Annotated in this window: 60 protein-coding genes; 27 read left to right on the top strand and 33 right to left on the bottom strand. The window is 63.4% G+C overall.

The window, feature by feature from the left end; all coding sequences use genetic code 11:
• Positions 1–91: 91 nt before the first annotated feature.
• Positions 92–727, top strand: coding sequence for a 5,6-dimethylbenzimidazole synthase (gene bluB / locus NKI10_RS19665; protein ID WP_023747894.1), 636 nt, complete (start codon positions 92–94; stop codon positions 725–727).
• A 9-nt stretch (positions 728–736) separates the two neighbouring features.
• Here bluB and NKI10_RS19660 read toward each other — a convergent pair whose 3' ends face one another.
• Positions 737–961: a hypothetical protein gene (locus NKI10_RS19660; RefSeq protein ID WP_023747895.1), complete on the bottom strand. Its 225-nt coding sequence runs from the start codon at positions 959–961 to the stop codon at positions 737–739.
• Positions 962–1,224: 263 nt separating this feature from the next.
• Between NKI10_RS19660 and ndk the strand changes: the two genes are divergently transcribed.
• Positions 1,225–1,647, top strand: a complete 423-nt coding sequence (gene ndk, locus NKI10_RS19655) for a nucleoside-diphosphate kinase (RefSeq protein WP_192259008.1) — start codon at positions 1,225–1,227, stop codon at positions 1,645–1,647.
• Positions 1,648–1,712: 65 nt separating this feature from the next.
• On the opposite strand, the gene NKI10_RS19650 is transcribed toward ndk, so the two are convergent.
• The 6 genes from NKI10_RS19650 to NKI10_RS19625 form a co-directional block, all read right to left on the bottom strand.
• The gene (locus NKI10_RS19650) at positions 1,713–2,480 is read right to left on the bottom strand and encodes a YbaY family lipoprotein (protein WP_352861537.1); all 768 of its coding nucleotides are present in this window, start codon (positions 2,478–2,480) and stop codon (positions 1,713–1,715) included.
• Between the two features lie 70 nt (positions 2,481–2,550).
• Entirely contained in the window at positions 2,551–3,024 is a 474-nt protein-coding gene (locus NKI10_RS19645; RefSeq protein ID WP_023733882.1) for a molybdenum cofactor biosynthesis protein MoaE, read from the bottom strand.
• Between the two features lie 4 nt (positions 3,025–3,028).
• On the bottom strand, positions 3,029–3,286 hold the full coding sequence (moaD, locus tag NKI10_RS19640; protein ID WP_023689089.1) for a molybdopterin converting factor subunit 1: 258 nt from the start codon (positions 3,284–3,286) through the stop codon (positions 3,029–3,031).
• Position 3,287: 1 nt separating this feature from the next.
• Positions 3,288–3,884: a CDP-diacylglycerol--glycerol-3-phosphate 3-phosphatidyltransferase gene (pgsA, locus tag NKI10_RS19635; RefSeq protein WP_023673449.1), complete on the bottom strand. Its 597-nt coding sequence runs from the start codon at positions 3,882–3,884 to the stop codon at positions 3,288–3,290.
• Between the two features lie 170 nt (positions 3,885–4,054).
• Positions 4,055–6,130, bottom strand: a complete 2,076-nt coding sequence (gene uvrC, locus NKI10_RS19630; protein WP_023824130.1) for an excinuclease ABC subunit UvrC — start codon at positions 6,128–6,130, stop codon at positions 4,055–4,057.
• Complete coding sequence (locus NKI10_RS19625) at positions 6,127–6,891, bottom strand: SDR family oxidoreductase (RefSeq protein ID WP_352861535.1); 765 nt, start codon at positions 6,889–6,891, stop codon at positions 6,127–6,129. Before NKI10_RS19625 ends, uvrC begins: the two co-directional genes overlap by 4 nt.
• 411 nt (positions 6,892–7,302) lie before the next feature.
• Between NKI10_RS19625 and NKI10_RS19620 the strand changes: the two genes are divergently transcribed.
• Positions 7,303–7,953, top strand: a complete 651-nt coding sequence (locus NKI10_RS19620) for an outer membrane protein (protein ID WP_352861533.1) — start codon at positions 7,303–7,305, stop codon at positions 7,951–7,953.
• A 63-nt stretch (positions 7,954–8,016) separates the two neighbouring features.
• Here the strand turns inward: NKI10_RS19620 and NKI10_RS19615 are convergent, their stop codons facing one another.
• The 4 genes from NKI10_RS19615 to NKI10_RS19600 all read right to left on the bottom strand — a co-directional run bounded on the left by NKI10_RS19615 (position 8,017) and on the right by NKI10_RS19600 (position 10,451).
• Entirely contained in the window at positions 8,017–8,613 is a 597-nt protein-coding gene (locus tag NKI10_RS19615) for a glutathione S-transferase family protein (protein ID WP_352763832.1), read from the bottom strand.
• A 341-nt stretch (positions 8,614–8,954) separates the two neighbouring features.
• Positions 8,955–9,344 carry a hypothetical protein gene (locus NKI10_RS19610; protein ID WP_023673454.1) on the bottom strand — a complete coding sequence of 130 codons (390 nt, stop codon included), beginning with the start codon at positions 9,342–9,344 and terminating at the stop codon, positions 8,955–8,957.
• Between the two features lie 580 nt (positions 9,345–9,924).
• Entirely contained in the window at positions 9,925–10,104 is a 180-nt protein-coding gene (locus NKI10_RS19605) for a DinB family protein (protein ID WP_352861531.1), read from the bottom strand.
• Positions 10,101–10,451, bottom strand: coding sequence for a DinB family protein (locus NKI10_RS19600; protein WP_352861529.1), 351 nt, complete (start codon positions 10,449–10,451; stop codon positions 10,101–10,103). The genes NKI10_RS19605 and NKI10_RS19600 overlap by 4 nt, the downstream gene beginning before the upstream one ends.
• A gap of 62 nt (positions 10,452–10,513) precedes the next feature.
• Between NKI10_RS19600 and NKI10_RS19595 the strand changes: the two genes are divergently transcribed.
• Entirely contained in the window at positions 10,514–11,137 is a 624-nt protein-coding gene (locus NKI10_RS19595; RefSeq protein ID WP_352861527.1) for a TetR/AcrR family transcriptional regulator, read from the top strand.
• A 99-nt stretch (positions 11,138–11,236) separates the two neighbouring features.
• Here NKI10_RS19595 and NKI10_RS19590 read toward each other — a convergent pair whose 3' ends face one another.
• The 6 genes from NKI10_RS19590 to NKI10_RS19565 form a co-directional block, all read right to left on the bottom strand.
• The gene (locus NKI10_RS19590) at positions 11,237–11,683 is read right to left on the bottom strand and encodes a hypothetical protein (RefSeq protein WP_023673457.1); all 447 of its coding nucleotides are present in this window, start codon (positions 11,681–11,683) and stop codon (positions 11,237–11,239) included.
• Between the two features lie 202 nt (positions 11,684–11,885).
• A complete protein-coding gene (locus NKI10_RS19585) occupies positions 11,886–12,308 on the bottom strand; it encodes a VOC family protein (protein ID WP_023684718.1) in 423 nt (140 codons plus the stop codon).
• Positions 12,296–12,718 (bottom strand): MarR family transcriptional regulator, encoded by a 423-nt coding sequence (locus NKI10_RS19580; RefSeq protein WP_352861525.1) that lies wholly within the window; start codon positions 12,716–12,718, stop codon positions 12,296–12,298. The genes NKI10_RS19585 and NKI10_RS19580 overlap by 13 nt, the downstream gene beginning before the upstream one ends.
• Positions 12,678–12,854 (bottom strand): hypothetical protein, encoded by a 177-nt coding sequence (locus NKI10_RS19575; protein ID WP_023829025.1) that lies wholly within the window; start codon positions 12,852–12,854, stop codon positions 12,678–12,680. The genes NKI10_RS19580 and NKI10_RS19575 overlap by 41 nt, the downstream gene beginning before the upstream one ends.
• A 192-nt stretch (positions 12,855–13,046) precedes the next feature.
• Positions 13,047–13,895: a 23S rRNA (adenine(2030)-N(6))-methyltransferase RlmJ gene (locus tag NKI10_RS19570; protein ID WP_352861522.1), complete on the bottom strand. Its 849-nt coding sequence runs from the start codon at positions 13,893–13,895 to the stop codon at positions 13,047–13,049.
• A gap of 7 nt (positions 13,896–13,902) precedes the next feature.
• Positions 13,903–14,517 carry a hypothetical protein gene (locus tag NKI10_RS19565; RefSeq protein ID WP_352861520.1) on the bottom strand — a complete coding sequence of 205 codons (615 nt, stop codon included), beginning with the start codon at positions 14,515–14,517 and terminating at the stop codon, positions 13,903–13,905.
• 182 nt (positions 14,518–14,699) lie between these two features.
• On the opposite strand from NKI10_RS19565, the gene NKI10_RS19560 reads away from it, so the two are divergent.
• Positions 14,700–15,857 (top strand): ATP-grasp domain-containing protein, encoded by a 1,158-nt coding sequence (locus NKI10_RS19560; RefSeq protein ID WP_352861518.1) that lies wholly within the window; start codon positions 14,700–14,702, stop codon positions 15,855–15,857.
• Positions 15,858–15,870: 13 nt separating this feature from the next.
• Here NKI10_RS19560 and NKI10_RS19555 read toward each other — a convergent pair whose 3' ends face one another.
• The 6 genes from NKI10_RS19555 to NKI10_RS19530 are packed head-to-tail and all read right to left on the bottom strand — an operon-like array spanning position 15,871 to position 22,015.
• A complete protein-coding gene (locus NKI10_RS19555) occupies positions 15,871–16,875 on the bottom strand; it encodes a Rieske 2Fe-2S domain-containing protein (protein ID WP_352861516.1) in 1,005 nt (334 codons plus the stop codon).
• Positions 16,872–18,005, bottom strand: a complete 1,134-nt coding sequence (locus tag NKI10_RS19550) for a GNAT family N-acetyltransferase (RefSeq protein ID WP_352443811.1) — start codon at positions 18,003–18,005, stop codon at positions 16,872–16,874. The genes NKI10_RS19555 and NKI10_RS19550 overlap by 4 nt, the downstream gene beginning before the upstream one ends.
• Positions 18,002–19,258, bottom strand: a complete 1,257-nt coding sequence (locus NKI10_RS19545; RefSeq protein ID WP_023826929.1) for a F390 synthetase-related protein — start codon at positions 19,256–19,258, stop codon at positions 18,002–18,004. The genes NKI10_RS19550 and NKI10_RS19545 overlap by 4 nt, the downstream gene beginning before the upstream one ends.
• Entirely contained in the window at positions 19,255–20,079 is an 825-nt protein-coding gene (locus tag NKI10_RS19540) for an MBL fold metallo-hydrolase (protein WP_352861513.1), read from the bottom strand. The genes NKI10_RS19545 and NKI10_RS19540 overlap by 4 nt, the downstream gene beginning before the upstream one ends.
• Positions 20,076–21,080: an NAD-dependent epimerase/dehydratase family protein gene (locus NKI10_RS19535; RefSeq protein ID WP_352861511.1), complete on the bottom strand. Its 1,005-nt coding sequence runs from the start codon at positions 21,078–21,080 to the stop codon at positions 20,076–20,078. Before NKI10_RS19535 ends, NKI10_RS19540 begins: the two co-directional genes overlap by 4 nt.
• Positions 21,077–22,015, bottom strand: a complete 939-nt coding sequence (locus NKI10_RS19530) for a 3-oxoacyl-[acyl-carrier-protein] synthase III C-terminal domain-containing protein (protein WP_352861509.1) — start codon at positions 22,013–22,015, stop codon at positions 21,077–21,079. The genes NKI10_RS19535 and NKI10_RS19530 overlap by 4 nt, the downstream gene beginning before the upstream one ends.
• Before the next feature lie 201 nt (positions 22,016–22,216).
• Here NKI10_RS19530 and NKI10_RS19525 point away from each other — a divergent pair, with 201 nt between their 5' ends.
• Entirely contained in the window at positions 22,217–22,813 is a 597-nt protein-coding gene (locus NKI10_RS19525; protein ID WP_023685696.1) for a T6SS immunity protein Tdi1 domain-containing protein, read from the top strand.
• Positions 22,814–22,819: 6 nt separating this feature from the next.
• On the opposite strand, the gene NKI10_RS19520 is transcribed toward NKI10_RS19525, so the two are convergent.
• The 3 genes from NKI10_RS19520 to NKI10_RS19510 are packed head-to-tail and all read right to left on the bottom strand — an operon-like array spanning position 22,820 to position 25,111.
• Entirely contained in the window at positions 22,820–23,269 is a 450-nt protein-coding gene (locus NKI10_RS19520; protein ID WP_023672739.1) for a DNA polymerase III subunit chi, read from the bottom strand.
• 8 nt (positions 23,270–23,277) lie between these two features.
• Positions 23,278–24,768 carry a leucyl aminopeptidase gene (locus NKI10_RS19515; protein WP_023715072.1) on the bottom strand — a complete coding sequence of 497 codons (1,491 nt, stop codon included), beginning with the start codon at positions 24,766–24,768 and terminating at the stop codon, positions 23,278–23,280.
• Positions 24,769–24,817: 49 nt separating this feature from the next.
• Complete coding sequence (locus NKI10_RS19510) at positions 24,818–25,111, bottom strand: hypothetical protein (protein ID WP_155923279.1); 294 nt, start codon at positions 25,109–25,111, stop codon at positions 24,818–24,820.
• 32 nt (positions 25,112–25,143) lie between these two features.
• Between NKI10_RS19510 and lptF the strand changes: the two genes are divergently transcribed.
• The 8 genes from lptF (at position 25,144) to NKI10_RS19470 (ending at position 33,446) form a co-directional block, all read left to right on the top strand.
• Positions 25,144–26,343: an LPS export ABC transporter permease LptF gene (lptF, locus tag NKI10_RS19505; RefSeq protein ID WP_352861506.1), complete on the top strand. Its 1,200-nt coding sequence runs from the start codon at positions 25,144–25,146 to the stop codon at positions 26,341–26,343.
• Between the two features lie 2 nt (positions 26,344–26,345).
• Positions 26,346–27,428 (top strand): LPS export ABC transporter permease LptG, encoded by a 1,083-nt coding sequence (gene lptG, locus NKI10_RS19500; protein ID WP_023695591.1) that lies wholly within the window; start codon positions 26,346–26,348, stop codon positions 27,426–27,428.
• Positions 27,428–29,860, top strand: a complete 2,433-nt coding sequence (locus NKI10_RS19495; protein WP_352861504.1) for an LPS-assembly protein LptD — start codon at positions 27,428–27,430, stop codon at positions 29,858–29,860. Before lptG ends, NKI10_RS19495 begins: the two co-directional genes overlap by 1 nt.
• A gap of 91 nt (positions 29,861–29,951) precedes the next feature.
• The gene (locus tag NKI10_RS19490; RefSeq protein WP_352861502.1) at positions 29,952–30,881 is read left to right on the top strand and encodes a SurA N-terminal domain-containing protein; all 930 of its coding nucleotides are present in this window, start codon (positions 29,952–29,954) and stop codon (positions 30,879–30,881) included.
• Positions 30,882–30,893: 12 nt separating this feature from the next.
• Entirely contained in the window at positions 30,894–31,922 is a 1,029-nt protein-coding gene (gene pdxA / locus NKI10_RS19485) for a 4-hydroxythreonine-4-phosphate dehydrogenase PdxA (RefSeq protein WP_352861500.1), read from the top strand.
• 23 nt (positions 31,923–31,945) lie between these two features.
• Positions 31,946–32,782 carry a 16S rRNA (adenine(1518)-N(6)/adenine(1519)-N(6))-dimethyltransferase RsmA gene (gene rsmA / locus NKI10_RS19480; RefSeq protein ID WP_352626448.1) on the top strand — a complete coding sequence of 279 codons (837 nt, stop codon included), beginning with the start codon at positions 31,946–31,948 and terminating at the stop codon, positions 32,780–32,782.
• Between the two features lie 68 nt (positions 32,783–32,850).
• Positions 32,851–33,156, top strand: a complete 306-nt coding sequence (locus tag NKI10_RS19475) for a type II toxin-antitoxin system RelB/DinJ family antitoxin (protein ID WP_023672731.1) — start codon at positions 32,851–32,853, stop codon at positions 33,154–33,156.
• On the top strand, positions 33,153–33,446 hold the full coding sequence (locus tag NKI10_RS19470; RefSeq protein ID WP_023672730.1) for a type II toxin-antitoxin system RelE/ParE family toxin: 294 nt from the start codon (positions 33,153–33,155) through the stop codon (positions 33,444–33,446). Before NKI10_RS19475 ends, NKI10_RS19470 begins: the two co-directional genes overlap by 4 nt.
• A 33-nt stretch (positions 33,447–33,479) precedes the next feature.
• On the opposite strand, the gene gmk is transcribed toward NKI10_RS19470, so the two are convergent.
• The 7 genes from gmk to fabD all read right to left on the bottom strand — a co-directional run bounded on the left by gmk (position 33,480) and on the right by fabD (position 40,275).
• Positions 33,480–34,154 carry a guanylate kinase gene (gmk, locus tag NKI10_RS19465; protein ID WP_023672729.1) on the bottom strand — a complete coding sequence of 225 codons (675 nt, stop codon included), beginning with the start codon at positions 34,152–34,154 and terminating at the stop codon, positions 33,480–33,482.
• Positions 34,155–34,160: 6 nt separating this feature from the next.
• Complete coding sequence (locus tag NKI10_RS19460; protein ID WP_352861497.1) at positions 34,161–35,051, bottom strand: YicC/YloC family endoribonuclease; 891 nt, start codon at positions 35,049–35,051, stop codon at positions 34,161–34,163.
• Positions 35,052–35,315: 264 nt separating this feature from the next.
• Positions 35,316–36,572 (bottom strand): endolytic transglycosylase MltG, encoded by a 1,257-nt coding sequence (gene mltG / locus NKI10_RS19455; protein WP_023715070.1) that lies wholly within the window; start codon positions 36,570–36,572, stop codon positions 35,316–35,318.
• Between the two features lie 202 nt (positions 36,573–36,774).
• On the bottom strand, positions 36,775–38,037 hold the full coding sequence (gene fabF / locus NKI10_RS19450; protein WP_023685687.1) for a beta-ketoacyl-ACP synthase II: 1,263 nt from the start codon (positions 38,035–38,037) through the stop codon (positions 36,775–36,777).
• A gap of 34 nt (positions 38,038–38,071) precedes the next feature.
• Positions 38,072–38,308, bottom strand: coding sequence for an acyl carrier protein (locus NKI10_RS19445; RefSeq protein WP_006203723.1), 237 nt, complete (start codon positions 38,306–38,308; stop codon positions 38,072–38,074).
• A 221-nt stretch (positions 38,309–38,529) separates the two neighbouring features.
• Positions 38,530–39,267, bottom strand: coding sequence for a 3-oxoacyl-[acyl-carrier-protein] reductase (gene fabG / locus NKI10_RS19440; protein ID WP_352861495.1), 738 nt, complete (start codon positions 39,265–39,267; stop codon positions 38,530–38,532).
• Between the two features lie 60 nt (positions 39,268–39,327).
• A complete protein-coding gene (gene fabD / locus NKI10_RS19435; protein ID WP_352861493.1) occupies positions 39,328–40,275 on the bottom strand; it encodes an ACP S-malonyltransferase in 948 nt (315 codons plus the stop codon).
• A gap of 277 nt (positions 40,276–40,552) precedes the next feature.
• Here fabD and NKI10_RS19430 point away from each other — a divergent pair, with 277 nt between their 5' ends.
• From NKI10_RS19430 to NKI10_RS19370, 13 genes are all read left to right on the top strand, one after another.
• Positions 40,553–42,481 carry an LTA synthase family protein gene (locus tag NKI10_RS19430; RefSeq protein ID WP_352861491.1) on the top strand — a complete coding sequence of 643 codons (1,929 nt, stop codon included), beginning with the start codon at positions 40,553–40,555 and terminating at the stop codon, positions 42,479–42,481.
• 312 nt (positions 42,482–42,793) lie between these two features.
• On the top strand, positions 42,794–43,294 hold the full coding sequence (rpsF, locus tag NKI10_RS19425; RefSeq protein WP_023672722.1) for a 30S ribosomal protein S6: 501 nt from the start codon (positions 42,794–42,796) through the stop codon (positions 43,292–43,294).
• On the top strand, positions 43,294–43,542 hold the full coding sequence (rpsR, locus tag NKI10_RS19420; RefSeq protein ID WP_006203718.1) for a 30S ribosomal protein S18: 249 nt from the start codon (positions 43,294–43,296) through the stop codon (positions 43,540–43,542). Before rpsF ends, rpsR begins: the two co-directional genes overlap by 1 nt.
• A gap of 264 nt (positions 43,543–43,806) precedes the next feature.
• Positions 43,807–44,394, top strand: coding sequence for a 50S ribosomal protein L9 (gene rplI / locus NKI10_RS19415; RefSeq protein ID WP_023672721.1), 588 nt, complete (start codon positions 43,807–43,809; stop codon positions 44,392–44,394).
• 185 nt (positions 44,395–44,579) lie between these two features.
• The gene (locus NKI10_RS19410; protein ID WP_352861489.1) at positions 44,580–45,929 is read left to right on the top strand and encodes a cyclopropane fatty acid synthase; all 1,350 of its coding nucleotides are present in this window, start codon (positions 44,580–44,582) and stop codon (positions 45,927–45,929) included.
• Positions 45,930–46,086: 157 nt separating this feature from the next.
• On the top strand, positions 46,087–47,064 hold the full coding sequence (locus NKI10_RS19405; protein ID WP_352861487.1) for a small ribosomal subunit Rsm22 family protein: 978 nt from the start codon (positions 46,087–46,089) through the stop codon (positions 47,062–47,064).
• A 221-nt stretch (positions 47,065–47,285) separates the two neighbouring features.
• Positions 47,286–48,779 (top strand): replicative DNA helicase, encoded by a 1,494-nt coding sequence (locus NKI10_RS19400; RefSeq protein WP_023672717.1) that lies wholly within the window; start codon positions 47,286–47,288, stop codon positions 48,777–48,779.
• 230 nt (positions 48,780–49,009) lie between these two features.
• Positions 49,010–50,413: a DNA repair protein RadA gene (gene radA / locus NKI10_RS19395; RefSeq protein WP_352861485.1), complete on the top strand. Its 1,404-nt coding sequence runs from the start codon at positions 49,010–49,012 to the stop codon at positions 50,411–50,413.
• A gap of 48 nt (positions 50,414–50,461) precedes the next feature.
• Complete coding sequence (locus tag NKI10_RS19390; RefSeq protein WP_023672715.1) at positions 50,462–51,127, top strand: CvpA family protein; 666 nt, start codon at positions 50,462–50,464, stop codon at positions 51,125–51,127.
• 108 nt (positions 51,128–51,235) lie between these two features.
• Entirely contained in the window at positions 51,236–52,717 is a 1,482-nt protein-coding gene (gene purF, locus NKI10_RS19385) for an amidophosphoribosyltransferase (RefSeq protein WP_023672714.1), read from the top strand.
• A gap of 30 nt (positions 52,718–52,747) precedes the next feature.
• Positions 52,748–53,503 (top strand): SDR family NAD(P)-dependent oxidoreductase, encoded by a 756-nt coding sequence (locus NKI10_RS19380; protein WP_023693973.1) that lies wholly within the window; start codon positions 52,748–52,750, stop codon positions 53,501–53,503.
• A 77-nt stretch (positions 53,504–53,580) separates the two neighbouring features.
• Entirely contained in the window at positions 53,581–54,210 is a 630-nt protein-coding gene (locus tag NKI10_RS19375) for a hypothetical protein (RefSeq protein ID WP_023708609.1), read from the top strand.
• A 134-nt stretch (positions 54,211–54,344) separates the two neighbouring features.
• Complete coding sequence (locus NKI10_RS19370; protein ID WP_023689120.1) at positions 54,345–54,566, top strand: hypothetical protein; 222 nt, start codon at positions 54,345–54,347, stop codon at positions 54,564–54,566.
• The last annotated feature ends 281 nt before the right edge of the window (positions 54,567–54,847 follow it).

The raw sequence follows: 54,847 nt of genomic DNA, 5'->3' as shown, positions 1-54,847 counted from the left end.
TACTGCCTACTGCCTACTGCCTACTGCCTACTGCCTACTGCCTACTGCCTACTGCCTACTGCCTATTCCCCACACAAGTCTCCTGATCGCCATGCCACCACCCCCCGATTTCACCGATGATTTTCGCGCCGGGCTGGTCACGCTGCTGCGCTGGCGCCGGGATGTGCGGCGGTTCGAGCGGACGGCTTTGCCCGAGGGTACGCTGGAGCGGCTGCTGGAGCTTGCCAGCATCGCGCCGTCCGTCGGTCTCAGCCAGCCGTGGCGCTTCGTGGTGGTCGACAGCGCCGAGCGGCGGGGCGCGGTGAGAGACTGTTTCGAGCGCTGCAATGCCGAGGCGCTGGCATGCTTTTCGGGCGAGCGCGCCGCTCTCTATGCCCGGCTGAAGCTCGCCGGTCTCAATGAAGCGCCCTGCCAGTTCGCGGTTTTCGCCGACCGCACGACGCAACAGGGCCATGGGCTCGGCCGCATGACGATGCCGGCAACCATCGACTATTCGGCCGTCATGGCGGTGCACACATTGTGGCTGGCGGCGCGGGCGGAAGGCATCGGCATGGGCTGGGTGTCGATCCTCGACGCCGCCGAGATGGCCGCAATCCTGGACACCCCGCCTGAGTGGACGCTGATCGGCTATTTCTGCCTCGGCTATGCCAGCGAGGAGCATGATCTGCCGACGCTGGAACGCGAGGGCTGGGAGCAGCGGCGGCAGCCGGTGGTGATCAGGCGGTAAGGCTGCCCATCACTTCGTCTCTTCTTTGCCGACCAGCTTGACGCAGATCGGGTCGCCCTTCGGCATCGGCGTGCATTGCCATTCGGGGCCGAAGCCGAAGTTCGTATCTGTGCGGCGACCCAGAAAGAGCAGCAGAACAAGGCCCACGGCAGCAAAAATGCCGATAACCAATAGGCTCCCTTTTATGTCGCCCGGCCTGAGGTGGTGGTAGGGCCAGCGCGTCCCGTCAAACATGGTCCGATGTCTTTCCGTTCCGCTGATTTCCCTTCGAAACCGTGCGTGCCTGCGCAATCGCCATTTTCCCGCAAAGCCTTGCCTTTGACCAGAGCGTTGCGAACAGCCATGCGGGCGGTCGCGGCCGAATAACGCTGCCGGGGCGCGTCCCCTTGGCAATGGGCCGGGCGGCTTGTATAGAGCCCGCCACTCCCAATTCCACTCTTCATCACCCAATTCCTCTCTTCATCACCCAATTCCTCTCTTCATCACAAGGATGACCAATGGCGATCGAACGCACCTTTTCCATGATCAAGCCGGACGCGACCCGGCGCAATCTTACCGGCGCCATCACCAGGATGCTGGAAGAGGCCGGCCTGCGCGTCATTGCCTCACGTCGGGTATGGATGAGCCGCCGCGAGGCCGAAGGCTTTTACGCCGTCCACAAGGATCGTCCGTTCTTCGGCGAACTGGTGGAATTCATGTCGTCGGCGCCGACCATCGTGCAGGTTCTGGAAGGCGAGAACGCCATCGCCAGGAACCGCGAAGTGATGGGCGCCACCAATCCAGCCAACGCCGCCGAAGGCACCATCCGCAAGGTGCACGCGCTGTCGATCGGCGAGAATTCCGTGCACGGCTCCGACGCGCCGGAAACCGCCGCCCAGGAGATCAAGTACTGGTTCTCGGACACCGAGATCGTCGGCTGAGCCGACCATCAGCTTTGAATCGAAAAGGCCGGCTCATTGCCGGCCTTTTTCGTTGCTGCCCGTGATCAACTCGCTGCGTTGAATCGCAAAATGTCGCGGCCGTCTTTGTCGGCGATGATCAGCTTGCCGCCATCGACACGGTATGACGCCGCCTTGGCGAGCGCCTCGAACATGGCCTTTTCCTCGGCCATGATCTCCGGCGCGCAGGCCTTGTAGGTCGAGCCGATGTCGCTGATGACGATGGTCTCGCCATCGACCTTGGCGGTGGCGAAATAGGCGTTGCACGAGCCGCTGCCGCCCGCCTTGCCGGCTTCGCTGACCCGGAACGTCGCCTGCGGCTCCGAAATCACGCCGATACCGTCGATATATTCGACTAGCCAGCTCTGGCCGAACAGCGAGGCCGAGGTCGGCTTGTCGCTCGGCGCCACCATTTTCAGCACAATGGCCTGCGGCGCCTCGCTGAGCGGATCGACCTGATAGCGCGAGTCCGTGACGAACAGCAGCTTGTCGTCGGCGGTGATGCGCGCCTGCAGCGCATAGGTCATGTTGGGCCGGATCACCGTTGGATCGAAGCTGATCTCGAACTTGATCGGCACCTGGCCGGCCGGCGCTACCTTGCGCTCGCCGACAATGGCGGCCGGCGCATCGGCCAGCGATACATCGGCAAGTTGAACCGACAGCACGGCGTTGGGCGGCAGCGCGATGCGCTCGCGATACATCACCTCGCCCTTCAGGGTTTTCTCGGCGGCGACGGAAGGCTCGGGAACGGCCAGAACGCCGATAACCAGCGGCACAAAACCGAAGACGAAGAATTCGGCGATCCTGTCCAGCATGCCCTTGCTCCCTTTTTGGCCGATGCGATTTGGCCAAGGGAATGCGGTCAATACATGGCTGCGCCGAGATTTATTCGGGCCGCGCCTTCCAGCGCGCCGCAGCCTGGTCGTCGGCGTCCTTGGCCTCGACCCAGCCGCCATCGGTGCCGTCCACGCGGTGCTCCTTCTTCCAGAAGGGTGCACGCGATTTCAGGAAATCCATCAGGAAATTGGCCGCTTCGAACGCCGCCTGCCGGTGCGAGGACGCTGCCACCACCAGCACGATGTTTTCGCCCGGTGCGATCTTGCCGTGGCGATGGATGACGGTCAGCCCTTGCAGCGGCCAGCGCTGAAGCGCCTCGCGGGCGATGCGGGTGATTTCGGCCTCGGCCATGCCGGGATAGTGCTCGAGTTCCAGGGCCGACAGCTGGCCCTGCTCGTCGCGGCAAAGTCCTGAGAAGGACACTACAGCGCCGATGTCGGCGCGACCCTCGGTCAGTTTCGCGATCTCGGCGGCAACGTCGAAATCGTCGCGCTGGATGCGCACCGTCGGCGCGCCGGACATGGTGTCAGCCCCCGGTCATCGGCGGAAACAGCGCGATCTCGCGCGCGCCGGCTATCTTCTCGCGATGCTCGACATGTTCCTGGTTGATGGCGACGCGGATCACATCAGGATATTGCAGCGCGTGCTCATATTCCTCGCCACGCGATTTCAGCCAGCGCAGGAGGTCGGCCACCGTCTCGATACCGGCGGGCAGTTCGACATCCTCTTCCGGCTTGCCGATCCGTTCGCGCACCCAGGCGAAATAAATGAGCCTGGTCGACATCTCACTCGTCCATGATGTGCTTGAGGCCGGCGCGGAAATAGTCGTAGCCGGTGTAGAGCGTGACGAGGGCTGCGATCCACAGCAGCACCAGTCCGGTCTGCGTGGTCAGCGGGAAGATCTTGTCGCCGGCAGGCCCGGCCAGCAGGAAGGCGATGGCGACCATCTGGATGGCGGTCTTCCATTTGGCGAGCTGCGTCACCGGCACCGAGACTTTCAATGCCGCCAAATATTCGCGCAGCCCCGAAACCAGGATTTCGCGGCACAGGATGATGATTGCCGCCCACAACGACCAGCCTGCGATGCCGGCATGGCGGTCGGTGTCGGCGGCGAGCAGCAGCAGGCAGGTGGCGACCAGCAGTTTATCGGCGATCGGATCCAGCATCTTGCCGATGTTGGACGTCTGCTGCCAGGCGCGCGCCAGATAGCCGTCGAGATAGTCGGTGATCGAAGCCAGCAGGAAGATGATCAACGCCGACCAGCGGGCGAAGTCGCTCGATTTCAGATGCCCCTCGAGAAAAAAGCACAGCACCACCAGCGGCACCGCGACGATGCGGGCATAGGTAAGCATGTTAGGCAGGTTGAACGCGCGCTTGGCCATATCTCAGGGACTCTTTCTGCCTGCGTACTCAAATCAGAACCGGATGTAGGGGGTCAACAGGCGAGATTCGATTGGCCAGACGAAAATAGCGCGCGATTGCCGGGATTCGAGTGGCCTGCGAGAAAAGAACGGCTGCTGCCATTTGATCGGGACAGCGGCGTCACCGGCGCTCAGCTCTCATGGAAATGATTGTAGACGAGCTTGGCGACCTGCTCTGAAATACCGTCGACCTTGACCAGATCCTCGACTGCCGCGCGGCTGACCGCCTTCGCAGTGCCGAAGGCCAGCAGCAGCGCGCGCTTGCGGCCGGGACCGATGCCGGCGATCTCGTCGAGCGGGCTCTTGACCAATTCCTTCTTGCGCCGCGCGCGGTGCGAACCGATGGCGAAGCGATGCACCTCGTCGCGCAGCCGCTGGACGAAATAGAGCACGGGATCGCGGACGGGCAGCGAAAACGAGTCCCTGCCTCTGACGAAGAAACGCTCGCGGCCGGCATCGCGGTCCTGGCCCTTGGCGATGCCGATGGCCGCCACGCGATCCTCGATGCCGAGGTCGGCGAGGATCTTGCGCACCGCGCTCATCTGGCCCTGGCCGCCATCGATCAGGATGACGTCGGGCCAGGCCGGGAAGCTGCCGGAGATGTCTTCTTCGATGTCGTCGCCTGCTCCACCGGCTGCCGCGTCGTCGGGAACGACATCGCCATGTTCCTTCAGCAGCCGCGAAAAGCGCCGTTCCATCACCTCGCGCATCATGCCGAAATCGTCACCGGGCGTGATCTCGGTCGAGCGGATGTTGAATTTGCGGTACTGGTTCTTCACAAACCCTTCCGGCCCGGCGACGACCATGGCGCCAACGGCGTTGGTGCCCATAATATGCGAATTGTCATAGACCTCGATGCGCACCGGCGGCTTCGGCAGGCCGAAGGTCTCGGCAAAGCCGGCGAGCAGCCGGCCTTGCGTGGAGGTTTCGGCCAGGCGGCGGCCGAGCGCCTCGCGGGCATTCTGCAGCGCGTTGTCGGTCAAATCCTTCTTCTCGCCGCGCTGCGGCACCGAGATCGACACTTTACGGCCGGCGCGGGTGGACAGCGCTTCGGCCAACAGTTCCTGATCCTGGACGCCTCGCGACAGAAGGATGTTCCGTGGCGTCGGCTTGTCGTCATAGAACTGCGCCAGGAACGAGCCCAGCACTTCCGCCCCCTCCAGTGCCGGATCGGCCTTGGGGAAATAGGCGCGGTTGCCCCAGTTCTGGCCGGTGCGGAAGAAAAACACCTGGATACAGACCTGGCCGCCCTCCTGATGGATGGCAAAGACATCGGCCTCGTCGACCGTGGCCGGGTTGATGCCCTGATGGCTCTGCACATGGGACAGTGCAGCCAACCGGTCGCGATAAATGGCGGCGCGCTCGAAATCGAGCTCCTGCGAGGCCTGCTGCATGGCGGCAGAGATTTCGGTCTTCACCTTCTGGCTGCGGCCCGACAGAAAATCCTTCGCCTCGCTGACCAGCTCGGCATAGTCGCTATGCGAGATCTCCCCGGTACATGGACCGGCACAGCGCTTGATCTGGTAGAGCAGGCACGGCCGGGTGCGGTTTTCGTAAAAGGAGTTGGTGCAGCTCCTGAGCAGGAAGGCGCGCTGCAGCGAATTGATGGTGCGCCCGACCGCGCCGGCCGACGCAAAAGGTCCGAAATAGTCGCCCTTGCGCGAGCGCGCACCGCGATGCTTGTAGATGCCGGGCGAGACGTGATCGCCGGTCAACAGGATGTAAGGGAACGACTTGTCGTCCCGCATCAGCACATTGAAACGCGGCCGCAAACGCTTGATGAGATTGGCCTCGAGCAGCAGCGCTTCGATTTCGGTGCGGGTGACGACGAACTCCATCGTCGATGTCTCGCGCACCATGCGGCCGATGCGGGCGGTGTGGAACCGGCCTTGCGCGTAGTTGGTCACCCGCTTCTTCAGGCTGCGCGCCTTGCCGACATAAAGCACGTCGCCGGCGGCGTTCATCATGCGGTAGACGCCGGGCGCATTGGGCAGCCGCTTGACCAGTGTCTGGATGACCTCGGCGCCGACCATGCCGTCGGCGTCGCCGGCATGCGGCGCCCAGTCTATCGCGGTGAAGGCGACATCGGGCCCGGTGGCCTCGGGCTCGACGATCTCCTCGACCGCCTCATCCTCAAGGTCGATGTCGGGCGGCATATCGTCAGCGGCGCCGGCGCGCGTCTTGTGTTTCTGGTCTGCGGGACTCATTCCACCATGCCTGTCACATCCGGCGTCTGCCATGCAAGATGCTGGCCGCCGTCGAGCGCGATCATCTGGCCGGTCACCGAGCGCGCATCCCAGAGATAGCGAATGGTGGCGCCGAATTCGGCCAATTGCGGGCCGCGCTTCAGAATCAGGCCATCGACCTGCTTCTGGAAATCATCATCGTCCTGGCGCGTATTCTTCAGAGTCGGACCGGGACCGATGGCGTTGACGCGGATGCGCGGACCGAGCGCCTGTGCCAGCATTTCGGTCTGCGTCCACAAGGCCGACTTCGACAGCGCATAAGAGAAATAGCGCGGCGTCGGCCGCCAGACGCGCTGGTCGATGATGTTGACGATCAGCCCCTCCTGCCCTGGCGGCAAGGCGCGGGCGAAGTTTTGCGCCAACAGCGCCGGCGTCTTCACATGGATGGCGAAGTGAAGGTCCCATGCCGCCCAGTCGAAGTCCTCGACGCTATCGTCGACGAACAGCGACGCATTGTTGACAAGAAGCGTGACCGGGCCGAGCGCTGCCGCGGCGCGGCCGACGAGATCGCCAACCGCATCCATGTCGGTCAGATCGGCGGCTACCACGCCGGCGCGGCCGCCTCCGTCCCTGATGCTCGCAGCCAGCGCGTCGGCCTCGGCGGTCGAGCGGTTGGCGTGGATGGCGACGGCAAAACCGTGCGCGGCCAGATCCTCGACGATCGCCTTGCCGATCCGCTTCCCCCCGCCCGTCACCAGCGCCGTTCCGGCGGCTTCGATCATCTGTCAATCCTCAATCTGCGCCTCAATTCGGCTGGCGGCACATTGTGACGCGACCAGGGGTTAAATGCCGTTTCCACCTGGGGCAGGAATGTGGCGAAACGGCTTTTTCGCCGCCGGCACCGCCCCGGATTCGGGTCGGCAGGACCGCAATATAGGACGCTGAACCCGTTGCACCAAGCCGAGTGCAGTGCAGCATCGCCTGCGTACTGACATTTCGCTGTTGCGAAGATGCAACGTCAACCTTCGGCCTCATTCGTGCCGGGGAATGACCCATTTTCAGGTTCGCTGCCGCCGCATTTTGACACGACATTCGGAACCGTTGAGTGCCAGATCCGTTTCACCCCCCGGACGGGTTGATGGCGCTCAGGACAAACAAGCCTACGTGTCTTGTGGCTTAAGGAGTAAACAACAATGCAAACCAATCTCAAATTCGCGCCGCTCGCGGTTGCGCTCGGGCTCTTCGCCCTCAGCGGTACCGCTTTTGCTGCCGATGTCGTCTCGGAAGAGCCCCCGGCGCCGGCCCCGATCGCCGAGCTTCCCGTCGCTTCCTGGGCCGGCCCGTATGCCGGTCTCAGCGCCGGCTACGGCTTCAGCGGTCATGCCAAAGTCCAGGACGGCGGCCCCGACATCAAGACCAAGGGCTTTGTCGGCGGCGTTTTCGGCGGCTACCAGTGGCAGCAGGAAAACTTCGTGTACGGTGCTGAAGCCGATCTCGGCTACGATGGCGTCAAGGGTGACAGCGGCGGCGTCAATTCCAAGGGCGGCTTCGAAGGCTCGCTGCGCGCCCGTCTGGGTTACGCCGTGACCCCGGAAATCCTGCTCTACGGCACCGGCGGCGGCGCCCTGAAGAACCAGAAGGTCTCGGTCCCCGGCGACAGCGACAGCAACACCATGCTCGGCTGGACGGCCGGCGTCGGCACCGACATCAAGATCACCGACAATGTGTTCGGCCGTGTCGAGTACCGCTACACCGACTTCGGTTCCAAGAGCTTCGACAGTGTCGGCACCAAGGTCAAAGAGAGCGACAACCGCGTCACCTTCGGCGTCGGTATGAAGTTCTAACTGTCGTTCAAGCCACGACACAAGAAAGCCGGGCCTCGCGCCCGGCTTTTTTTGTTTCGCCCGTCAGGCCGGCACAGCCACCTTCAGCTCCGGAAACTTCTCATCGAAACGCGCTGCCCAGCGGGTCAGGCGGCCGCGGCCCTTTTCCCATTTGCCGGCGAAGCGCAGAGCGAGGTAGCCGAGGCAGGCACGCAACGCCAGCTGGCCAAGCGTGATCTTCTTCGGCAGCTTCGGCGGATTGGCGTTGAGGAAATCGAGTGCGGCGGTGATCTTGGTCCACTGGCGATCGAGCCAGGGTTGATAGACCATCTCCTCCGGACGCGTGCGCCGCTCATAGACCATCGACAGCGCGCAGTCGCATATGCCGTCGGCCAGCGCCTCCAGCACTTCGGCCTCGAGGCGCTTGTCGGCATTGCGCGGCAACAACAGGCTCTTCGAAGCGCGGTTGAGATGCTGGGTGATCGCGCGGCTGTCGTGGATCGAGCGGCCGTCGTCGAGCACCAGCACCGGAATCTTGCCGAGAGGATTGGCTGACATCAGTTCAGCAGGCTTGTCCTCGGTCTTGACCGGCACTAGCTCGACGGCAATGCCGGCATGGAGTGCTGCCATGCGCACCTTGGAACTGTAGGGGGATGAGGACGCGTAGAGCAGCTTCGGCATGATCGGTTCCCTGTTTTCGGACGGCCAGTGCATGTCGCTCAAAAATGCGGTTCCGGTCTTGAGAACGACGCGCGTAAAACAAAGGTCTAGAGCGCGTCGCCTGAACCCCATCGAATGCGACCGCCTTAGTGTTGGCCGATCTTCCCTGAGGGAGCAACTGCCAGAAGGGCAAAACCAGGCGGCCAATCCGCCGACAATGAAATCGCCAATGCATGTCTCACAGAAGTGGCCTCAATTTCGAGAGAACGACATGGATCAAAACAAGGCCTAAATCACCACAAAAAAGCTCCCGGGAATCTGCCAGTCGGCAAAGTTCCCGGGAGCTTTGAGATGGAACGTCGTTACTTCTTCTTGGCGGCTGGCTTTTTGGCCGGTGCAGCCTTCTTCACAGCTGCCGTCGACTTGGCGGCGGCGGCCTTCATCGGAGCCTTGGCGGCGGGTTTTGCCGCTGCCTTGGCTGCCGGCTTCTTGGCGGCGGGCTTGGCTGCTGCCTTCGCAGCAGGCTTCGCCACAGCCTTGGCGGCCGGCTTCTTGGCGGCGGGTTTCGCTGCTGCCTTGGCGGCGGGTTTTGCTACTGCCTTAGCTGCCGGCTTTGCCGCTGCCTTGGCGGCCGGCTTTGCCGCTGCCTTCGGTGCTGCCTTCTTTACTGCTGCAGGTTTCGCGGCAGCTTTCGGTGCCGCTTTCTTTGCCGGCGCTTTCGCCGCCGGCGCCTTCGTCGTGGTCTTTGCCATGCGATGCCCCTTGCGTTTGTGCCGATGGCCGTGAGTGACCCGGCGAGCTAATGCATATCTGACTCGTGCGTATCTAGCCAGCGAAGCATTACATAGAATTTCGCAAATTAAGTTTCGGTTACGCTGAGAGCATGATCGCAATGATCGACACAGAAATCGGCAAAGAATCTTCCCGCTTCGCAGCGAACTGTTGCGAGAGAAATCTCTGATATCGCGACTCACACGATCTTCTCGTCAAGCTCACATTCTCTTGCAACGCCGTCGATCTCACGCGGTCATCGGCGGCCTATCGGATGGCAACAATCATCGCACCGCAGAGGCTGATCTTGCTTCATCCCCACGGTTGCAGGAACAGCACTAAACTAAACGCGAGCTTCTTACTCGTATATCGAAAGTGGTTGGATGGAAGCCAGGAAAGACAGCACTTGAAGGGACAGCCTGTTGTGTCGGACGTTTCCCAGACGAGAAGGGAGATCGCCAGCTTCGGCGCAAGAGATGCCTAACGGAAATGGGAAACGAAGATCGGGGAATCCTCCTCCCGGGAAGCCGCGATCCCTTGGAAGCCAAGGGGTGCAGGCCCCTAAGCGCCAACCCGCTCGCGCACCTGCAGCCGGCGCGAAGGCTCGGCGTGGTGGAGGTGGACGGCAAACGTATCCCACGGCGGCGCAATGCCGATCTGCATCAGGATCCGCCCGATCTCGCCGCGGTGATAGCCGCCATGCGTGACGACATGTGTCAGCATTTCCTGGCGTGACATCATCGCCCTGTCGCCGTCGGTGAAGGTGAAAGGCACAGGCTCTGACATGAGCTTTGGCGAGACGGCTTCGATATGGTCGAGAACCAACGATCCATCGCAGCGACATCAGCGCTCAATTCATCGAGTGCCGGTGTGTCCTCGGTGTTGTCGGACGCATAGCCATGACGTGTGCCGGAAAGATGCGCGGCGAATATCTTCGATACGACAAGGTTGTGGTTGATGAGACGGGTCGCCGTGTGGCGCTGATCGACATGCTCCTGCTGGTCGAGGCCCGCAAGCTTCTGCAGCAATTCACCATTCGCCCAGGCTTGATAAACGAAGAGGCTTCGGAGCAAATCCAGCGCGTCCATGGTCTGTATCCTTTGCAAAAAATGTGAGTATATTATCTATATTCTTGGCTGCTGGAGCAGACATGTCTACTCGCATTGCAAAGCCGCGCTCACGCATGCGCAAGCAGCCACGCCAGGCGCGTTCGAGAGCGACGGTCGAGGCGATCATCGAAGCCGGTGCTCATGTTCTGAGCGCGCTCGGCTGGGCCGGCTTCACCACCAACAAGGTGGCCGATGCGGCCGGCGTCAGCATCGGCTCGCTCTATCAATATTTTCCCGACAAGCTGTCGCTGGTCGAAGCAATTCGCCGGCGACATTTCGATCAGGTGCTGTCGGTGATCGCCGAATCAACAGAAGGCGACAAGCCGCTCAAACGATTCGCGCAGGAGCTGGTGCGCGGCATGATCGATGCGCACAGCATCCATCCGACGCTGCATCAGGTGCTGCTCGACGAGGCGCCGGGCGATCGCGGCTCACGCGCCGCCCATGCCTCGTTCCAATCGCGCTATCTCGATCACTACACGACGGCGGTGGCGCAATATCGCAGGCGCAGAAAGGACAATGAGGCCGTGGCCCGTGTGCTGTCCTCAGCGGTCGAGGGCGTCATCCACAATGCCGCGCGGCGAGACATGCTCGACTTGCCGGAACTGCAGAAGCAGTTGGTCGAGCTGATCTGCGCTTACGTATCTGGTGGGAAGGCGATGTGAGGCAGCGGCAGCAGTTCGGAGATTGGCGAAACCGGAGCGACATCAGATCTCCCCCTTGCGGGGAGATGGCAGGTGCACAACGGCGGTTCTTATCCGACCTTAGCGCAGGACGCGGCAGCGGCCGTTGTAGACCATCCAGCGGTCGAAGCCCGAGACGCAGAATTCGACATTGTCGCCGATCGAGGCAAAACCCTGGCCTTCCTCGATCAAGTACCAGATGGTGCGGGCGCGGCCGTCAGAAAGGCTGACGGTGGCGCCGCAATAGCGGCGGCCGATCGGCCATTCTTCGCTGGCCGGGAGATAGCGATGCTGGTGGATGCGTTGGAAATCGGTGATCGAAACATCCGGCAGATGCGGCACGTGATGCACCTGGTAGGAGAAGCGGCTGGAGATCTTGCTTAGCACCCAGGCCTCGCCGCAAACGCCGCTGTCCTCGTCGGAATAGACGGAAAGATCGGCGGCCTGTGCTGGCTGGCCAAGGGGTGCGGCCAGCGGCGTGCAAAGCGAAATCAGGGCAGCAAGAGCGGATTTGGCAAAGCGAGTCATGGCAGCCTCTCAAAGGTCGACTGCGCCCACTTTGCGGATTCGGCGGCGCGCGGTCAAGCGGTCGCCCTGACGATGGTTTCCCGCTCCGCAACCGGTTTTGCCGGTGCGAAGCTGCGAAACCACGTCCTGACCTTCGAAAAAGCTCGCCTTGCCCATTAGGAAAAGCGGCCTGCCCATGGCCGGCGGGCCGCCGAAACCCGGTTCAGCCTTGCTTGGCGTCGCCCTGCGGTATGGCGGCCGGGTCCATCCACATCGCTTCCCAGACGTGGCCGTCAGGATCGGCCAGGCTGCGATTGTACATGAAGCCATAATCCTGCTGGGCGTTGATGTCGGCGGCGCCGCCATTTTTCGCCGCCGCCTCATTCATCGCATCGACCGCCGCGCGGCTGTCGCAGGACACGGCAAGCATGACCTCGCTCGAGGTGGCCGGCGGGATGGGGCGATCGGTGAACTGACGCCATTTGGCGTGGGTGAGCAGCATGACGTTGATCGTTTCGCTCAGCACCATGCAGGCTGCGGTGTCGTCGGTGAAGTGCGGGTTGTTGTCGAAGCCGAGGGCTTTGTAGAATGCCATCGACGCAGCGAGATCGGCGACGGGCAGGTTGACGAAGATCATGCGGGGCATAGCGTCTCCTTGACAGTACACAGTTGAAACCGGACCGGCGTTTCGCCGGACCATCCTCCGATGCCTTCTCTCAACGCACCGGTTTTGCTTTGCCGCGCACCCTCTCGGTCTGCGCCTTCTGCATCGCTTCGACCTCTTGATAAGCCGAGCAAAAACTGCATCTCGGCCGCCGAGTATTTCTCCAGCAATGCGGCGCCCGCCTCGAGGATCGGATGGTAGCAGCGCCGGACGAGTTCCTCGGTTTTCTTGCCCGCCGCGACCATGACCTTGCGCCTGTCATCGGGATCCGGCTGACGGCTGACGAAGCCGCGCTTTTCCAGCCGGTCGATCAACGTCGTGACCGCCGCCGGCGTGAGATTTGTCTCCTCGCTACGAGGTTTGCCGGCCCCGCCGGCCGTGATTGATCGCACCGAGACAGCGGCGCTCGGCAGCGCTCAGCACATAGATTTCGGCGACGGTCCCATCGAACGTTTCGACGGCATCCTGCCAGCGCGACATCGCGAAGCCTATCGCGTTGACCAGTTCCTCTTCTGTCGATCTTGGCATTCGATTCGAAATCTAATAATTAGATATCTATCTATCTGATTCTGGGATTAGCGTCAACGCCGAGCCGATTAGATGTGCATCTCCATGGTTTCGGTTCGTTGAACACAGCTGAGCATTCGCGGATGGCGCCACCGTCAAAACTTCTAGCGACTTTGTGTCTTTGCAGCGGGCGTCGCCCGCTGCGAAGCGTCGCTACTCCCCGGCCAGCCATTCCAGCGACCAGTGCGCCGGCTTTTCGACCGCCAGCAATCTGTGCAGGACCGGCAGCACGATGCGCAGTTCGCGCTCCAGCGTGAAGGGCGGGTTGACCACCACCATGCCGCTGCCGTCGAGGCTTGGTTCACGCGATGCCGGCCGGATCTCGAACTCGATGTCGAGCAACTTTGGGACGCCGGATTGCTTGAGCGCCTTGCGGAAGGCGATGATCGCTTTGCGATCCTTGATCGGATACCACAGCGCGTAGATGCCACCCGGCCAGCGCCTGTGCGCTTTCTGCATGCCGTCGACCAGGCGGTCGAATTCGCCGGCTTCCTCGAACGGCGGATCGATCAGCACCAGGCCGCGCTTTTCCTTTGGCGGCAGATGCGCGCCAAGCGCCAGCCAGCCGTCGAGTTCGATCACCCTTGTCTGGAAATCGCCGGCAAACAGCGTCTTCAGCCTGGCGGCATCTGCGCCGTGCAGTTCGATCGCCGACAACCGGTCCTGCTTTCGCATGAGGTGCCTGGCGATCAATGGCGAGCCCGGATATTTCTTCACCCCGCCATCGGGATTGAGCGAACGCACCGCTTCAAGATAGGGGGCAAGCAGCGCAGCCGCCGATTTTTCGATCGGGGCGTGGATGAGGCGGCCGATGCCGCCTCGCCATTCGCCGGTCTTTTGCGCTTCCGCCGACGAAAGATCGTAGCGGCCAATGCCGGCATGAGTGTCGACGACACGGAACGCCTTGTCCTTCTGCTTCAGATAGTCGAGCAGAAGGCTGAGCACGACATGCTTGACGACGTCGGCGAAATTGCCGGCGTGATAGGCGTGACGGTAGTTCATGCCGCGCTCATGTCGAGGAGCCTCTGCCCCAACGCGGCGGTGGCGGCTTCGAGTTCGGGTTCTCCGGCCGGCGACCGCCGAAAGCCAGAGTAAGCAGGAAGCCGATCAGGCCGACGGCCATCAGCCCATAGCCAACCGGCCGTGCGCGTTGATCGATCTCACCGGCGCCGGAGCGCAGTATCAGATCCACTGCGCGTATCGGGATATCGTCGGCGTCGCCCGGGCCGGCGGTGAAGAGATAGGCGCCGGGACTGACGGTTTCGATCACGCCGGCCTCGTCGCGAAAGATCTTGTCGGGCAGTTGCGGGCTGACCTGGCGCGGATTGTCGGCGTGGTTGAATTGCAGCGTCGAGGCAAGCAGCGTGCGCCCGGCTGTGGCGGCAGTCAGCGTCAGCACGGTGCGCTGCTGCGAGACAATGCGCTCGGCCTTTGCCGTCAGGTCGACCAGCACTCTGACCGGCGCGTCGCCAGCTTTCAGCGTCACCGTCACAGGCCTAAACCGTCCCTGGTCGTAGACGCGCCAGGTGCCGATCTCGTGGCCGGAGAAATTGCTCATGGCCCAGGGATAGACGAAGCCAATGGCGGCGCCGGCAAGCAGTATCAGGACAAAAAGAAAGCGCATTCAGGAGATCCGGGTGTTCGACAGATTGCCAATAACGCCCTGAAGGCCAAAAAGCGATGGCTGACGCAGCGGAGCCACCTTTGTGGAGTCCGTTGGCGGCACGCAAGCCATGTGGCACTTATGGCGAATGAAGCCTTCCGCAGAAGCATTGACTCGTCTTTTCCAACCGATGCCGGTGGCTCATGCCCAATAGCACCGTGCTGATCACCGGTGCCCGCGCGCCGGTGGCGCTACACCTGGCGCGGCTGCTGCATGGCGCCGGTCGCCGGGTGATCCTGGCCGACAGCCCGGCCCGGCCGATCGCCGCAGCGAGCACGGCCTGCGCCGCCTACCATCGCCTGCCGCCGCCGCGCTTTGCCGCCGACGCCTATGCCAAGGCGGTGGAAGCGCTTGTCCGCGCGGAAGGCATCGAACTCGTTATCCCGACCTGCGAGGAAGTCTTTTATCTCGGCCGTCTCTGGCAGCACCGCGCCATGCCGGCCCGCCTCTTCGCACCCGAGATGGCGATGCTCGCCCGCGTTCACGACAAGCATGCCTTCATCCGGCTGGCGCAGAGCCTTGGGCTCGACGTGCCGGAAACGATACTGCTGCAAAGCGAGGCCGATCTCGACGGCGTTCGTGGCCAATCGCGCGAATTGGTGTTCAAACCTGTGTGGTCACGTTTTGCCCGTGACGTACTGCTGCGGCCATCGCCGGACGAACTCGACGCCGTCCGCCCCTCGCCCGCCGCTCCTTGGGTGGCGCAGCGCTACATCGCAGGTGAAGAGATCAGCGCCTATGCGGTGGCGGTCGAGGGTGAACTCAAAGCGCTGGCGCTCTACAGTTCGCTCTATCGCGCCGGCATGGGCGCCGGCATCTGTTTCGAGCCAGTCGGGGATGCGGCTGCCCGGCGCTTCGTCGAAACCTTCGTCGCCGGCGCCGGCTGGACCGGCCAGATCTCCTTCGACCTGATGCGCGAGAATAACGGCACGGTGCTGCCACTGGAGTGCAATCCGCGCGCCGTGAGCGGCCTGCACTTCTTTCGCGATCCGCGGCGCTTCGCCGACGCGGTCCTGGAGGATGGCGCCGAGGTGAAGCCCGACGTGACGGCGCCGCAGACGGTGAGGCTTGCGATGTGGATCTACGGGATGCCGGCGGCACTGCGCTCCGGTGGTCTCGGCAGTTTTCGCCAGGCGATGCACGATGCCGATGAGCTGCTCGACTGGCCGGGCGACCCCGCGCCGACGCGGGCGCAGTGGCGCACGCTGGCCGAGATCGCCGGCACAGCACTGCGCCAGCGCATCAGCCTTCAGGCTGCGTCGACGCGCGATATCGAGTGGAATGGGCCGGAGCAGGACTGAATAGAGCGCTTTCCTACAGCTCGATCTGGTACACCCTCGGCTCAGCCGCTGCCGGCGGCATCTTGCCGTCCATGATCGCCGCAATGTCGCGGCGCAGGAAATCCAGCGGGCCGATCGCCGGCTGAACCTGCGGCCATATACGGGCGTTGGCGCTGGCCGATTTCAGCACACGGCGATCCTGCTGCAGGGCAAAGGCAAAGAGCGGCCAGAAAGCAAGCGCCTTGAGTTCGCCGAACAGGCCCTGTCGCGGGCCGATCAGCCAGCCGACGCCTTCGACCGTCCGTTCGTCCGCCTGACGCAAATGGAAAGTGGTCGCCAGCGCCAAGCCGCCCTTGCCCCAATATTCGAGTTCGACGATGCCGGGATGTCGGTAGCGGCCGATGGTCCTGGCGCGCTCGCCTTCCAGCAGCCGGCTGACCAGCCCCTGTTGGCGGTCCTCGCCGGTGTAGCAGCTTTCGACCCAGCCCTTGCCGCCGGTCACCTCGACGCGCACGAGATGGCGCTTTGCGGTCAGGCCGCGCAGCACACCCTTGTGGGTGAAGTGGGTGTGAGTGGCGTCGAGAATGTTCTCGGCGGCGTCGAGCACCGTCGATCGCGCCGAGCTTCGCACCCGCTTCACGACGACATCCTTGCCTTGCATGCAATGGAGATAGGGCTCGCCCTCAGGCGTGCCTGCCGAGACGAAGACGACGCCGTCGCGCTCGATCGCGCTGTAGCGGCGGATACGGTAATGCGGGACGTCGCCGACATGGCCGGGAATGGCGGTGCAGCGCCCTTCCCCATTGTAGCGCCAGCCATGATAGGGACATTCGATCTCGCCACCGACGACCTTGCCGGTCGAGAGTTCGACCAGGCGGTGAGCGCAGCGGTCGAAGAGGGCGGCAATGCCTTTCGCCGAGCGGAACAGCACCAGCGGCGCGCCGTCGAACAGGATGCGCTTCGGCTTGGCTTTGATGTCGGCAGACCGCATCACCGCCTGCCAATAGTCTTTGTCTTTCTGCTGCCGGGTGTCGCTCAAAGTTCAAATCTCCTGAGCAGGGGAATGCCGATCTTCGCGAGCACAAATTCCATGATCCGCACCGCCATGCGTTGGCGGCGCGGCAGATGGGCAGCATAGACGGCGTTGTATTCCACCGTCGCCACGGCGCCGCGCAAGCGTTTGAAGGCGGCGGCACCGGCGCTCATGTTGAAGAACAGGCTGTGCGCCATCGCATGATCCTGCGCCAGCGCCATCATCATGCGGTAAAGGCCTTCGCTCACCGGGAGGCCGGTGTCGTAGCCGACGATGGGCTGCGTCAGTGTCCTGCCGTTCTGAGACAAAGCGGCGACGGCGACCAGTTCACCGCCGGGACGACGCAGGCCTGCCAGTTGCAGGATGCCGCGACGGTGCGTCTCGCCGATATAGCGGGCCGTGTAGTGCGGGTTGAGCGGCGTGTATTTGTCGAGATAGAGCATCCGGTAGAGCGCTTCGGCGCGCGCATAGTCGGCCTCGGTGAAGTCGCCATTGCCGACCTGCTCGAAAGGCGTCGTGGGCAGCCGCTTGCGGTCGCGCTTCATGTCGTTGGTCATGGCCGAACCGTCGCCTGCGAAGATGTAGATCTGCCGCGCCGCCAGCATTCGAAAACCCTCCGCCTTCAGCGCTGCGATTGTCGAGGGATCGGCGATCTCGTTCAGGGAGCGGATGAGAACAGCGCGATCGGGAAAACGCGCGGTGAGATCGTCGCGCATCGCCGCGACCGCGTTGCGATCGAGCAGCGGCACCGGATTGGTCGAATAGAGCCAGTTGTTGACCTGAACCTGATGGTCAAGGCCGCTCATCCTGACCAGCGGCGCGCACAGGCCGATCAGCATCCGCATCGTTTTTTGCAGCAAGGGCGAGGAGACGAAATTGCGGGTCTCGTCGATGGCATAGTCGATATAGGCGCTGGACGGGCAGCAGATGTAGCAGTTCGGCGCTTCGCTTCTGTCGTTCAGCGTCAGCGGAAAGGAGCGGCCGGCGATCTCGAAGGTTTCGACAGCCACTGTCAGATTGCGCACGAGGTCGCGCACCGGCACCTCGTTGAAAAGCTGAACGAAGGCTTCGACCTCACGCGGGTTGTTTTCTACCCGGTTCGTCTGATCGAGTGGCAACATAGCGAGCCGGTTCATGATGCCGCTCCCAGGTGGCATTCGACCCGACGCAGTTTGCGGCCGGTCTCCAACGGCAGGTCCCTGCGAACAAGACTGACCGAAGCTGTCGCCTGGCGCGCCGCCAGCAAATTGCGCACGGACTGATGGGCGGCGGTGGCGGCTTCGTCGGCAAGCCCGGGGGCCAGGCTGAGTTCGATTGCATCTTCAGCGGTCTGGACCAGGCGGAAATCGTCGATGCGCCGGTCGGCCTTGAGCACCGCATTGCGTAGTATGTCGGGCGTGACGAGGAGCTGCCCGTGCGGCGAGGCGAGCCGGAAAGCGTCGTCCATGCGGCCGACGATCTCGTCCAGCGTGCGCAGCGGCGAGCCGCAGCGGCATGGCTTTTCGGACAGCCGCAGCAAGTCGTTCATCCGGTAGCGCGCCATGATCTGGGTCCGGCGGCGAAAGGCGGTGATCAGCGGCATGACCAGGCCGTCGCCGGCCGGTTCGAACTCGAAGAACACCGAATCCTCGGCCAGATGCAGCCCGCCCTGGCGGCAGGTGACGGCGAACAGCCCTTCGGTCGCCATGTAGATCTGGTCGACCTGACCACCAAAGAATGCCTCGATGACCGGCCGGTCAACCGGGTCGAGCGTTTCGGCGGCGCTGAAGACACGCTGCGGCTTGAGCCGAAAGCCCTCGGCCGCGAAGTGCCGCAGTATCTTCGGTGGCGCGATGATCACCGTCGGCGCGAAATCTTCGAGAGCGCCGCGCCAGCTCTCCGGACCGCGCGTCAGATCGAAGAAGCGCAGGTCGATACGCCGCGATTTGCGCGCGCTATCGTAGAGCCCGGTGTTTTGCGGCAGGATCACCGCAACGCGCTGCCGGCGCCAGAGCAGATCGGGCACGGCTTTGGCCAGGATGGTGCCCAGCCAGCGGTATTTTTCCGCCTCGGAAATGACGAACAGGCCACGATTGCCCGACGTGCCGGTGCTGGAGCCGACAGTCAGCTCGCCAATGCGGCTATCGCCGGCCTGCGCCTTCCAGGCCTCGGCGGCCGAGACGCCATGAATGTTGAAGCGCTCGAAATTGCCCATCACCGTCGCCTTGTCGGTCACCGGCAGGTCGCCGAGAAGACGCGGCGCCTTGCCGTAGAACGGCGCGCGCGGCAGGTCGCGGTCGAGAAAGCGGCGCAAGGCTTGCGCCTGCCAGCGCTCGAAACTCTCGCGGCTTTTGCGCGAAACCCATTGCGTCAGCGCAAACGAGCGGATCGCTTCGGCCGGCCCGTTCACGCGCTCTCTCCGGCCACATCGTAGGCCGTCACCGCCGGATCATGACAAAGAACAACCTCGCCGCCGGTCGCCAGAAACCGACGCAACATTACGCTGGTCGGCTCGATCGCGGCGGCATCCTCGGCCAGCAGGGTTGCAGGCAGACCGGGAGTTCGGTTTTCCACCAATGCTCTGATCAGCCATTGCGCATCGACGGCGTAGAGCAGCGGCCGCTCCAGATTGGGGAACAAAAGGCCGAACTGGCCATCGGCATGGCCGGGCAGATCGACTGCGACGACGCTGCCGTCGCCGAACAGATCGGCGCCGCCCGGTACGCCGCCACGCGGCTCGAGCTGCCGCTTCGACGACAGCCCGTCGAGTCGGGCCTCGAAGTCAGACGGGAACAGTTCCTTGAAGACGCCATGGCGCAGATTCTGCCGGGAAGTCTTGGCCTTCGCCCGCGCCCAGGCGGTGTCATTGGCGATAAGCCGAGCGTTGGGAAACAGCGACAGGCCCGACATGTGGTCGGCATGGAAATGCGTGACAATGACGGTGCGCACGTCCTGCGGCGAGAGGCCGAAGCGCGCCAGTACCGCCAGCGGCTGCTCGGCTTCGTTGAGCTGGGGCCGGAGGATCGCACCGTAAAGACGCAGCGCCGTGCTGCGCTCGCTGCCTTGTGTCACATGCGGCGTGTAGCCGGTATCGATCAGTACGGGGCCGGCCTGCGGATGCATGATCAGGCCGTAGCGGACACGTAGCCTGACCTTCGCCCAGCTGCCGCCGCGCAGGATCAGGCGCTCGGCTGCGCCGACAGAGGCGCTGTTGGCGAAGACGATCTTCACGCAGTCCCCCTGTTTTCCGTCGCCTTGCCGAATGTGCGATCGAGCCCTTCCTCGAACGACACTTTCGGCGCCCAGCCGAGGAAGCGGCCTGCCTTGGAAAGATCGAGGCTCTGCGCATAGGCGAACAGGCCAAGACCGTAGCGCGTCACCGGCGGTTCCGGGCGGCCGGGCAATATATTCGCTACCGCCTCCGCTATCCCGGCCGTCAGCATGGCGGGCCAGAGCGGCATTCTGCGCCAGCGCGGCTGCACGCCGGCGCGGGCGCAGGCCGCCTCGGCAATGCGGCGGACCGGCACCACTTCGCCGCCGGAGATGTTGAATATCTGTCCCTCGGCAGCGCTCCCGGCGGACAGCGCGGCAAGCACCGCATCGACGACATCCTCTATATAAGTGAGATCGATGCGCGCCTTGCCGTCGCGAAACAGCGGCAGCGGGCGCTGCCGTGCCACCTGCAGCAGACGCGGCAGCAGCGTGCGATCGCCGGGACCGTAGAGGCCGCGCGGCCGCAGCACCACCGGGCTGATCTCAGGCGCCGCCAGCACGATCTCCTCGGCCTGCCGCTTGGTGCGGGCATAGTGATTGACCGGAGGGGGCAAGGCCGCATTCTCGGAAACTCCGAGCTGGTCGCGATAGGCGAAACAGACCGTCGGGCTGGAGATATGGACGAAGCGGCGCACGCCTTGCCCGCGCGCGAAATCGCTGAGGTTGCGGGTAGCTGTGACATTTGCCGTCTGGAAATCCGCCAACCTGCCGAAGGGCGCGGAAAGTGCCGCGCAGTGGATGATCGCATCGACTCCGTCGAGAGCGCGCGCGGCAGCTGCATCGAACGGTTGAGACAAATCGAGCCGAACGACCCGATGACCAGCGGCTTCGAGCGCCGCACAGCGTTTGGCGTCCCTGCCAAGACCCAGCGCCGGTGTACCCAGTGCAGCCAGCCGCGCCATGACATGCGCGCCGAGGAAGCCGCTGGCGCCGGTGACGAGGACGCGTCCCACGGTCATGCTTCCAGCGCCATGCCGCCGAACGACACGCCGGCCGAGGTGCCGAGGAACAGCACTTTGGCGCCGGGCACAATGCGTTGTTCGCGGCGCGCGACGTCGAGCGCAAAGGGGATGGAAGCGGCGATCTGATTGCCGTAGCGCGCCGCGATGTCGACGAGCTTTTCCCTGGCGAAGCCGGTCTGGCGCGCCATGTGGGCGAGCGCCAAAGGGCTCGCCTGATGCGGCACGACGAGGTCGACATCGTCGTGCCGCCAGCCGGCGCGATCGAGCAACTCCGCTACAAAGCCGTTGAAATGGCGTGACGTGACGCGAAACAGTTCCTTACCCTCCATGTGGAACAGGCTGTGGCGGGCGAATTCCTCAGGCTCACGATGAAAGTCGAACCGGGTGCCACCGGAGCCGATGCTGCAGGCCTCATAGGCGGAAGGGTAGGTGCGCATCAGGTTGGCCGCGACCCGACCCTCGCTTGGGGCCTGTTGCAGCACGGCGGCCGCCGCGCCATCGCCGAAGAGGGCCGCAATTTCCGGCTGGTCCTGCCACGGCAGGGCGCGCGAGGCGATTTCAGACGAGAACACCAGCGCCGTCCGGCATTGCCCGGCCTCGATCAGGCGCGACGCGGTCTCGAAGGCTGTGAGGAAGCCCAGGCAGGTGCTGTTGACGTCGAAAGCGGCCGCCGACCCATCGGCAAGGCCGAGGCGCTGCATGACCAGCGGCGCCGTGGACGGCAACGGCTGGTAAGGCACGCCGCAACCGCCGATGACCAGATCGACACTGCCTGCCTCAAGTTCGGCATCGGCAAGCGCCAGACGGGCTGCGGCACAAGCAAGGTCGACCTGCGATTCGGCGTCGCAGACATAGCGTTCGATGACGCCGGTCGCGGCCTCGAAATGTCCATCGCCATACCCCAGCCGCGCATCGAGGGCGCGCGACGTCACGCATCGAGCCGGCACGGCCCGCCCGGTTCCGATGATCCTGATCCGCATTCTCAGCCCGCCCAATGAGCCTGCATCCAGTCAATCCATAAAACGGATCCAATGTGATGGCCATCATCAAGACGAATGCGTGGGAACTATGGAGCCTTCAGTGGATTGCGGCTAGAATCTCTCGCAAGTATAAAGACCCGTACGGGGGCGATTATGGCCAGATCTTTTTTCCGCTTTATTTCTTCAATTTTTGGCGCGTCCGACGCCAGACAGGAAGGAAAAGCCGAGGCCAACAGAGCCAATACAGGGGGCTTGATCAGAGCCGAATGGCCCCATGACTATCAGTTCCTCTTTATCGAACCACCTGCGAACGAAGTCGCGGAAGCGTTGGACGGCTGGAAGTGGATCGGACTGGATGGCCTTGAACCAGCTGCGGTGTCAGCTTTCGGCGACATATTTTTCCGTGCCGGCGACGGGTCGGTTCGTCATCTCGATATGCTCGACGGGAAATTGACCAGAATTGCGGGTCATTGGGCGGAATTTCAGGCCGACTTGCAGAATGAAGCGCGCCGCGACGAGTTGCTGCTGGCGGGCCTTGTCGTTGCCGCCCGAAAGAACGGACTGATTCCGGCAGCCGGCCAATGCTATGATTTCAAGAAGCCGCCGGTGCTTGGCGGCGAAATGAGTCTGCGAGAGATGGAAACGACGTTTTTCGTTGTGAAGGTGCATATCGCCGGCCAAATCCATCGGCAGGTGAAAGATCTCCCGCAGGGCGCGAAGATAAACAAGGTTACGATCAGCGACCGATAACGCGACTTACGCCTTGCGCTCCCAGCGACGGTCGGGCGTCTGCTGCCAGTAGGTGACAGCGTGGCCCGCTTCTTTCAACACCTTCCAATGCGTCCGCGCCCCTTCGACCTGGGCCGCGTCATGGCCGTCGAACAGGAACACGGCGCGTTCGTAGCCGGCGAGATCGGCGGGTGCGGCGCCATCGACGAGGAAGCGTATCTGCGCCTGGTTGGGGTTGGCGTCGCTCGTGGTGAGCAGAATTGGCTGTTCGGCCGGATGGGCTTCACGGTCGGTCGCGTGCGCGAGGAACGAATCGTCCCTGAATGTCCACAGATGCAGGTCGAGCGCATCGCGCCGCTCCTCGGTCCCTGTCTGCACCACGGCGCGCCAGCCGCGATCGACGCTGCGCTCGAGCAGGCCGGGAAGCGCATCCTCCAGCGTCGATTCGGTCAGGTGGTAGAACAGGACATCGGCCATTCCCTGCCTTATCCCTCGTAATTGTCGCGCACCAGCCGGTCGAGCAGCCTGACGCCGAAACCCGAGCCCCAGGACTGGTTGATCTCGCTCGGCGGAGAGCCCATCGCGGTGCCGGCGATGTCGAGATGCGCCCACGGCGTTTCCTTGACGAAGCGCTGCAGGAACTGCGCGGCGATGATGGCGCCGCCATAGCGGCCGCCGATGTTCTTCATGTCGGCGTTCTTGGAATCGATCAGCTTGTCGTATTCGGGCCCAAGCGGCATGCGCCACAGCCGCTCCTGACTCGCCTGGCCGGCCGCCGTCAACCTGTCCGAAAGTTCGTCATTGTTGGAGAACAGGCCGGCATAATGCTGGCCGAGCGCGACCATGATGGCGCCGGTCAGCGTCGCCAGATTGACCATGAATTTCGGCTGGAAGCGGTCGTTGCAATACCACAGCGCGTCGGCCAGAACGAGGCGTCCTTCGGCATCGGTGTTGAGCACCTCGATGGTCTGACCCGACATCGAGGTGACGATGTCGCCGGGGCGCTGGGCATGGCCGTCGACGGCATTTTCCACCAGCCCGACGATGCCGACGACATTGGCCTTGGCCTTTCGCGCGGCCAGCGCCTGGATGAGCCCGATGACGGCCGCGGCACCGCCCATGTCGCCCTTCATGTCTTCCATGCCGGAGGCCGGCTTCATAGAATTGCCGCCGGTGTCGAAGGTGACGCCCTTGCCGACGAAGGCGACCGGTGCGTCCTTGGCCTTGCCGCCCTTCCATTGCATGACAGCCATCCGGGCGCCGCGCGGCGAACCCTGCGCGACACCGAGGAGCGAGCCCATGCCGAGCTTCTTCATTTCCTTCTCGGTGAGGATCTCGACCTCGACGCCGAGCGCTTCCAGTTCCTTGGCGCGGGCGGCGAATTCGATCGGGCCGAGCGTATTGGCCGGTTCGTTGACAAGGTCGCGCGCCAGAAGCACGCCGTCGATGACCGCAACCTCGTCGGCGAAGGCCTTTTTCGCCGCGGCAGGATCGGCGGTGTGGATGGTCACCTTGACCGGTTTCTTCGGCTCGGCATCGTCCTTGTCTTTCCTGGTCTTGTATTTGTCGAAGGAGTAGCTGCGAAGAATGATGCCGGCGGCAAGGTTCGCCGCTTGCCTGCCGCCAATCTTTGCGCCCGGCACATCGAGGATGACGGCCACCTCCGCTGCCTTGCGCAGGGACGCGGCGATGGTGCCGCCAAGCTTCAGCCAGGCAAAGTCATCGAGGCCGGCGACCTTGCCGGCGCCGACCGCCACCAGTCGGTCGAGCGATGTTCCCTGCGGCGCCAGCACTTCGACGACACCGGCGAATTTTCCGGAAAACTCCGCCACCGGAAACGCCCGCGCCAGCGTTCCTGAGGGGTCGCAGGCCTTTGCCGGTTCGCCAAGACCACCATCGTCGGCCGCCAGCACGAAGATGCTGCCCTTTTTGGGTGCGGCAAATTTGGCGAAGGCGATCAATGGTCTCAAAGTCATCAGGTCCTGCTTTCGGGAAACGGCTCAGATTTTCAGGAAAAATGCATTCTCAGGGAAGATGCGCGACATTTGGTCGTTTTCCTTGATTTGGCAAGACTTTGCCGGAATCAGGGCTCATATGCGCAGCGGAATCGATAACGATTCGTCGCGGCACGGCCCCGCTTTCCTGCCGCAACCTGTTGTTAACCATCGATGTTCTCCCTTTCTTATCCATTGCCGCCGACACTCCGGCCTGCGGGACGGGCGATGTGGGACGGAGAATCGGATCGAACCGCCTGAAAGAAATGGCCAAACGCACCCAGTTGTACAGCCGCAGCCGGACGACTACCTTGTCGGCGGGCATGATGCCGTTCGGCAAATCGAGAAAAGCCTTACATGAAGGTCGTTGAACGCTACATCATGCGTCGCGCACTGGCGGTGTTTCTCGCTGCGCTGATCTGGACGCTGGCCATTGTCTGGACGACGCAGGTGCTTGCCCGCATCGACCTGGTCACCGACAGTGGCCAATCGGCGCTCACTTTTTTCGAGGTCGCGGGCCTCATCATCCCCACCATCATCCCGATCGTGGTGCCATTCGCCCTGGTGGTGGCGGTGGCCCAGACGCTCAGCGTCATGAACTCCGATTCGGAATTGGCCGTCATCAACGCCGCCGGCGCCTCGCGCTGGACGATTGTGCGGCCGGTCCTGCTGATCGCGCTGGCAGCCAGCGTCTTTTCCTTCGCGGTCGACAATGGCGTCGAACCCTATGCCAGGCAGAAGAACCGCCAGCTGATAGCATCCTCGCGCGCCGATCTCTTGTCGCTGATCATCCAGGAAGGCACGTTCCGCAAGATCGACGACGGGCTGTTCCTGCAGATAGGCGAGCGGCTGCCGGACAACCGGCTCGGCGGCATCTTCGTGGCCGATTCGCGCGAGGAAGGCGCCAATCTGATCTATTATGCCAAGAGCGGCAGCGTCGTCGAAAAGGGTGACGAGAAGGTGCTGATGATGAATGACGGCGTCATTCATCGCAAGACGCTGACCGGCGACCTGTCGGTCATCCGCTTCACGTCCTACGCCTTCGACCTTTCCGCCTTCATGTCGGCGGCGAACGATATCATGCTCCTGCCCAAGGACCGAACGACGCAATACCTGCTCAACCCGGATCCGAACGACAAGATCTTCCAGCGCAGGCCCGGCGCCTACAAGGCCGAGCTCGACCAGCGCTTTTCCGAATGGTCCTATTCGCTGGTGTTCGCGCTGATCGCGCTGGCCGTGGCAGGCGATGCGCACTCACACCGCGAGGCGCGCATCCACCCGCTGATCACAGCCATCGCCATTGCGCTGTTCGTGCGCTGGCTGGGCTTCTTTGCCGCCGGCAAGGCCGACAAGATCCCTCAATACGCCTATATGGTCTATGGCGTGCCGGTCATCGCCTCGGCGGTCGCCATCTGGTTCATCGTCACCTCGCGAAGCATGGAACTGCCCCGCAGCTGGGCCGACTGGATGACGAATTTCGCCGGCCGCGTCAGCGATGGCTGGACGGCGCTCAAGCTGCGCCTCAATCGGCGCTACACATCCGGCCAGGGAGCCTGACGATGGGCTGGACCCTGGGCCGCTACTTCTTCTTTCGCTACGTGTCGATCACGATCTGGTTCTTCATCGGCCTTCTGGCGCTGGTGTTCCTGATCGACTTCACCGAGCTGTCCGGCCGCATCACCGGCCTGCCGGGCTTCACCTACGGCACGGCGGTCGCGATCTCGGCGCTGAGGATGCCGATGATCATGCTGCAGACGGTGCCGTTCGTCGGCCTGTTCTCGGCGATGGCGACGCTGGTCTCGCTCAACCGAAAATACGAGCTGGTGATTGCGCGCTCGGCCGGAGTGTCGGCCTGGCAGTTTCTGTTGCCCTGCTGCATCGGTGCGCTGTTATTCGGCATATTGTCGGTCGGCGTGCTCAATCCGATCGCCGCGCATGGCTTCTCATGGTCGGAGCAGATGGAAAACCAGCTGCGATCCGGCAATTCGAACGCGGTGGCGGCCGATGCCACGCCGTGGATCCGCCAGAAAACCAACTCCGGCGATACCATCATCGGCGCCCGCGCCATCCTGAACCAGGGCCTGGAAATGGCCGACACCGTGTTCTTCGTCCTCGATCCGCAGGGCAATATCGTCGAGCGCAAGGACGCGGCCCGGGCCTTTCTGCGCGACGGCTACTGGGAATTGCAGGACGTCAAGGTGTTCAAGGACGGCAACATCCGTTCCGAAACGACCGACCAGTTGCCGACCAACCTCAAGCCGGAATTCGTGCAGGAACGGCTGGCGCGCCCCGAAACCATCCCGTTTTACGACCTTCCCGGCAAGATTGAGGTTGCCCGCTCCTTCGGCCTCAAGGCAAATGCCTTCGCCATGCAGTTCGATTCGCTGGTGGCGTTACCGTTCCTGCTTGTGGCCATGACGCTGATTGCGGCAACAGTTTCAATGCGATTTGCGAGGATGGGGCAGTCGGCAACGATGATTCTGGGTGGCGTCCTCGCCGGCTTTCTGCTTTATGTCGTTTCGGTATTGGTCAAGGCATTCGGCGTTGCGGGATTCGTGCCCACAGCCGTGGCTGCATGGGTTCCGGTTGTCGTGGCTATGTTCTTTGGGGTGACATTCCTGCTATACAAGGAAGACGGCTAGTGAGGGAGGCGGCTTTGCGCAGCCATAGGCAGGCCGGTTTGGCGCGCCTCTATTCGGCGAGCGCCTTGGCATGCCTGCTCGCCTGCGGCGTGCTGACGGCCCCTGCGCTGGCGCAGGACGTTACCGACGTGGCAAGGAAGGTTCCCTCCGGCTCCCAGATGCTGCTGGCGGCCGACACGCTCGTCTATAACAACGACAACCAGACGGTCACCGCCATCGGCGGCGTCCAGATCGACTATGGCGGCAACAAGCTCGTCGCCCAGCGCGTCGTCTATGATCGAAACACCAAGCGGCTGGTTGCCAGCGGCAATGTGGAGATCGTCAACAGCGACGGCACCAAGATCAACTCGCAGCATATCGACATTACCGACGATTTCGCTGACGGTTTCGTCAATGCGCTGCGCGTCGAAACGCCCGAAAAAGCCTATTTCGCCGCCGAAAGCGCCGAGCGCATGGGCGGCGTGCTGACAACGTTCCACAACGGCGTCTATACGGCCTGCGAGCCTTGCGAAGACAAGCCGGACAAGGCGCCGACCTGGCGGATCAAAGCCAGGAAGATCATCTGGAACGGCGAAAAGAAAACGGTTCGCTTCGAGAACGCGAATTTCGAATTCTTCGGTTTCCCGCTGGCTTATCTGCCGGCGTTCGAGATCGCCGACCCGACGGTCAAGCGCAAGAGTGGCTTCCTGATCCCCAGCATCGGCTACAACAATCGTCTCGGCGTCGGCGTCAAAGTCCCCTACTACTTCGCTTTGTCGCCGACCTACGACCTCACCGTTACCGGCAGCGGCTATACCAAGCAGGGTTTCCTCGGCGAGGCCGAGTGGCGCCAGCGCTTCAACAATGGCCAATACACGCTGAAGCTTGCCGGAATCAACCAGCAGGACCCTGGCGCTTTCCGTGATTTCGCGGCTTTCCCCGGCGGCTACAATGTCAATTCGGGGCCAGCAGGCGATCCGAACAAGTTCCGCGGCATGATGGGCACCAAGGGCCAGTTCGCCATCAATCCGCGCTGGGACTTCGGCTGGGATATCCTGCTTCAGACCGACAAGAATTTTTCGCGTACCTATACGATCGAAGGCTACAACGACGCCGTGCATCAATCGTCGGTCTACCTGACCGGCCTAAACGACCGCAATTATTTCGATGTGCGCGCCATGCGCTTCCAGGTTCAGGAGAACACACCGGACGGCAACGTCGCATCGCGCAGCGACAAGCAGCCCTGGGTGTTGCCGTCGCTCGATTATGCCTACATCCCCGACATGTCGGTGGCCGGCGGCCAGCTGTCGTTCAACGTCAATGCGCGCATCATCCGCCGCGACGATCTCGATCAGGCCTATTTTACCCCCTATGTGCCGGGCTCAGGCGTCCAGCGCGTGCGAGGCATCGAGGGCGAATCCGGTCGCCTCACCGCCGAGGCCGAATGGAAGCGTACCTTCACCACGGACGGCGGATTGCAGTTGACGCCCCTTCTGGCTCTGCAGGGCGACGTCGACTATCTCAACGCTTCTTCGGCTTCGCTGACTGCGGTAAACCAGATGGCAACGAATGTCGGTGCCGCCGACGACATGCGGTCTTCCTTCGCCCGGTACATGGCGACCGCCGGACTTGAAATGCGCTGGCCGGTGCTGTTCTCGATGACCGGCTCCAGCCATATCGTCGAGCCGATGGCGCAGGTCTTCATGCGCCCGAATGAGCAGTATGTCGGCGGGCTCGCCGTTCCCAACGAGGATGCACAGAGCTTCGTCTTCGACGCCACGACGCTGTTCGAGCGCGACAAGTTCTCCGGCTACGACCGCGTCGAAGGCGGCAGCCGCGCCAATGTCGGGTTCCGCTATTCCGGCGCCTACGACAATGGCTGGGGCACCAACGCGATCTTCGGCCAATCCTACCAGTTGGGCGGGCGCAACTCCTTCGATTCACCGGATCTGGTCAATGCGGGCGCCGATTCCGGCTTGGAGACTTCGACCTCCGACTATGTCGGCCTTGTCGGCTTCAGCAGCCCGAGCGGCTTCTCCGGTTCGCTCAGCGGCCGCTTCGACGAGCAGACCTTCGAAGTTCGCCGTGCCGAGGTGAAGGCCGCCTATTCCGGGCTGCCGGTTTCGCTGAGCGCCAAATACGCCTTCATCCAGGCGCAGCCGCTCTATGGTTTCACCACCGACCGCCACGAAGTCACGCTCGGCGCCTCGACACACCTGGCCGAAAACTGGCGCGTCTTCGGCACCGGCACCTATGACCTGCAACAAAGCGTGCTGGTCAAGGACGGCGTCGGCTTTGCCTACAATGATTCCTGCTTCACCTACCTGATGACGTACTCGGAATCACGCGACATCAACACCAAGGAAGTGTCGCAGAATGTCGGCTTCAACCTGTCGTTCCGCACGCTCGGCGATTTCGGCTCGTCCCAAAGCTCGATCGACTCCATCCAGTAGAGCCGGCTGACGACATCGTTTTGCCGCATAAAGCGGGCACGGATTTCGCCAATATCGGGCTGGAATCGGCCAAAACCGGGCTAGAATTGGGATGCTTTCGATGAGGAAATACCTGTTTTCGGCAGGATTCGCGCTCCTGTTGGCGGCGACCTCGGTCTCTGTCACCATGATGGTACCGCCGGCCTTCGCCAGTGAAATCAAGTATGTCGTCAACAACATGCCGATCACCACCGGCGACATCGCGCACCGGGCTGCCTTCCTGAAACTGCAGCGCAAGAAGGGTGACGCGGGTCATGAAATGATCGACCAGACGCTGCGTATGGCGGAGGCCAGGCGTCTCGGCATCCGCATCTCCGACGCCCAGGTAGAGGCTGCCTATCAGCGCTTTGCCTCGAGCAACAAGATGCAGCTCAAGCAGCTCGACGGTGTCATGGCGCAGTCCGGCGTGACCAAGGAGCATTTCAAGGAATTCATCCGCTCCCAGATGGCGTGGAACCAGGCGCTGAGCGCACGCTACAGCGGCGGCGGCGGGCAGGTGAGCGAACAGGATCTGGTCAAGCGCATGCTCGAAAAAGGCGGCGCCAAGCCAAGCGCCACCGAGTACATGCTGCAGCAGGTGATCTTCGTGGTGCCGAAGGCCGAGCGCAGTGCCACACTCGCCAAACGCAAGCGCGAGGCCGAAGCCATGCGCGCCCGCTTCAATGGCTGCAACACCACGCGTGAATTCGCCAAGGGCCTGATCGACGTCACCGTTCGCGACCTCCCCCGATTGCTGGCGCCGCAACTGCCGCCGGACTGGGCCGAGCAGATCAAGGCCACCAAGCTGGGCGGCGCCACGGCCGTGCGCGAGACCGATCGCGGCATTGAATTCATCGGCATCTGCTCGTCGCGCGAGGTTTCCGACGACAAGGCGGCCCAGATGGTGTTCCAGAGCGAAGGCAGCGGCGACAAGAACGCCGACGAGCTCTCGGCCAAATATGTCGAAGAGCTGAAGGCGAAAGCCAAGATCGTTACGCGCTGAACCGGCCCAGCCGTGCGTGAGACAGAGCTTCCGCTGGCGCTGAGCGTCGGCGATCCATCCGGCGTCGGTCCGGAAATCGCCATTGCCGCGTGGCAGAGCGCCCGCGGTTCCGGTGCCGCGCCCTTCTATCTTCTCGCCGATCCGGCGCTGATTGCCGCGCGGGCGCGCCGGCTCGGCGCGGCGGTGGCAATCGCCGAGACGGTGCCGGCCCAAGCAGCTGGTGTCTTTCAACACGCCTTGCCCGTGGTGCCGCTGGCGGCCCACTTCACCGACGATCCCGGCCGGCCCGACCCGGCCAATGCCGCCGGCATCATCGAGGCCATCGATCGCGCCGTCGCCGACTGCCTTGCCGGTCACGCGGCCGCGGTCGTCACCTGTCCGATCGCGAAGAAGCCGCTTTACGATGCCGGCTTCGGCTTTCCCGGTCACACCGAATATCTGGCGCATCTGGCCTCGCTCCACACCGGCGGCACGGTGACGCCGGTGATGCTGATCGCCGGCCCCGAATTGCGCACCGTTCCTGTCACCATCCACATCGCGCTGGCCGAGGTGCCGAAGACGCTGACGACGGAGCTGATCGTTGCCATCGCGCGCATCACCGCCGGCGATCTTGCACGCCGTTTCGGCATCGCCAGGCCGAGGCTCGCGCTTGCCGGCCTCAATCCGCATGCCGGCGAAAGCGGCGCCATAGGGACAGAGGACGAGCGCATCATTCGTCCTGCGGTCGACATGTTGCGGGCGCAAGGCATCGATGCCTTCGGGCCGCTGCCGGCCGATACGATGTTTCATGCGCGCGCCCGCGCCGGCTACGACGTGGCGGTCTGCATGTATCATGACCAGGCGTTGATCCCGGCCAAGGCGCTGGCCTTCGACGAGGCCGTCAACGTCACGCTTGGCCTGCCGTTCATCCGCACCTCGCCCGATCACGGCACAGCCTTCGACATCGCCGGCAAGGGCATCGCACGTCCCGACAGCCTGATCGCGGCGCTGAAGCTGGCCCGCCGGCTGGCCGATACCGGCGCAAAGCCCGCAGCTGCATGAGCCCAAAATCATGAGCCAAATTCATGAGCATTGACGGGCTGCCGCCGCTGCGCGAGGTGATCGAGCGCCATGGACTGCAGGCAAAGAAGGCGCTTGGCCAGAATTTCCTGCTCGACCTCAATTTGACCGGCAAGATCGCGCGGGTCGCCGGCGACCTCACCGACAGCACGGTGATCGAGGTCGGCCCCGGCCCCGGCGGGCTGACCAGGGCGCTGCTCGCTGCCGGTGCCCGCCGCGTCGTCGCCATCGAGCGCGACGAACGCTGCCTTGCGGCCTTGGCCGAGGTCTCCAACCACTATCCGGGCCGGCTCGAGGTGATCAGCGGCGATGCGCTGAAGACGGATTTTGCCGCTCTTGCCAAGACCGCGTCACAAGACGGCCCGGTGAGGATTGCCGCCAACCTGCCCTACAATATCGGCACCGAGCTGTTGATCCGTTGGCTGACCGTGGCGGACTGGCCACCCTTCTATCAATCGATGACGCTGATGTTCCAGCGCGAGGTGGCCGAGCGCATTGTCGCCGGTGCCGGCAGCGATGCTTATGGCCGGCTCGGCGTGCTGGCGGGCTGGCGGACCGAGGCGAGGATCGCCTTCGACGTGCCGCCGCAAGCGTTCACGCCGCCACCCAAGGTAACGTCCTCGGTGGTGCATCTGGTGCCGCGCGCCAGCCCTTTGTCAACCGACGTGAAAAAACTCGGTCGCGTCACCGAAGCCGCTTTCGGCCAGCGCCGGAAAATGCTGCGGCAGAGCGTGAAGAGCCTGGGTGGCGAGGCACTGCTGACGCGCGCCGGCATCGATCCGACCCGGCGTGCGGAGACGCTCAGCGTCGAGGAATTCGTGCGGCTCACAAACGCGGTTTGACCGGCGGCGCTAGCGCCGCCTAGCAATCGTCATTCAAACGCATTACATTGACGTCGAAGGAGATTGCCATGCCAGCAAATGCACTGGTCCAGACGCGTATCGACGCCGACATCCGGGATCGAGCTTCGGCGGTGCTCGAAAGCATGGGGCTGACGGTCTCGGATGCGGTGCGGATATTGCTCACCCGAACCGCCAACGAGGGTGCGCTGCCCATCGATCTCGTCACAAACAACGAGGCGTATGATTTATGGTTTCGCGCCAAGGTTCGCGAAGCGCTCGACGACACCCGACAAGACATTCCTGATGATCAAGTCGAGGCGCATTTTGCCGAGAGACGCGCCGCGGCGCGGCGTTCGGGTGAACCTAAATCTTGAAGATCGTCTGGTCGCCATTCGCGCTTTCAGATCGCGACGGCATCTTCGCGCATATCGAGGCCGACAATCCTGCGGCCGCGATCGCCACCGATGAGCGGATCGTCGCCGCAATCAACCGTCTTCGGGACCTTCCCCAAAGCGGCCGGATCGGCAGGCTTGCAGGGACACGAGAGATCGTCATCGTCGGCACGCCATATGTCGCGGCCTATCAGCTGACCAACAGCACGATTCGAATCCTGCGCGTGCTTCACGGAGCGCAGCGTTGGCCGGACGATCTGCCAGGCAGCTGATGCGGCTAATTTAGATTGCCAGCGGTGGACGAGCTATTCCGTCTTCTCGTCCAGCAACCCCGAGACGAAATCGAACAGCCCGGGCCGGCGGTCGCGCCGCAGCCTTTCCGCCGTCACGATGCCACGCACTTCGGCGAAGGCGCGGTCGAGATCGTCGTTGACGATGACAAAGTCATATTCCTTCCAGTGCTCGATCTCGTTGCGGGCGTTCTTCAGCCTGGTCTCGATCACGTGCTCCTGGTCCTCGGCGCGGCGCTTGAGGCGCGACTTCAATTCCTTCATCGACGGCGGCAGGATGAAGATCGAGACAATGTCGGCGCGCATCTTCTCCTTGAGCTGCTGGGCGCCTTGCCAGTCGATGTCGAAGAGCATGTCACGGCCCTGCGCCAGCGCCAGTTCGGCCGGCTCGCGCGGCGTCGCGTAGCAATTGCCGTGCACCTCGGCCCATTCGAGCAACGCGTCGGAATCGCGCAGCCGCTCGAACTCGCGCGTGGTGCGGAAGTGATAGTGGACGCCCTCGATCTCCGAGCCGCGGCGTGGCCTGGTGGTGACCGAGACCGATAATTCCAGGCTGCCGTCGCTTTCCAGCAGGTTGCGCGCGATCGTCGACTTGCCGGCGCCCGACGGCGACGACAGGACCAGCATCAGCCCGCGGCGGCGAATGCGGGATCCGAGATCCCTGGCAACCATCGGCTCCTTGCCACCCATTCGGGTTTACTCCAGATTCTGGACCTGTTCGCGAAACTGGTCGACCACCGCCTTCAGTTCCAGCCCGATGGCGGTGACAGTGGCGGCGTTCGACTTGGAACACAGCGTATTCGATTCGCGGTTGAATTCCTGCGCCAGAAAATCGAGCTTGCGGCCGATGGCGCCGCCATTTGCCAGCAGCGCTCTGCCCGACGCCACATGCGTCTTCAGCCGATCGATCTCTTCACGGCTATCGGCCTTGGTGGCCAGGAACGCCGCTTCCATGTGCAGCCGGCCGGCATCGAGATTGGCCGACGCATCCATCAGCAGCCGCACCTGTTCGGCGATCCGCTCGCGGATCGCCGCCGGTTCGCGCGACGGGTCGGCCTCGGCTTGAAGCGTCAGCGCCTCAATGGCGTCGATATGGCCGGAAAGCAGCGAACGCAGCGCTTCGCCCTCGTTCTGGCGTGCCTGCTCGAGACCTGTAAGCGCCGTTTCCAGCGCGGACAGGATTGACGCGTCGAGTGCTGCCCGCACCTCCTCGGTTTCGCTGGTTTCAGGGATATCGAGCACGCCGCGCAGGGAAAGCAGACCGTCGGCAGTTGCCGGACCAACACCGAACTGGTCCTGCAGCCGCTTGGCCAAGCCCGCCAGATCCCTGAGGAAGGCTTCGTTGACCACTGGCTGCGCCTGCTGGCCGGCGGCGCGGCCGACCGTCAGCGTCGCCTGGAAATTGCCCCGCGAAAAGCGCTTCTGCAGCGTCTGCCGCACAGTCGGTTCGAGCCGCTCGAAACCTTGCGGCAGCCGCAACCTGACCTCGACGCTCTTGCCGTTGACCGACTTGACCTCCCAGGCGATCGAGGCGCCGTCATGTTCGGCAACAGTGCGTGCAAATCCGGTCATGCTCTGCAAATTCATGATGCGGCTCGTGTCTCCCTGATGGTCCGATTCTAACAATTGCGCATGCGTTCGATATCACGGGCAGCGCGAATGTCAGAATCGCAATACCGGCAAGATCTTGATTTCCGCTGTCGTTTCGATCTCGCGGGGCTGAAATCGAGCGAAGCAGAGGCACCCGAGCAAGACCGAAGACGCTTCGAACGGCGCTACTCGTTCAAAGCAGCAGCGCGTCCGCCTCCGTCCGCATCGCTTAAGGTCGATCCGTCTGAAAGCGCCGGCCTGCTACTGGGCGGCACCCGTATCGCCGGCATCACCGCTGTCACCGGCGGCATCGCCACTTGCGTCACCGTTGTCGTCGCCATCCGCCGGCGCATCGGTCTGGCCCGGAGTCTTGGCGCCCTTGGCGGCGTCTTCAGCCTGCTTCTTCTGCAGTGCCCGGTAGCGGGCAACGTTCTCATTGTGCTCGGCAAGCGTGGTGGCAAAGACGTGGCCGCCGGTGCCGTCGGCGACGAAATAGAGATCATCGGTCTTCGACGGGTTGGCGACGGCTTCGAGCGCGGCGCGGCCGGGATTGGCGATCGGCGTCGGCGGCAGGCCGTTGATCAGATAGGTGTTGTAAGGCGTCTGTTTCTGGATGTCAGATTGATAAATCGGCCGGTCGGCGGGTTTGCCCTTGCCGCCGAACAGGCCGTAAATGATGGTCGGATCGGATTGCAGCCGCATGCCCTTGGCCAGACGGTTGAGGAAGACGGCGGCAACGCGCGAGCGCTCGTCGCCCCGGCCGGTTTCCTTTTCGACGATCGAGGCCAAGGTGACGAAGTCGTCGACATTGGCCAGAGGCAGGTCGGGCGCGCGCCGCTGCCAGACCTCGTCGACCAACTTCTTCTGGTCGGCGAGCAGCTTGTCGACCATCTGTTGGCGCGTGGCGCCGCGGGTAAAGCGCAGCGTGTCGGTGGCGAGGCTGCCCTCAGCCGGCTTGGCGGCCGGCATGTCGCCGGTCAGCGCATCCTGCTCGGCGATGCGCTGCAGCGCCTGCTCGACCGTCAGGCCCTCGGGAATGGTCAGCGAATACATCACCGACTTGCCGCTCTTCAGAAGCTCCATGATGTCGCGCATGGAGGCGCGCGGCTTTATCTCGTATTCGCCTGCCTTCAGCGCTGAATCATTGCCATAGACCCGCACGGCGATGCGGAAGATGCGGGCATCGCTGATCAGCCCACGCCGTTCGAGCTGGTCGGCAATATCCTGGACGCCGGTGCTCGGCTTGACCAGGAAGGTGTCGCCGGCCACCGACGGGCCCGGTTCGTTGAATGCCTGCTTGCCGAAATAGAGCGAAACGCCGGCGGCGAGGATCATCAACATCACCGCGGAGATGACGAAGTTCATGAACACGACGACTTGGCTGCGCGAGGCGCGCGAGCGCTTTGGTGGTGGTGTGCCGGCTTCCGGGCGCAAAGCTTCGGCCGCGGTCTTCGGCACGATCGGGCCGGTCTGCTGGTTTTGTCCGAATTGTCCGCTGCCGCCCGGATTGGTGTTCATTAGCGCCCTACCATCTGATCTCTTAGAGCGACCATGCGCCCGATTGGACGCACAGCGTGCCCTAACATTTCAAGCCTACGCATCGTGCTTTTAAAAAAAGCGCCTTCGGTTTCAGGCCGATGCGACGAATCCCCAGCGGCAGAGTAGGCTTGAATATGGCAAAATTGACGACAGACCGCTGGCGCGCCGGTCGATACCGCAATCAGCCTGTATAACGCTGGAATACCAGCGAAGCGTTGGTGCCGCCGAAGCCGAAGGAGTTGGACAGCGCCACGTCGACCTGGCGATGCCGTGGCGTGTTCGGAACAAGATCGATCGCGGTTTCGCGTTCCGGGTTGTCAAGATTGATGGTGGCTGGCGCGATGTTGTCTCTGATAGCGAGGATCGAAAAGATCGCCTCGGCGGCGCCCGCGGCACCCAGGAGATGGCCGATCGACGACTTGGTCGACGACATCGAGATTTTCGAGGCGGCGTTGCCGACCAGCCGCTCGACGGCGCCGAGTTCGATCGTGTCGGCCATGGTCGAGGTGCCGTGCGCGTTGATGTAGTCGACGTCGGCGGGCGTCAGCTTGGCCCGGTTCAGCGCCGCCGTCATGCAGCGGAAGGCGCCGTCGCCGTCTTCGGCCGGTGCAGTGATGTGATAGGCATCGCCGGTCAGGCCGTAGCCGGTGACCTCGGCATAGATCTTGGCGCCGCGCGCCTTGGCGTGTTCGAGTTCTTCCAGCACGACGACCCCGGCGCCCTCGCCCATGACGAAGCCGTCACGGTCGCGGTCATAGGGACGCGAGGCCTTCTCAGGCGTGTCGTTGCGGTCGGTGGACAGTGCCCGGCAAGCAGCGAAGCCGGCAAGCGATAGTCTGGTCACCGGCGATTCCGCGCCGCCGGCCAGCATCACGTCGGCATCGCCGAAGATGATCAGCCGGGCGGCATCGCCAATGGCGTGCGCGCCGGTCGAGCAGGCGGTGACGACGGCGTGGTTGGGGCCTTTCAGCCCATGCCGGATCGATACCTGGCCAGATACCAGGTTGATAATGTTGCCGGGAATGAAGAATGGACTGATACGGCGCGGTCCGCGCTCTTTCAGGATGATAGCGTTCTCGGCGATGCCCTCGAGGCCGCCAATGCCGGAGCCGATCATGACGCCGGTGGCGCAGCGCTCGGCTTCGGTGCTGGGCTCCCAGCCGGAATCCTTCAGCGCTTCGTCGGCGGCCGCAATCCCGTAAAGGATGAAGTCGCCGATCTTGCGCAGTTCCTTGGGCTCGAGCACGGCTTCGGGATTGAGCGTGCCGTTGGTGCCGTCACCGCGCGGAATGACGTGGGCTATCTTGCAGGCAAGATCTTCCACTTCGAACTCGGTGACGCGCTTGGCGGCGCTGCGGCCGGTCAGAAGTTCCTTCCAGCTGTGCTCGAAGCCCATGCCGAACGGCGAAACCAGGCCAAGGCCCGTGACGACGACACGCCTCATCGCAGGTCCTCCCCGGTGATGACTGCGGATAGTGTCAGGCCGAAGCCTTGTCGATGTACTTCACGGCATCGCCGACGGTCAGGATGGTCTCGGCCGCATCGTCCGGAATCTCGACGCCGAACTCTTCTTCGAAGGCCATGACGAGTTCGACCGTGTCGAGGCTGTCCGCGCCCAGATCATCGATGAAGCTCGCCTGCTCCGTCACCTTGTCGGCATCGACGCCAAGATGTTCGATGACGATCTTCTTGACGCGCTCTGCGGTGTCACTCATTTGGGGCATCCTCGTCTTTTGTTTGTCTGTCTTCGTTAGCGGGCAGAATGCCGCTAATCAAGCTGAAAGATGGTCCTGCCGGAAACGCAACGATGCCGGACCGGTTTTTGCCCGAACCGCCGGGTTGCGGGCCGCATTACACGAAAAATGGCTGAGGTCCAAGGCGAAATGGTCTCTTTTCACAAGCCGGCCATGTCTTCTTATCACCCGGCAATATCCCGTCAGATCATGGCCATGCCGCCGTTGACATGGATGGTCTGGCCGGTGACGTAGGCTGCCTCGTTGGAGGCGAGATAGGCGACGGCCGACGCCACTTCACCACTCGTGCCCATGCGGCGCGTCGGGATCGCGGCCATTATCGCGTCTTTCTGCTTGTCGTTGAGCTTGTCGGTCATGGCCGATTCGATAAAGCCCGGGGCGACGCAGTTGACGGTGATGTTGCGGGTGGCGATCTCCTGCGCCAGCGACTTCGACAAGCCAATCATGCCGGCCTTGGAGGCGCAATAATTGGTCTGGCCAGGATTGCCGGTGACGCCGACCACCGAGGTGATGTTGATGATGCGGCCATGGCGGCGGCGCATCATCGGATGGGTCAGCTCGCGGGTCAGCCGGAACACGGCGGTGAGGTTCACCTCCAGCACGCTGTCCCAATCCGCGTCCGCCATGCGCACGAACAGGCCGTCCTTGGTGATGCCGGCATTGTTGACCAGTATGTCGACGCCTTCGAGTTCGGCTTCGGCCTTCTGGCCAAGCGCCTTGACCTCGTCACGGTCGGCTAGATTGGCCGGGAACAGCTTTACCCGGTCGCCGAGTTCGCCGGCCAGGGTCTCCAGTTTCTCGATGCGGGTGCCGTGCAGGCCGACAATGGCGCCTTGCGCATGCAGCACCCGGGCAATCGCCTCGCCAATGCCGCCGGATGCGCCGGTGACGAGCGCCTTGCGGCCGGTCAGTTCGAACATTTTCGTCTCCTGATCTTAAGAGAACACCCTTCCCACGGGAGGGGTTGAATCGCCAGTGGATTATGCAAGCGCGGCCAGCGCCGCCTCGACATCGGCCGGCGTGCCGACGGCTGACGTGGCGATGTCGCGGTTGATCCGCCGCGCCAGGCCGGAAAGCACCTTGCCGGCGCCGATCTCAAAGAGCGTGGCGACGCCATTGGCGCCGAACCACTCCACCGTTTCGCGCCAGCGCACGCGGCCGGTGATCTGCTCGACCAGGCGGCGCGCGATCTCGTCGGGGTCGCTGGTCGGGACTACAGTGACGTTGGAGACGACGGGCACCACCGGTGCATTCTTGGTCACCCCGGCCAGCGCCTCGCGCATGACATCGGCCGCCGGCGCCATCAGCGCCGAATGGAAGGGGGCCGAGACCTGCAGCATCAGCGCCCGCTTGGCGCCCTTTTCGGTGCACAGTTTCGCGGCGAGTTCCACCGCTGCCCTGGCCCCGGAGATCACCAGCTGGCCGCCGCCATTGTCGTTGGCGATCTGGCAGACCTTGCCGGATCCCGTTGCGGCCTCGGTGCAAGCGGCTTCGACGTCGGGCTGTTCCAGTCCGATGATCGCCGCCATGGCGCCCTCGCCGGCCGGCACCGCCGCCTGCATGGCGTTGCCGCGGATGCGCAGCAGCCGGGCAGCATCGGCGACCGAAAGGAAACCGGCCGCGGCAAGGGCGGAATATTCGCCGAGCGAATGACCGGCAACGTAGGCAACCTTGTCCTTCAGCGAAAAGCCGCGCGCTTCCAGCGAGCGGATTCCCGCCAGCGAGACCGCCATCAGCGCCGGCTGGGCATTGGCAGTCAGGGTCAGCGCCTCTTCCGGGCCTTCCCAGATCAGTTTCGACAGCTCTTCGCCCAATGCATCATCGACTTCCTCGAACACCCTGCGTGCCTGGGGGAAGGCGTCGGCGAGGTCCTTGCCCATGCCGACAGCCTGGCTGCCCTGTCCCGGAAAGGTGAATGCGACGGCCATTTGGGCGCTCTCCAGCGGCTGATTTTTCCTGCCTGTGACGCAAGGCGGACCGTCAAGTCAAGCCCGGAGGCGGCATTTCGGCTCTCGCTTGAACCGGAGCTGACCTCGAGTCGCTGTTCCCAAAGGCTTTTTGCCGATCACACCTGATGAAAACCGCTCACGAATCGTTTGCTGGCTCTTCTTATTTTCGCCACAGGCGCTAGCTTTTGCATGACAGTTCTATGACAGAACGGTGGCGCGAGTGGAAATACGCGTTGCTTGGGCCGGGGGAAGAGACGTGGCTAGGATCAGGAAGGGCGCGGCCGTACCCGCGCCACAGTTCTTGGAAGACGATCCGTCCACCGGCTACCTGCCGGGGCGCAGATGGCCGGTCATCCGCTACGGTCTGGTCACGCTGCTTGCCTCCGCCATCCTGGTGTTCGCCATCGAATGGATCGTGCGCGGCGACTTCTTCGGCACGGTCGACTTCTTCCTGCAGCCATTCAAGCCGGGCTGGACCACCATCATTGTCTTTGCATTGGTGCTGATGGGACTGGACGCCGTGCTTGGCCGCAGTCACCAGAGCCTGATGATCGTGGCGCCGCTGACGCTGGCGCTGGCCTTTGTCGGGCATCAGAAGTCGCATTATCTCGGCGATCCGCTCTACCCAACCGATTTTCTTTATTCGCGCCAGATCATGGCACTGATGCCGCTCCTGGTGCGCGAACGGCCCTGGACGGCGCTCGCCATGGCGGTCGGCATCGTCGCCGGCCTGTCGCTGCTGATCTATGGCTGGCGGTTGTGGCGCCGCAAGGTTCCGATCCTCAGCCGCAAAGGGCGGCTGGCGCGGCTGACGCTGGCAGTGCCGCTGCTCGCCTTCTTCGTCTCGATCATGGACTACGCCACCTTCTCGTGGACCCGCGACCGGCTGCAGATCATCCCGATCATGTGGGACCAGAAGGAGAACTACGCCTCCAACGGGTTTGCGCTGGCCTTCGCGCTCAACGTGCCGATGGCGCATGTCTCGGCGCCGGCGGGCTATTCCGACAAGGCGATCGACGCGATCGACAGGCCTGCTGTGACGGCCTCGGTACCGGATGAGAAACCCGACATCATCGTGGTGATGAGTGAATCTTTCTGGGATCCGACCAAGCTGCCCGGCGTCACAATCACGCCTGACCCGATCCCCAATGTGCGGGCGCTGCGTTCCGGCTATATGTTCTCGCCGGAATTCGGCGGCATGACCGCCAACATCGAATTCGAGGCGCTGACCGGCTTTTCCAATGCCTTCCTGCCGGCGGGCTCGATCCCCTACCAGCAATATGTGCGCACGCCGACGCCGTCGCTGGCGACCTTCCTGAAAAGCGAGGGCTACCGGGCGCGCGCCATCCATCCGGGCACCAACTGGTTCTGGAACAGAGGCGCCGTCTATGCCGATTTCGGTTTCAACGATTTCCGCTCGGAAGAGACGCTGCCGCCACTGGAAAAGCGCGGGCCGCTGGCTTCCGATGCGTCGATGACCGACGAGATCATCGCAGAGGCCGACGCCAGCGAGCGGCCGGTGTTCTTCTTCGCCGTCAGCCTGCAGAACCACGGTCCCTACGAGCCGTACCGCTATTACAATCCGACCCACAAGGTCGTGGCACCGATCAGCACGTGGGCGCGGGAATCGCTGCTCAGCTACGCCGAGGGATCGGCCGATGCCGACCGTGGCCTCGAGCGATTGATCGAATGGGCGAAGAAGCGCGAGCGGCCGACGGTCATCGCCTTCTTCGGCGACCATCTGCCGCCGCTCGGCCCCGTCTATGTCGAAACCGGTTACCTGAAGGACAATGTCGCGCCGCGCAAGGAACCGACGCCCGAGGCGGCACTGGAGCATCATCAGACGCCGCTGGTCATCTGGTCTAACCGCACCGGTCCGGCGCAGGATATGGGCGCCGTGAGCCCAGCCTTCCTGCCCTACCATATCCTTACGACGGCCGGGATCACGCACCCCTACTACACCGGCTTCCTGGGCGCGCTGCGCGAACGCTATCGCGTCGTCGACCGCAATCTGCTTCTGACACCGTCAGGTGAGGCCACGGCGGACTGGGCGCGGCAGAAGGATGTTGATCCGGCGATCAACGATTTCCGCCTGCTGCAATACGACATGATGTTCGGCAAGCGTAAGGCGGCTCCGGACTTCTTCCCCGAAACGATCAACGGTCGTACCCCGCATACGAGTTGATGCCTGGTATTTTTCCAACCCTGCGACGCCAGGACGCTGTCCGGAGCATGCGTTACCCTTGCCTTCCAGCCAATTTGCTATATAGACGCCCGCAATCTGCCGGTCCTTGCTGGGGGCTGAACGGAGGGCCGGAGGTTTTACCCAAAACCTTCGTGTGAAGCCAGAAGCGCTTCCGCCTCCCGTGTCTCCGCTCTCGACCGTCTCGAAATGCTCCTTTCTTCCCCGCCCCCTCGGGATCAGCGGGTCAGAGAAGTTGCAGAGGCTTTTGCCGCGAGGATCCGGGAGAGAAACGAAGAAAGGCACTGAACCACTATGGCTCTATACGAACATGTGTTCCTTGCCCGGCAGGACCTCTCGCAGCAGCAGGTCGATGCGCTTGTCGAACAGTACAAGGGCGTCATCTCCGCAAATGGCGGGTCCGTCGGCCGGGTCGAGAACTGGGGACTGAAGTCCCTCACCTACCGGGTCAACAAGAACCGGAAGGCTTACTACACGCTTATGGACCTCAACTGCCCGCCGGCAGCGCTCAACGAGATGGAGCGCCAGATGGGCCTGTCCGAGGACGTGCTGCGTTTCCTGACCGTCAAGGTCGAGGCGCATGAGGAAGGCCCGTCGGCCATGATGCAGAAGCGCGAAGAGCGCTCGGAACGCGGCGGCTTCGGCGACCGCGACCGTGGTGATCGTGGTCCGCGCTCGTTCGGCGACCGTGATCGCGGCGACCGTGGCGATCGTCCGCCGCGCTCATTTGGCGACGCCGGTGGTGATCGTGGTCCGCGCCGTCCGCGCGAAGGCGTTGAAGGAGGTGCAGAATAATGGTCGACATCAATCAGATCCCGACCCGGCGCCCGTTCCATCGCCGCCGCAAGACCTGCCCGTTCTCCGGCGCCAACGCGCCCAAGATCGACTACAAGGACGTGCGCCTTCTGCAGCGCTACATTTCCGAGCGTGGCAAGATCGTGCCGTCGCGCATCACCGCCGTCAGCCAGAAGAAGCAGCGCGAACTCGCCAAGGCGATCAAGCGCGCCCGCTTCCTCGGCCTGCTGCCCTACGTGGTTCGCTAGGACTTTCGAGCAGGCGGTCGCCGCCTGCTTCCTTCTCCCACGGCGACGGGCGCCGCAGGGGTAATTTGATGATGCATGTCGTTGTCCCAAACCGGGACCACTCTTGGCGACATGCATTGAAATCCCGAGTTGAGGTGAAAAGCCTCTAACTGCCGCGACAGGCAGGACAGCGACACCGGCGCCAAGGCGCTCAGAGCTTCCTGACCTGTTCCATTCAATTCGGCGCCGATCCCGCGGTCGGTGCCCAGACGAAGGAACAAAACCATGCAAGTGATTCTTCTCGAACGCGTTTCCCGCCTCGGCCAGATGGGCGATACCGTCAAGGTCAAGGACGGCTTTGCCCGCAACTTCCTCTTGCCGCAGGGCAAGGCGCTGCGCGCCAACGAAGCCAACAAGAAGAAGTTCGAAGGGCAGCGCGCGCAACTCGAAGCGCGCAACCTCGAGCGCAAGTCGGAAGCCAGCCAGGTTGCCGAAAAGCTCGACGGCAAGAGCTTCATCGCCGTGCGTTCGGCAGGCGAGACAGGCCAGCTCTACGGTTCGGTGTCGACCCGCGACATCGCCGACCTGCTGACCGCCGAAGGGTTCTCGGTCAACCGCAACCAGATCCAGCTCAACCAGCCGATCAAGACCATCGGCGTCACCAATGTGGCGATTGCGCTGCATCCGGAAGTCGAGGTCACCATCAGCCTCAACATCGCCCGCACGGCCGACGAAGCCGAGCGCCAGGCCAAGGGCGAGACGCTGACCACCGCCGAAGCCATCTATGGCGATGACATCAACGACAACGCACGGCCGGAGAACTTCTTCGACCCGAACACCGAGTTCGAAGGCGGCGAAGAAGACAACGCCTGATCCCGCACTGGGCCTGATCGGGAAGCGAGGGAGCAGCGCTCCAATCACTTCCTCGTCATCCAGCCTTTCTGGACCAATGCCCGGGCCTCTCGCCCGGGCATTTTTGTGCCAAATGGAACTTTTCGAACCCCTATATATTGTTGCAGAATTGGTCCGCCAGTCTGACCGTGAGGGGACATTTGGTGATGAATATTCTGTTGAAGCGCGTTCTCGACCGCCTGGTGCGTACGGGCAATCTGAAAGTCACCGGGCCGAAGGGCTCGACAGTGGTTTTCGGCGACGGCAGCGGCGAGCCGGTGCATATGCACATCAAGACCGCGCATGCCGAGCGCGCCATTACCTTCGATCCGATGCTGGCCGTGCCGGAAGCCTACATGGACGGCGAACTCGACATCATCGAGGGCGGCGTACTGGGTATGATGCGCATCGCCTTCCAGAACATGGGCAGCGGCGGTATCGACGCCACCTGGTCGAAGGCCATCGAGGGTCTGCGCCACGCCTTTCGCCGCCTGCAGCAGATCAACACCGCATCACGGGCGCGCCGCAACGTGCAGCGCCACTATGATTTGTCGGGTGACCTCTACCGGCTCTTCCTCGACGACGACATGCAGTATTCCTGCGCCTATTTCGAACAGCCGGACATGACGCTCGACGAGGCGCAGATGGCCAAGAAACGCCATATCGCCGCCAAGCTCAGGCTGAAGGCCGGCCAGACCGTGCTCGATATCGGCTCCGGCTGGGGTGGGCTCGGCCTCTATCTCGCCAAGGCTTTCGATGTCGACGTCCAAGGCGTGACGCTGTCGACCGAGCAGCACGGCGTCGCCACCGACCGGGCGCATGCGCAAGGCTTGCAGGACCGCGTGCATTTCGACCTCAAGGACTACCGCGAACTCAACGAACGCTTCGACCGCATCGTCTCGGTCGGCATGTTCGAGCATGTCGGCGTCAACCACTTCCGCACCTTCTTCGACAAGTCGGCGACGTTGTTGAAGCCCGACGGCGTCATGCTCTTGCACACGATCGGCCGCTCCGGCGTGCCGTGGGCGACCAGCGCCTTCATCCGCAAGTACATTTTTCCGGGCGGCTACATTCCCTCGCTGTCGGAGGTGATGCCGGCGATCGAGAAGTCGGGGCTTGTGGTCACCGACATTGAGATTCTGCGGCTGCACTATGCCGATACGCTGAAGCATTGGGGCCAGCGCTTTGCCGCCAACCGCGACAAGGCCAAGGCCATCTATGACGAGCGCTTCTGCAGGATGTGGGAGTTCTATCTGGCGGCTTCGGAAGCCGCCTTCCGCTGGCAGGATCTGGTCATCTTCCAAATCCAGATCGCCAAGAAGAACGACACACTGCCGATGACGCGCGACTACATGGCCAAATGCGAAAAGGCGCTGGAAATGCGCGAAATGGGGCATCGCCAGGAGACGGCGGCCGCCGAGCCTGCTGTCGCCAGGTCTGTGCCTGCCAGGTCCGTTGCTGTCAGGTCCGTTGCGGCCAAGCCAGCGCGCCGTCGCAAGGTGGCGGATCGCGAATAACGCCTCGATTGCGATTGCCGCTTGCCATTGACGGCTCTGACACTGAAAAAGGTCTCGTTCTCGCGAGACCTTTTTTAATGACCTGCCTGCCCACCATCGCCACCACCCTTGTCGAGTTCGCCGGCGCCTCGGTGCTCGCGGCACGCGGAGCCTGAGCGTGGAACTCCCCGCCTCGCTGCGACAAGGCGTCGAGCGCCTGCTCGAAACGATACCGCTGGCGGTGCTGCGCCAGGCGGCGAAGACGCTGTCTGACCGCTACCGCGCCGAATTGCGCGACGGCCGCCTGCACATGGCCGAAGAGATGGCGGTAAAAGCCTATCTGGCGACGCGGCTGCCGGCGACCTACGCGGCGGTACGGGCCGGTCTCGACGAACTCGCCTATGCGCGGCCCGATTTCCAGCCAACGAGCTTGCTCGATGTCGGCGCAGGTCCTGGCACGGTGCTTTGGGCCACTACAGACCTGTGGCCCGACCTCGAAGAGGCGGTTCTGGTTGAAGCAAGCGCCGCGGTGCGCAAGGTTGGCCAGTCGCTCGCCCTTGATACCATCGCCACCAGAATGGACTGGCGCGCCGGCGACGTGACCATCGACCTTGCCGATCTCAAGCCTGCCGACCTCGTCACCTGCGCCTATGTGCTGGACGAGATCGCGCCGGCATCGCTGCCGAAGCTTGTCGGCCGGCTCTGGCATTTGACCGGCGACACACTGCTGATCGTTGAGCCCGGCACCCCGGCCGGCTGGCAGCGCATCCTGGCAGTGCGCAGGCAATTGCTGGAGGCCGGGGCGCATGTGCTGGCGCCTTGTCCGCATGAGGCGCCCTGCCCACTTGAGCCGCCCGACTGGTGTCATTTTTCGCGCCGCGTCGCCCGCTCGCGCCTGCATCGCCTGGCCAAAGACGCCGTCGTGCCGTGGGAGGACGAGAAATTCATCTACGTCGCGGCGTCGCGGCAACCCGCGCCTGTACGTCAGCCGCGCGTGATTGCGCCGCCGAAATCGGGCTCCGGCAAGGTGCTGCTCAAACTGTGCCAGCAGGATGGCGGCGCCGGCGAGACACTTTTCACCAAGCGCGAGGGCGAGCTGTTCAAGGCAGCGCGGCGGCTGGACTGGGGCGATACATTGGACGGAAGAAGCGGATAATCACCGAGAGTGTTCTTGCTCTGTTCCAACGACTCGGATAAAAGTCAGCGCCTTTCTGAGTCAACCGGAATCGGGGCGCGGAAACACTCTTCTGTGGACGGTTTGCCGCCCCTGTGAACAACGGGGCATCGAGGTTGATTGGTCGTGCGGTGATGCAGAAAGGTCAGCACCGATTTATCTCGTTCTGATATCGAGAAGCCGGGATCAAAATCGGGGACATCATGGCAGAGGCAGCGCGAAAATTCGGCGTGGCGGAGCAGCAACCGCTTTATCGTGAAGCGCCGAACAACATCGAGGCCGAGCAGGCGCTGCTCGGCGCCATCCTCGTCAACAACGATGCCTTCTACCGCGTCTCCGACTTCCTCAAGGCCGGCCATTTCTACGAGCCGCTGCACCGGAAAATCTTCGAGGTCGCGGCCGAGCTCATCCGCATGGGCAAGGTGGCGACGCCGATCACGCTGAAAACCTTCCTGCCGGCCGACGAGAAGGTCGGCGACATGACGGTGGCGCAATATGTGGTTCGTCTGGCGGTCGAAGCCGTCACCGTCGTCAACGCCACCGACTATGGCCGCGCCATCTACGATCTGGCCACGCGCCGCGCGCTGATCACCGTCGGCGAGGACATGGTCAACATCGCCTATGACGCGCCGGTCGACATGGCGCCGTCCGAACAGATCGAGGATGCCGAGCGGCGGCTGTTCGAACTGGCCGAAACCGGCCGTTACGATGGCGGCTTCGAAAGCTTCACCGATGCGGTCAAGACCGCCGTCGACATGGCCAACGCCGCCTATATGCGCGACGGCCATTTGTCGGGCCTCGCCACCGGCATGCGCGACCTCGACCGCCGCATGGGTGGCCTGCAGGCGTCGGATCTGATCATCATTGCCGGCCGTCCGGGCATGGGCAAGACATCGCTGGCCACCAACATCGCCTTCAACATCGCCGAGATGTATGAGCCGGCGCAACAGGCCGACGGCTCGTTCAAGGCAGCCAATGGCGGCGTCGTCGGCTTCTTCTCACTGGAAATGTCGTCCGAGCAGCTCGCCACCCGCATCATTTCCGAACAGACGGAAATTTCGTCGTCAAAAATCCGCCGCGGCGAGATTTCAGAGATGGATTTCGAAAAGCTGGTCGCCTGCTCGCAGACCATGCAGAAGATCCCGCTGTTCATCGACCAGACCGGCGGTATCTCGATCGCGCAGCTGTCGGCGCGGGCGCGGCGGCTGAAGCGTCAGCGCGGCCTCGACCTCATCGTCATCGACTATATCCAGCTGATGCAGGGGTCGAGCGCGAAATCGTCGCAGAACCGGGTGCAGGAAATCACCGAGATCACCACCGGCCTCAAGGCGCTCGCCAAGGAACTCTCCGTTCCGATCATCGCGCTGTCGCAGCTGTCGCGTCAGGTCGAAAGCCGCGAAGACAAGCGCCCGCAGCTGTCCGATCTTCGCGAATCCGGCTCGATCGAGCAGGACGCCGACGTGGTGATGTTCGTCTACCGCGAGGAATATTATCTGAAGAACCGCGAACCGAAGCCCGGCACCGACGAATACATCAAGTGGGAACACGAGATGAACGAGATGCGCGGCAAGGCCGAAGTCATCGTCGCCAAGCAGCGCCACGGCCCGACAGGTTCGGTGAGCCTCGCCTTCCATGGCGAGTTCACACGGTTTTCCGACCTCGCCGAAGAGCATCATATTGCGGAGAGGTTCGAGTAGCTTTTTGGCCTACCGCAGCGCTCCGTCACACCCCCCTCTGGCCTGCCGGCCATCTCCCCCGCAAGGGGGGAGATCAGCAGCTTTGCGGACGACGCTCATCTTGCGACTTTGGCGATTGGCGAAAGCAGCGACGATAGCCAATCTCCCCCCTTGCGGGGGAGATGTCCGGCAGGACAGAGGGGGGTGTGCTGGATCACCCTCCTTCGGTCATTTGCAGGCAGCATCACTCCATGCCTAAATCGCGCGTCCAGTTCATCTGCCAGAATTGCGGGTCGGTGCATCAGCGCTGGGCCGGCAAATGCGATGCCTGCGGCGAGTGGAACACACTGGTCGAGGAAGGCACGTCCGGCGGCATCGGCTCGGGACCGGCCAACGCGCGCAATGCGCGCAAGGGCCGCGCCGTGGTGCTGACCAGCCTGTCCGGTGACATCGAGGATGCGCCGCGGATCATCTCCGGCATTGGCGAACTCGACCGCGCCACCGGCGGCGGTTTCGTGCGCGGCTCGGCGCTGCTGGTCGGCGGCGATCCCGGTATCGGCAAGTCGACGCTGCTTACCCAGGCCGCAGCAGCATTGGCGTCAAAAGGCCACCGCATCGTCTATGTCTCGGGCGAAGAGGCTGTCGCGCAGATCCGGCTGCGGGCGCAGCGGCTTGGCGTCGCCGACACGCCGGTCGAACTTGCCGCCGAGACCAATGTCGAGGATATCCTGGCAACAATAGCCGACGGCAGAAGGCCGGACCTCGTCATCCTCGATTCCATCCAGACGCTGTGGACCGACATGGCCGACTCGGCGCCCGGCACCGTCACCCAGGTGCGCGCCTCGGCGCAAGCGATGATCCGCTACGCCAAATCCACCGGTGCTGCCATCGTGCTGGTCGGCCATGTCACCAAGGAAGGCCAGATCGCCGGTCCGCGCGTCGTCGAGCACATGGTCGACGCCGTTCTCTATTTCGAAGGCGAAGGCGGCCATCACTACCGCATCCTGCGCACGGTGAAGAACCGGTTTGGGCCGACCGACGAGATCGGCGTTTTCGAGATGTCGGACAAGGGCTTGCGCGAGGTCGCCAATCCGTCGGAGTTGTTCCTCGGCGAACGCCACGCAAAATCGCCGGGTGCCGCGGTATTTGCCGGCATGGAAGGGACACGTCCGGTGCTGGTCGAGATCCAGGCACTGGTGGCGCCGTCCACATTGGGCACGCCGCGCCGTGCCGTCGTCGGCTGGGACGGCGCACGGCTGTCGATGATCCTTGCCGTGCTCGAAGCCCATTGCGGCGTGCGCTTCGGCACCCACGATGTCTACCTCAACGTCGCCGGCGGCTACCGGATTTCCGAGCCGGCGGCCGATCTGGCGGTTGCCGCTGCACTGGTTTCGTCGCTCACCGGTCTTGCCCTTCCCGCCGATTGCGTCTATTTCGGCGAAATCAGCCTGTCGGGCGCAGTGAGGCCGGTTGCGCATGCGCAGCAGCGCCTTAAAGAGGCCGAAAAGCTGGGTTTTGGAAGTGCGGTTCTGCCCTTGGGCAGCGAGGAGGTTGTCGGGGGGATCGGGGCCGGCGCTTTCCAGCCGACCGAACTTGCCGATCTCGTCGCACGCATAGCCGGCTCACGGCGCAGCCGTGTCGACGTGGAAGATTGACGCGGCTCGCCCGAGCCGTGAAAAGACAATCTGAGTGGGGCGAAAGACATGCCGATTACGCTGCTGGACGGAATTCTCGTCGGCTTCACCCTGGTCTCGGCGATGCTCGCCATGGTTCGCGGCCTGTCACGCGAAATCCTGTCCGTCGTGTCCTGGGCGGCTGCCGCCGCGGCGGCATTCTTCTTCTACAAGCCGGTGCTGCCTTACGTTCAGCCCTATGTCGAAAGCGACAAGATCGCCATGGCGGCATCCGCCGGCATCGTCTTCCTCATCGCGCTGATCGTCGTTTCCGTCATCACCATGAAGCTTGCCGACTGGATCATAGATTCCAGGATCGGCGCGCTCGACCGTACGCTGGGCTTCCTCTATGGCGCCGCGCGCGGCGTCCTCGTAGTCGCCGTGGCGCTGCTGTTCTTCAACTGGCTGGCCGGCGCCAAGGCCCCTGCCTGGATCGCCAACGCCAAGTCGAAGCCGCTGCTCGAGACCATCGGCGCCAAGCTGGAAAGCCTGCTGCCCGAAGATCCGGAAAACGCCATCCTGAAGAAGCTCAATCCGAATCAGCCGGCAGCCGAGACGCCTCCGGCGGCCGATGCACCGGCGGCGGATGCTCCGGCAACCGGTGACGATACGCCGGCGCCCGACGACGAGACCGACGCTCCGGCCGATAACGCACCCGCGCCCGCTGCTCCGGCTCCGGCCGCGCCGGCAAACTGATACGGACGGATGGTGCCGGACAGGCGCCATCCCGGCAGTTCCGGCCTGACTACGTTGCTTTCGCGGTGCTATCGCACTATATGGCCATTTTAGCGGAGCTTGAGCCCCATGGCAGTTTCGAAGGCAGACGCGGACGACGTGCTTTCCGCCGAAGCAGACGATCATTTCCACGACGAATGCGGGGTGTTCGGCATTTTCGGCCGGCAGGACGCTGCGGCCATCGTAACGCTAGGCCTGCATGCGCTGCAGCATCGCGGCCAGGAAGCGGCCGGCATCGTCTCCTATGACGGCACGCAGTTCCATGTCGAACGCCATGTCGGCCTGATCGGCGACACCTTCACCAAGCAGCACGTCATCGACAGCCTGCAAGGCAACCGTGCCATCGGCCACACGCGCTATGCCACGACCGGCGGCGCCGGCATGCGCAACATCCAGCCCTTCTTCGCCGAACTCGCCGATGGCGGCTTTGCCGTCGCCCATAACGGCAATCTCACCAACGCCATGACCGTGCAGCGCGCGCTGCAGAAGCAGGGCGCGATCTTCTCGTCGACCTCCGACACCGAGACGCTGCTGCATCTCGTTGCCACCAGTAAGGAACGCGATTTGAATTCGCGCTTCATCGACGCCGTGCGTCAGGTCGAAGGCGCTTTCTCGCTGGTCGCGATGACCTCCAAGAAGATGATCGGCTGCCGCGATCCGCTCGGCATCCGCCCGCTGGTGCTCGGCGACCTCGACGGCGCCTGGATCCTGGCCTCCGAAACCTGCGCGCTCGACATTATCGGCGCCCGCTTCGTGCGCGACCTGAAGCCCGGCGAAATGGTCGTGGTGACCTCGAAGGGCATCGAGAGCCTGTTCCCCTTCGAGCCGCAGAAGACCCGCTTCTGCATCTTCGAATATGTCTATTTCGCCCGCCCGGACTCCTCGGTCGAAGGCCGCAATGTCTACGAAGTGCGCAAGCGTATCGGCGCCGAATTGGCGCAGGAAAGCCCGGTCGAGGCCGATATCGTCGTGCCGGTGCCGGATTCCGGCACGCCGGCGGCAATCGGCTTCTCCCAGGCGGCAGGCATCCCCTTCGAACTCGGTATCATCCGCAACCACTATGTCGGCCGAACCTTCATCCAGCCCGGCGATTCGATCCGCCATATGGGCGTCAAGCTCAAGCACAACGCCAACCGCCGGATGATCGAGGGCAAGCGCGTGGTGTTGGTCGACGATTCGATCGTGCGCGGCACCACCAGCCAGAAAATCGTGCAGATGGTGCGCGACGCCGGCGCCAAGGAAGTGCATATGCGCATCGCCTCGCCGCCGACCAGCGCGTCGTGCTTCTACGGCGTCGACACGCCGGAGAAGTCGAAGCTTTTGGCATCGCGCATGTCGATCGAGGAAATGGCCGAGTTCATCCGTGTCGATTCGCTCGGCTTCCTCACCATTGACGGGCTCTACCGCGCCGTCGGCGAAGCCAGCCGCGACAATGAGCAGCCGCAATTCTGCGACGCCTGTTTCACCGGCCAGTACCCGACCCGCCTGCTCGACTTCGAAGGCCACGACAATGTGCGCACGCTGTCGCTGCTGGCGAACAACGGGGCGTAAAGCCCAACTGCTATCCTTGAAAGCGCTCGCATGACCCTCGACCTCTCCGGCCGCGTCGCGGTCGTTACCGGCGCCTCGCGCGGCATCGGCTACTTCATCGCCAGGGAACTTGCCGCCGCCGGCGCGCATGTCATTGCGGTAGCCCGGACCGTCGGCGGGCTGGAAGAACTCGACGACCAGATCAAGGCCGAGCGCGCGAAAACCGGCAAGGGCGAAGCGACGTTGGTGCCTCTCGACCTCTCAGACATGGCCGGCATCGACCGGCTGGGCGGCGCCATTCACGAGCGCTGGGGCAAGCTCGACATTCTGGTGGCCAATGCCGGTGTGCTCGGCGTCATCTCGCCGATCGGCCATGTCGAGGCCAAAACCTTCGAGAAGGTTATGACCATCAATGTCACCTCGACCTGGCGGCTGATCCGCTCGGTCGACCCGCTGCTCAGGCTGTCCGACGCCGGCCGCGCCATTCTCATGTCGTCCGGGGCCGCGCATTCAGCGCGCGCCTTCTGGGCGCCCTATGCGGCGTCGAAGGCGGCTGTGGAAGCCATGACGCGTTCCTGGGCGCATGAGACGCAGAGCCTGGCGCTCCGCATCAATGCGGTCGACCCCGGCGCCACCCGCACCGCCATGCGTGCGCAGGCCGCGCCCGGCGAGGATCCGGAAACGCTGCCGCACCCGTCAGAGGTGGCAAAACGCATCGTGCCGCTGGCGAGCCCCGAGATGAAAGAGACGGGGCTGATCTTCCAGGTCAAGAACAACCGCTTCGTCGCCTACCGGCAGCCGGAATAAACCGGGTTGTAGCGGGATTAAACAGGCCTCCAGTTACGTTTCTTCGAATGTAGGACATTCGAAACCGGAGGACCGACATGCGTAGACTTCTTCTCGTTGCCGCCGCCGCGATTGCCGCCACAGCCGGGGTGGCGCTGGCGCAAGACGCCAAGATGAGTTTCTTCGTCACCAGCGTCGGTTCCGGCAAGGGCGCCGATCTCGGCGGTCTCAAGGGTGCCGACGCGCATTGCGCCTCGCTGGCGGAAGCGGCTGGGGTTACCGGCAAGGAATGGCACGCCTATCTCTCGAGCGCCAATGTCGATGCGCGCGACCGTATCGGCAAGGGTCCCTGGGTCAACGCCAAGGGCGAGAAGATTGCCGATGACGTCGCCTCGCTGCACAGCGACGCCAACGCCATCAACAAGCAGACGGCGCTGACCGAGAAGGGCCAAGTGGTCAATGGCCGCGGCGACAAGCCGAACCGGCACGACATATTGACCGGCTCGAAGCCTGACGGCACCAAGATCGCCGACCAGACCTGCGGCGACTGGACCTTGAGCGGGGCGGAGGGCGCGGCGATGATGGGCCACCACGACCGCACCGGCCTTGACGAGTCGGCGGCGGCGAAATCCTGGAACTCCTCGCATGCCTCGCGCGGGGGCTGCAGCCAGGAGGCGCTGAAAGGCACCGGCGGGGACGGCCTGTTCTACTGCTTTGCCGCGAACTAAGCGGGCTCGGGAGCGGTTCTGTTCACGGGTCTGTGATGGTCCGGCGAGCCGCTCCCCCATCGCCCTGCTTTCGCCATCAGCCGGGAGTTGCTAGGGTCAACCGACTCCGACACCCAGCAAAGCGAGGAATTCCCATGGCTGCTCCCAGCGTAGCATTGGTCTGGTACCTGGTGATCGCCGGCCCGCAAGGCGGCATGGTGGTGCTGCCCAGCACCTTCGACACCCGCGAACAGTGCACCAACGCCATCACCGAATATCAGAAGCAGCCGACGCCGGCCGGCTGGGCGGTGAACTGCGTGCCGAGCGCCTCGCCTTTCACCGATGAGGGTGATGCGGAAGAGCCGGCGGCGCAGTAGCGCAATCTCCCCCCTCGAGGGGAGATGGCCGGCAGGCCAGAGGGGGTCGCCTCGCGTAGAGTGCCAACCTCCTTCCGCACAAAGGGCGTCGCGTCCAGTCGGCCCGACCCCCTCTGTCGCCTTCGGCGACATCTCCCCCTAAGGGGCATAGGCGCTAAGATAGGTATTGCCCTGCGGAATCGGGTGTGATTCTACACTGCGATGACACACGAATCGCTTGTTGATGACGGCTGGGCCGAGACGATTGAGCTTCTGGGCGGCGAAGAGTTGATCGCAGCAAG

Origin of the sequence: Mesorhizobium sp. M0802 (assembly GCF_040320115.1) — a bacterium.
In the GTDB taxonomy this organism is placed as follows: Bacteria; Pseudomonadota; Alphaproteobacteria; order Rhizobiales; family Rhizobiaceae; genus Mesorhizobium.
Note: the sequence above shows the minus strand (reverse complement) of the source record. Positions and strands in the feature narration are given on the sequence as shown.

Excerpts from the sequence above, each read along its gene's own strand:
- bluB (WP_023747894.1), top strand. The coding sequence starts at position 92 with ATGCCACCACCCCCCGATTTCACCGATGATTTTCGCGCCGGGCTGGTC.
- NKI10_RS19660 (WP_023747895.1), bottom strand. The coding sequence starts at position 961 with ATGTTTGACGGGACGCGCTGGCCCTACCACCACCTCAGGCCGGGCGAC.
- ndk (WP_192259008.1), top strand. The coding sequence starts at position 1,225 with ATGGCGATCGAACGCACCTTTTCCATGATCAAGCCGGACGCGACCCGG.
- NKI10_RS19650 (WP_352861537.1), bottom strand. The coding sequence starts at position 2,480 with ATGCTGGACAGGATCGCCGAATTCTTCGTCTTCGGTTTTGTGCCGCTG.
- NKI10_RS19645 (WP_023733882.1), bottom strand. The coding sequence starts at position 3,024 with ATGTCCGGCGCGCCGACGGTGCGCATCCAGCGCGACGATTTCGACGTT.
- moaD (WP_023689089.1), bottom strand. The coding sequence starts at position 3,286 with ATGTCGACCAGGCTCATTTATTTCGCCTGGGTGCGCGAACGGATCGGC.
- pgsA (WP_023673449.1), bottom strand. The coding sequence starts at position 3,884 with ATGGCCAAGCGCGCGTTCAACCTGCCTAACATGCTTACCTATGCCCGC.
- uvrC (WP_023824130.1), bottom strand. The coding sequence starts at position 6,130 with ATGAGTCCCGCAGACCAGAAACACAAGACGCGCGCCGGCGCCGCTGAC.
- NKI10_RS19625 (WP_352861535.1), bottom strand. The coding sequence starts at position 6,891 with ATGATCGAAGCCGCCGGAACGGCGCTGGTGACGGGCGGGGGGAAGCGG.
- NKI10_RS19620 (WP_352861533.1), top strand. The coding sequence starts at position 7,303 with ATGCAAACCAATCTCAAATTCGCGCCGCTCGCGGTTGCGCTCGGGCTC.
- NKI10_RS19615 (WP_352763832.1), bottom strand. The coding sequence starts at position 8,613 with ATGCCGAAGCTGCTCTACGCGTCCTCATCCCCCTACAGTTCCAAGGTG.
- NKI10_RS19610 (WP_023673454.1), bottom strand. The coding sequence starts at position 9,344 with ATGGCAAAGACCACGACGAAGGCGCCGGCGGCGAAAGCGCCGGCAAAG.
- NKI10_RS19605 (WP_352861531.1), bottom strand. The coding sequence starts at position 10,104 with ATGATGTCACGCCAGGAAATGCTGACACATGTCGTCACGCATGGCGGC.
- NKI10_RS19600 (WP_352861529.1), bottom strand. The coding sequence starts at position 10,451 with ATGGACGCGCTGGATTTGCTCCGAAGCCTCTTCGTTTATCAAGCCTGG.
- NKI10_RS19595 (WP_352861527.1), top strand. The coding sequence starts at position 10,514 with ATGTCTACTCGCATTGCAAAGCCGCGCTCACGCATGCGCAAGCAGCCA.
- NKI10_RS19590 (WP_023673457.1), bottom strand. The coding sequence starts at position 11,683 with ATGACTCGCTTTGCCAAATCCGCTCTTGCTGCCCTGATTTCGCTTTGC.
- NKI10_RS19585 (WP_023684718.1), bottom strand. The coding sequence starts at position 12,308 with ATGCCCCGCATGATCTTCGTCAACCTGCCCGTCGCCGATCTCGCTGCG.
- NKI10_RS19575 (WP_023829025.1), bottom strand. The coding sequence starts at position 12,854 with ATGCCAAGATCGACAGAAGAGGAACTGGTCAACGCGATAGGCTTCGCG.
- NKI10_RS19570 (WP_352861522.1), bottom strand. The coding sequence starts at position 13,895 with ATGAACTACCGTCACGCCTATCACGCCGGCAATTTCGCCGACGTCGTC.
- NKI10_RS19565 (WP_352861520.1), bottom strand. The coding sequence starts at position 14,517 with ATGCGCTTTCTTTTTGTCCTGATACTGCTTGCCGGCGCCGCCATTGGC.
- NKI10_RS19560 (WP_352861518.1), top strand. The coding sequence starts at position 14,700 with ATGCCCAATAGCACCGTGCTGATCACCGGTGCCCGCGCGCCGGTGGCG.
- NKI10_RS19550 (WP_352443811.1), bottom strand. The coding sequence starts at position 18,005 with ATGAACCGGCTCGCTATGTTGCCACTCGATCAGACGAACCGGGTAGAA.
- NKI10_RS19535 (WP_352861511.1), bottom strand. The coding sequence starts at position 21,080 with ATGACCGTGGGACGCGTCCTCGTCACCGGCGCCAGCGGCTTCCTCGGC.
- NKI10_RS19525 (WP_023685696.1), top strand. The coding sequence starts at position 22,217 with ATGGCCAGATCTTTTTTCCGCTTTATTTCTTCAATTTTTGGCGCGTCC.
- NKI10_RS19520 (WP_023672739.1), bottom strand. The coding sequence starts at position 23,269 with ATGGCCGATGTCCTGTTCTACCACCTGACCGAATCGACGCTGGAGGAT.
- NKI10_RS19515 (WP_023715072.1), bottom strand. The coding sequence starts at position 24,768 with ATGACTTTGAGACCATTGATCGCCTTCGCCAAATTTGCCGCACCCAAA.
- NKI10_RS19510 (WP_155923279.1), bottom strand. The coding sequence starts at position 25,111 with ATGCCCGCCGACAAGGTAGTCGTCCGGCTGCGGCTGTACAACTGGGTG.
- lptF (WP_352861506.1), top strand. The coding sequence starts at position 25,144 with ATGAAGGTCGTTGAACGCTACATCATGCGTCGCGCACTGGCGGTGTTT.
- lptG (WP_023695591.1), top strand. The coding sequence starts at position 26,346 with ATGGGCTGGACCCTGGGCCGCTACTTCTTCTTTCGCTACGTGTCGATC.
- NKI10_RS19490 (WP_352861502.1), top strand. The coding sequence starts at position 29,952 with ATGCTTTCGATGAGGAAATACCTGTTTTCGGCAGGATTCGCGCTCCTG.
- rsmA (WP_352626448.1), top strand. The coding sequence starts at position 31,946 with ATGAGCATTGACGGGCTGCCGCCGCTGCGCGAGGTGATCGAGCGCCAT.
- NKI10_RS19475 (WP_023672731.1), top strand. The coding sequence starts at position 32,851 with ATGCCAGCAAATGCACTGGTCCAGACGCGTATCGACGCCGACATCCGG.
- gmk (WP_023672729.1), bottom strand. The coding sequence starts at position 34,154 with ATGGGTGGCAAGGAGCCGATGGTTGCCAGGGATCTCGGATCCCGCATT.
- NKI10_RS19460 (WP_352861497.1), bottom strand. The coding sequence starts at position 35,051 with ATGAATTTGCAGAGCATGACCGGATTTGCACGCACTGTTGCCGAACAT.
- mltG (WP_023715070.1), bottom strand. The coding sequence starts at position 36,572 with ATGAACACCAATCCGGGCGGCAGCGGACAATTCGGACAAAACCAGCAG.
- fabF (WP_023685687.1), bottom strand. The coding sequence starts at position 38,037 with ATGAGGCGTGTCGTCGTCACGGGCCTTGGCCTGGTTTCGCCGTTCGGC.
- NKI10_RS19445 (WP_006203723.1), bottom strand. The coding sequence starts at position 38,308 with ATGAGTGACACCGCAGAGCGCGTCAAGAAGATCGTCATCGAACATCTT.
- fabG (WP_352861495.1), bottom strand. The coding sequence starts at position 39,267 with ATGTTCGAACTGACCGGCCGCAAGGCGCTCGTCACCGGCGCATCCGGC.
- fabD (WP_352861493.1), bottom strand. The coding sequence starts at position 40,275 with ATGGCCGTCGCATTCACCTTTCCGGGACAGGGCAGCCAGGCTGTCGGC.
- rpsF (WP_023672722.1), top strand. The coding sequence starts at position 42,794 with ATGGCTCTATACGAACATGTGTTCCTTGCCCGGCAGGACCTCTCGCAG.
- rpsR (WP_006203718.1), top strand. The coding sequence starts at position 43,294 with ATGGTCGACATCAATCAGATCCCGACCCGGCGCCCGTTCCATCGCCGC.
- rplI (WP_023672721.1), top strand. The coding sequence starts at position 43,807 with ATGCAAGTGATTCTTCTCGAACGCGTTTCCCGCCTCGGCCAGATGGGC.
- NKI10_RS19410 (WP_352861489.1), top strand. The coding sequence starts at position 44,580 with ATGAATATTCTGTTGAAGCGCGTTCTCGACCGCCTGGTGCGTACGGGC.
- NKI10_RS19400 (WP_023672717.1), top strand. The coding sequence starts at position 47,286 with ATGGCAGAGGCAGCGCGAAAATTCGGCGTGGCGGAGCAGCAACCGCTT.
- radA (WP_352861485.1), top strand. The coding sequence starts at position 49,010 with ATGCCTAAATCGCGCGTCCAGTTCATCTGCCAGAATTGCGGGTCGGTG.
- NKI10_RS19390 (WP_023672715.1), top strand. The coding sequence starts at position 50,462 with ATGCCGATTACGCTGCTGGACGGAATTCTCGTCGGCTTCACCCTGGTC.
- purF (WP_023672714.1), top strand. The coding sequence starts at position 51,236 with ATGGCAGTTTCGAAGGCAGACGCGGACGACGTGCTTTCCGCCGAAGCA.
- NKI10_RS19380 (WP_023693973.1), top strand. The coding sequence starts at position 52,748 with ATGACCCTCGACCTCTCCGGCCGCGTCGCGGTCGTTACCGGCGCCTCG.
- NKI10_RS19375 (WP_023708609.1), top strand. The coding sequence starts at position 53,581 with ATGCGTAGACTTCTTCTCGTTGCCGCCGCCGCGATTGCCGCCACAGCC.
- NKI10_RS19370 (WP_023689120.1), top strand. The coding sequence starts at position 54,345 with ATGGCTGCTCCCAGCGTAGCATTGGTCTGGTACCTGGTGATCGCCGGC.